The sequence below is a fragment of the Acidovorax sp. SUPP2825 genome, assembly GCF_030158995.1.
In the GTDB taxonomy this organism is placed as follows: Bacteria; Pseudomonadota; Gammaproteobacteria; order Burkholderiales; family Burkholderiaceae_C; genus Paracidovorax.
On record NZ_BQXK01000004.1, the window covers coordinates 1 to 55,851 of the forward strand.

The following is a 55,851-nucleotide window of genomic DNA, read 5'->3' on the forward strand; positions in this document are numbered from 1 at the left end:
GGGTCAGGTAAGGCGCAGCGAAGCTCCATTCTTCATCGCTGACGTCTGTTGGGTAGGGCTTGCGGGGCATCTGCAAACTCTACCCTTGGCTTCGCTCTCACGGAGCAAAGTTCATAACACGCTCTAGGGCATTACGCTATACAAAATATAGCAAACCCACCACGACGGTGCCCTCGGTGAGGCTGCTGCGCCCCCACCCGGGCAGCGCAGACCCCCCCTCGGCGATCAACGGCCGCCCTGCCCCATGGCCGGATCGCTGAAGCCGTCGCGGCCCGTCTCCACCCGCCCGGCAAAGCGGCGGACGAAGCCCGGCAGCGCGCTGCACGTGACCTGGAAGTCGTACCAGCGGGCGCTGCCGCCCAGGTCCCACTGCAGGTCCTGCGCCTGGCCCGGCGCCACCGTGGCGGTCCAGGGGCCGTCCTGGCGGTAGGCCAGAGCCTGCACGCGCAGCACGGCTTCCGCAGCGCCCGCGTTCATCAAGGTCAGGTGCACGTTGCCATTGGCGATGTCGTAGCACACCCGCACTTCGGGCTGGGGCACGCCGGGGGCGCGCAGCGCGCCGAGCTGGCCCGCGAAGCTGCGGTGGAACCCGTTCGGCCCCAGCACCCACAGGTCGTAGGCGCCCGCATCGTCCGTACCGGCATTCCAGCGGTCGTCGAGCTGCTTGCCCGCCTCCACCACGTAGCGGCGCGGGGCGCGGTCCAGGTGCAGCCGGTCGTAGACGTGGAAGACGGCCGCGCTGGTGCCGGTGTTCGAGAACAGCAGTTGCACCGTGCCCGCGGCCGGCTCCGCCCGGGCGCTGGTGTGCAGCTCGTACGGCAGTGCGCGCGAGGGCCGGGCCTGCACGGCCTGCTGCGGCAGGGCCTGCGGCGTGGGCACGGCGATCTGCGGCAGCGCCCCTTGCGCGGCGCGCAGGGCATCGGCATCGTCCCGCGTGCGGCGGCCGGCCAGCGCGGCGAGCGGCCCGTCGTTGGGCGTGGCGAAGTTGAAGGCCGTGGTGAGGTCGCCGAACACCGCGCGGCGGTAGGGGCTGATCTGCGGCTCCTGCACGCCGAAGCGGGCTTCGAGAAAGCGCAGCACGGAGGTGTGGTCGAAGTTCTGCGAATTCACCCAGCCGCCGCGGCTCCACGGGGAGATCACCCACATCGGCACGCGCGGACCGGGGCCGTAGCAGTCGCCATCGGGCGGCGGCATGCCGGTGCCGGGGACCGGGGTGTGCGTGTAGTACTCGTAGGCCATGTCCCGGTCGCTCAGCGTGGACTTGCCGATCTTGCCGCCGCTGGCATCCAGCGACGGCGCGCACGGCGGCGGCAGGTGGTCGAAGTAGCCGTCGTTCTCATCGAAGTTGATGAGCAGCACGGTCTTGCTCCACACATCGGGATTGGCCGTGAGGGCATCGAGCACCTCCTGCACGTACCAGCCGCCCTGCACCGGGCTGGAAGGGCCCGGGTGTTCGGAGTACGTCGCGGGCGGCACGACCCACGACACCTGCGGCAGCGAGCCGTCGAGCACCGCCTTGCGGAAGGTGCCGAGAAAGCCGCCGTCCGGCATGGTGTTGGCGATGCCCTTGTAGAGCGGGTTGCCGGCGTTGTCGCTCGCGGGGTCGTAGGCGGGGTTGACGTCGCGGTCGTGATAGACCGGCTTGCCCGAGGCGAGGTTGGCCTGGCGGTACTGCGGAAAGCCGAAGAGCGGGTTGTCGGTGAAGTTGTCGGGCATGTTCTGGTAGACCATCCACGAGACGCCGGCCTTTTGCAGCCGCTCGGGGTAGGTGGCCCAGTCGTAGCCGCCGGTGCGGATGTCGGTGTCCGAGTCGAGCTCGTCCAGGGCGTTGTTCACCACCACCCGGCCGGAGGGGCCCGTGGCGCCGTTGGTGCCGGTCCAGTGGAACAGCCGGTTGGAATTGGTGCCGCCGTGCAGCGAGCAGAAGTACGCATCGCACACCGTGAAGGCTTCGGCCAGGGCGAACTGGAACGGGGCCTCCTGCTGCGTGTAGTAGCCCATGGACTGGGGCTGCTTGTAGCGCGCCCACTCCTGCATGCGGCCGCGGTCCCAGGCGTTGCGCGCGTCGACCCAGCTGTGGGGCGTGCCGCTCACGCGCTGGGCATTGCCGGCCTTCTGGTCCAGGTGGTAGGGCAGCACGGGCGCGCCGTTCTTGTCCAGCTGCTGCCACACGCTGCGGCTGCCGGCCACTGGGATGGTGAAGCGGTCGCCGAAACCGCGCACGCCGGGCAAGGTGCCGAAGTAGTGGTCGAAGGAGCGGTTTTCCTGCATGACGATCACGACGTGCTCCACGTCCTGGATCGTGCCGGTGCGGTGGTTGGCCGGAATGGCCAGGGCCCGGCGGATGCTGGGCGGGAACAGGCTCAGCGCCGCGGCGGACGCGGTGGTGCCGGCCGCGGCCTGGAGGAACTTGCGTTTCCGGGAATCGATGGTCATGGTGTGCTCTGCGTGGGTTCGACGGGGAAGGCGCGCGCGATCAAGGGGCGCAGCGCAGCTGGGTCTTTTCGGCGCCGGGGGCATCGGCGGAGGTGCCGCCTCCGCCACTGCCACCGCAGCCCGCCAGGGCCAACGCCATCGCCGAACCGGCCAGAAACATGAAGAGCGGCCGCGCCCAGCGGGGGCGCGATCGGAGGGCTGCAGGGATCAAGGTCATGGAAGGGTCTCGCGGGTCGAGTGGATCAAGCGGCGGACTGGGCCAAAGACCGAACTTCGGGGGGACCGCCTTGCAGTTGCAGAAAAGTGCTTAAACGCAGGAATCTGCAACCCGAATGATCCGCCCGCACCATGTCAGCGCCATGACGGCAGCGGCCTTCCTGGGGCAGGGACGCCCCTCTCCCGCGCACGGCAGAACGACAAAAAGCACAAGGCGGCCCGAAGGCCGCCTTGTGCTTTGAAAAGACAGAAAAAAGGAGCGGGGCGCCGTGGCGCCCATCATCCAGGCGCCCGTGCGCCTGCGATCACGCCGGTGCGGTGGTGCGGATCAGGTGGTCGAATGCGCCCAGGGCCGCCTTCGCGCCCTCGCCCGCCGCGATGATGATCTGCTTGTACGGCACCGTGGTCACGTCGCCCGCGGCGAACACGCCCGGCACGTTGGTGCGGCCATGCGAGTCCACCACGATTTCGCCGAACTTCGACAGCTCCACCGTGCCCTGCAGCCACTGGGTGTTGGGCAGCAGGCCGATCTGCACGAAGATGCCTTCCAGCGCCAGTTGCTTCGCCTCGCCGCTCGCGCGGTCCTGGTAGGCCAGGCCCGTCACGCGGTTGCCGTCGCCCAGCACCTCGGTCGTTTGCGCCTGGGTGATGACGGTCACGTTGGGCAGGCTGCGCAGCTTGCGCTGCAGCACGGCGTCGGCCTTCAGCTCGGCCGCGAACTCCAGCAGCGTGACGTGCGCCACCACGCCGGACAGGTCGATGGCCGCCTCCACGCCGGAGTTGCCGCCGCCGATCACCGCCACGCGCTTGCCCTTGAACAGCGGGCCGTCGCAGTGCGGGCAGTAGGTCACGCCCTTGGTGCGGTACTGGTCTTCGCCGGGCACGTTCATGTTGCGCCACCGCGCGCCGGTCGAGAGGATGACGGTGCGCGAGCGCAAGGTGCCGCCGTTTTCCAGCTCGACCTCGATCAGGCCGCCTTCCGCTGCGGCAGGCTTCAAGGCCTTGGCGCGCTGCAGGTTCATCAGGTCCACCTCGTAGTCGTGCACGTGCTGCTCCAGCGCCGCGGCGAACTTGGGGCCGTCCGTCTTGCTGATCGAGATGTAGTTCTCGATGTCCAGCGTGTCGTTGACCTGGCCGCCGAAGCGCTCCGCGGCCACGCCGGTGCGGATGCCCTTGCGGGCGGCATACACGGCGGCCGCGGCACCGGCCGGGCCACCGCCGACCACCAGCACATCGAAGGCTTCCTTGGCCGAGAGCTTGGCCGCATCGCGCGCCGCCGCGCCCGTGTCCAGCTTGCCCACGATCTCTTCCACGGTCATGCGGCCCGAGCCGAACACCTGGCCGTTCATGAACACCATGGGCACGGCCATGATTTCGCGGTCGGTCACTTCCTGCTGGAAGGCGCCGCCTTCGATCACCGTGGTCTTGATGCGCGGGTTGAGGATGGCCATCAGCGACAGCGCCTGCACCACGTCCGGGCAGTTGTGGCAGGTCAGGCTCATGTAGACGTCGAACTCGAAGTCGCCATCGAGGGCCTGGATCTGCTCGATCACGTCCTGCTCCACCTTCGGGGGGTGGCCGCCGGTCCACAGCAACGCCAGCACCAGGGACGTGAATTCATGGCCCAGCGGCAGGCCGGCGAAGCGCAGGTGGGTCTGCGTGCCGGCGCGCTGCAGGCTGAACGAGGGCTTGCGCGTGTCGTTGCCGTCGGTGCGCAGGGTGATTTTGTCGCTGCGCAGGCCCTGGATGGTTTCCAGCAGTTCGCGGGTCTGGGTGGAAACCTCGCTGCCGTCCAGGGACGCCACGATCTCGAACGGTTGCGTCACGCGCTCCAGGTAAGCCGAAAGTTGGGTTTTGAGTTGGTCGTCGAGCATGGTGGTGTCCTTTGCGATTCGAGTTATGTCGTTGGGCGGTGCGGCCAGTGCCGGGCACGGAGCGGAGAAATCGGGGGTGAGCGGGCGAAAAAAAGCCGGACGGCATGGCGCGCACGCCATGCTGCTGTCCGGCCAGGGGCGCCCGGGGCGCCCCGCTCCTGCGGGAGGCCGAGGGGCTTAGATCTTGCCGACCAGATCCAGGGAAGGCGTCAGCGTCTTGGCGCCTTCCTTCCACTTGGCGGGGCACACCTGGCCTGGGTTGGCGGCGGTGAACTGGGCCGCCTTCAGCTTGCGCAGGGTTTCCGACACGTCGCGGGCGATTTCGTTGGAATGGATTTCCTGGGTCTTGATCACGCCATCGGGGTTGATGACGAACGTGCCGCGCAGTGCCAGGCCTTCTTCAGGAATGTGCACGCCGAACGCGTTGGTCAGCTGGTGCGTGGGGTCGCCCACCAGGGGGAACTTGGCCTTGCCGACGGCGTCGGAGGTTTCGTGCCACACCTTGTGCGAGAAGTGCGTGTCGGTCGTCACGATGTAGACCTCGGCGCCGGCCTTCTGGAACTCGGCATAGTTGTCGGCCGCGTCTTCGATTTCGGTGGGGCAGTTGAAGGTGAAGGCAGCCGGCATGAAGATCAGGACGGACCACTTGCCCTTGAGGTTGGCTTCGGTCACTTCAATGAAGTCGCCCTTGCCGTCGCGGTTCACGAAAGCGGTGGTCTTGAAGGGCTGGACTTGCGTATTGATCAGGGACATTGCTGTTTCCTAGGTTGATGGCTGAACACGAAAACCTGAAGTTTAGGCGCTCCCAATCCATCAATCCAATTAATTGACTTCATCAAGTCGATTGCCACAGACTATAAAAAGCAAGGGGCTCGGTAGCGTGGGCAGGAGCGAACGACTGTATCTGAGGACGCCCAACGCGAACACAACTCAGCATCAAACGCAGCCATACCGCCCGGGCAGGGAGATTGCCTTGCGCCACGTGGCCCGCGTCATGACAATCGCACCCCAAACCCACACAAGGAGAATCTCCATGCAAGGCGACGCACAGGTCATTTCGCATCTGCAGGCCCAGCTCAAGAACGAACTGACGGCCATCAACCAGTATTTCCTGCACTACCGGATGCTCAAGCACTGGGGCTTCGACAAGCTGGCGAAGAAGGAATACGAAGAGTCGATCGGCGAGATGAAGCATGCCGACAAGCTCATGGACCGCATCTTTATGCTGGACGGCCTGCCCAACCTGCAGGACCTGGCCAAGCTGCAAGTCGGCGAGGACGTGCCCGAGATCCTCGAATGCGACCTGCGCTCCGAGCGCGGCGCCCAGGCCACCATCAAGGACGGCATCGCCCACTGCGAAACGGTGCGCGACTATGTCTCTCGCGATCTGCTCCAGGGCATCCTGGACGACACCGAAGAGCACATCGACTTCCTCGAAACGCAGATCGACCTGCTGGCCAAGGTCGGGCTGCAGAACTACCTGCAGTCGCAGATGGGCGAGATCGAATAACGCCCCGCCCGCCCGGCACCCGCCCTCGGGTACCCCGCGCTCTAGCCGGCCTTCGGGCCGGTTTTTCGTTTCCGGCCCGGTCCCGCCCCTCAAAGTGTGGCGCGCACGCATCAGGTGGCGTGCCCATGGCGCCCAAGTTCCCACTGTTTGTTGCGATTGCATACAACGGAATGCGAACGATTCTCATGAAACCTAGAATACCGGCCTAGCCAGCCAGTCAGTTCGCCCCGGGCCCCGTGCCCCGCCTGCAGCCAGCGCCCCAACCTGCATGGAGCCTTTCGATGCTGCACTGTCCTGCGCGCGCCTGTTTCGCCACCCCGGCCGATCACCCTTTTTCCGTCACCCATTCCCACGCGGCTGCCATCGCTCCGGTGGGCGCCGCCCGGCCATGAAGGCGGCCCGCGTCGACTGGCGCTACCGCCTGGCGATCACCTCCCGCGCCCTGGCGGGGGGGCTGGGTGGCTACGCGCTGGCGGCGGCCGCCACCGCCGCCCTCACCCTCGGCCTGATGCCGTTCATGCCGCGTGTGGAGGCGGTGCTCACCGCCACGCTGCTGTCATGGCTGGTCTATGCCTGCGCCGTGGCATGGGCCTTCTATGCACGCACGGCCTGGGGCGCCTGGGGCGCCCTCGGGCTGCCGGCGCTCGCCCTGGGCGCGCTGGCGATGGCGCCCCGCTGGCTGGGGGGCGCATGAAGCCGAAGACCACACACGATCGCGAGGGTTTCCGCCAGGCCATGGCCTGGCTGCACACCTGGTCCGGCCTGATCCTGGGCTGGCTGCTGTTCGCCATCTTCTTCACCGGCACGCTGAGCTTTTTCAAGACCGAATTCAACCTGTGGATGCGGCCCGAGCTGCATGCCCTGCCGCCCGCCAGCGCCGACGTGGCCGAGCGCGCGCAGCAGGCGCTGCACCGCAAGGTGCCCGACGTGACGCAGTGGTTCATGCGCCTGCCCGACGAGCGCCAGCCTGGCGTGACCATCCTGTGGCGCGGCAAGGAGGGCGGGCGCTTCAAGACCCTGCTGATGAACCCGCAGACCGGCGAGGCCATCGAGACGCGCGACACCATGGGCGGCGAGTTCTTCTACCGCTTCCACTTCGAGCTGCGCACCGCGCAAAAAGGCCGCTGGACGCTGGAAGGCCGCTGGGTGGTGGGCGTGGCCACCATGCTGATGTTCATCGCGCTGCTGACCGGCGTGGTCACGCACCGGCGCATTTTCAAGGACTTCTTCACCTTCCGGCCCACCAAGGGCGGGCAGCGGGCGTGGCTGGACGCGCACAACGTCTCGGGCGTGCTGGTGCTGCCGTTCTATCTGATGATCACCTTCAGCGGGCTGATGATCTTCCACTCGATGTACATGCCCTCGGGCATTGCCGCGGCCTACCCCGGCCCCAAGGGCACGGATTCGCAGACCTACTTCGCCGAGATGCAGGGCGACACGGCCTCGGGGCGCAGCGCGCGCCGCGCGCCGGGTGAGGCCGTGCCGGCGCTGCCCCTGACCGATCTGGCGCCCGTGCTGGCCAGCGCGCACCGCACCTGGGGCGATGCGCGCATCGGCGGGCTCAGCGCCCGCCGCGACGGCGACCGGGCGGTGATCGAGGTCACCCGCCACGACGGCGACCGCCTGCAGTACGGCCCCGCCCGCATGCGCTTCGATGCCGTCACCGGCGAGACGCTCGCGCTGATCGACCCCGATTCGCCCGCCCTGCGCACCTACCGCGTGCTCTACGGCCTGCACCTGGCGCGCTTCGCCGGGCCGGGCATGCGCTGGGGCCTGTTCGGCTTCGGCGTGCTGGGCAGCCTGATGATCGCCACCGGCATGGTGCTTTGGAGCGTCAAGCGCCGCCAGCAGGCGCAGCGCAAGGGCGCCGCCGCGCCGCCGCTGCGGCGCGGCGAGCGCCTGGTGGCCAGCCTCAACGTGGCCCTGCTGGGCGGCCTGCCGCTGGCCACCGGCGTGTTCCTGGCCTCCAACCGGCTGCTGCCGCTGGACCTGGAAGGCCGGGCCGATGCCGAGCTGTCGTGCTTCTTCGGCGCGTGGGGCCTGGCCCTGCTGATCGGCATCGTGCGGCCGGACCGCTGGGGCTGGAGCGCGTTGCTGGGCCTGGCGGGCGCGGTGTTCGCCGCGCTGCCGGTGTTGAACGCCTTCACCACGCACACCCACCTGGGCGTGACGCTGCCGGCCGGCGAATGGATGTGGGCCGGCATGGACCTGTCGTTCCTGGCCACCGGCGCCCTGCTCGGCTGGATGGCCTGGCGGCTGCGCCCCGCGCGCGGCGCGAAAGTGGCCGCCACCCGGGGCCGGTCCACCGAGAGCGGCTCCGCCACGCCCCCGAGCACCCCCTCCACTCCTGCCGCAGGAGCCTGACCGCCATGTTCGAATTCTTTCTCTGCTTTGCCGGCTGGTCGGGCCTGGCGCTGGGCATGGACCGCCACCACCAGGACGCCTGGAACCGCGAAGGCGGCGAGCGCCAGCTGCGCACGCTGCGCCGCGTGGGCTGGGCGCTGCTGGCGCTGTCGCTCGTGCATGCCGCCGCGTGGCCGGGCGACAGCACCGCCGCGCTCAGCGTGACGTGGTGGACCATGGCCCTGTCGCTGGCCGCCGTGTGCGCCACGGCCGTGGCCACCTGGCAGCCGCGCCGCCTGCCCGTGCTGGGCCTGGTGGCCGGTGCCGCGGCCCTGCTGGCGCTGGCGCTCTAGCCCAGGGCCCGCCGACCGGGTTCGCGCCCGGTTCCGTTTTTCCAGCCACCCGCAGCCCCCCGGCGCGCGGGATGCCATGTTCTCCACGCCGTGTCGTTTCTTTCATCGACGGAAAGCCTTTCATGCGATTGCCTCCCCTGAACGCCATCACCGCGGCCGCATGGCTCGCCGCAGCCACCACCGCCCACGCCCAGACGGCGGCGCCCACCGTGGCCCTGCCCGAGGTGAAGGTGACCGATGCCCCGCAGGGCGAGGCCACCGAGGGCTCGGGCCAGTACATCGCCCGCGAGATCAGCGTGGGCAAGCTGGTGCAGTCGCCGCGCGAGACGCCGCAGTCGGTGAGCGTGATCACGCGCCAGCGGCTCGATGACATGAACCTCACCAAGCTGGAAGACGCCGTCAAGCAGACCACCGGCGTGAACGTGACGCGCCTGGATGGCGCCGGCAACTACAACACCATCCAGTCGCGCGGCTTCGATATCGGCGCGCTGCTGCTGGACGGCGTGCCGATCCCGCAGGGCCCCAACTACGCCACCGCGATGGACACCGCCATCTACGACCGCATCGAGGTGCTGCGCGGACCGTCCGGCCTGCTGCAGGGCGCGAGCGAACCCGGCGGCACCATCAACCTGGTGCGCAAGCGTGCGCAGTCCGCCCTGGGGCTGAACGCCAACGTGTCCGCGGGGTCGTGGAACATGCGCCGCGCCGACGTGGACCTGACCGGCGCGCTCAACGCCGCGGGCACGCTGCGCGGCCGCGTGGTGGCGGTGAAGGACGACCGCGACAGCCACGTCGCCACGCTGAAGAACGACAAGACCCTGGGCTACGGCACGCTGGAGCTGGACATCACCCCGTCCACCACGCTGTCGGTCGGCCACACGCGCCAGAAGGTGCGCGCCACGGTGGACCAGGGCCTGCCCGCGTATGCCGACGGCCGGCTGCTGGACGTGCCGCGCTCCACGTTCGCGGGCATCGCCGCCAACCGCCAGGACCTGGACAACACCGACACCTTCGCCGAACTGGAGCACCGCCTGTCCAATGGCGGGCAGGTCAAGTTCGTGGCGCGCGACGTGCACCGCGAATCGCTGTACCGCTCGGTCCGGGCCAACTCGGCCGTGGCGGCCAACGGCAACTACCAGCTGCAGTCGGTGGACTTCCAGCAGGATCTGAAGGACCGCAACTACGACCTGTACATCGCCTCGCCGCTGTCGCTGGCCGGCCGCACGCACCGCGTGCTGCTGGGCGTGAGCCACACGACCAGTGAAAGCCTGGACGGCAACTCCGCCTTCGGCGCGCCCCGCACCGCCAACATCTTCAATCCGCAGTACGACCTGCCCTACCCCAGCATCACGCTGCCTGGCTTTCAGAGCGCCACCCGGCGCACCGAGAACGCGCTGTACGGCCAGGCGCAGGTCAGCGTGGCCGAGCGCCTGAAGGTGCTGGCCGGCGGGCGCCTGTCCTGGGCCAAGGCCGAGACGCGCACGCTGAGCACGGGCCAGACCACGGCCACCGCCGACCCCGGACGGCAGTTCATCCCCTCGGTGGCCGCGATCTACGAGCTGAACGAAAACCTGTCGGCCTACACGAGCTATGCCGAGACCTTCGTGGTGCAGTCCAGCCTGGACCGCGCGGGCCGCCTGCTCACGCCGCGTTCGGGCTCGCAGATCGAGGCGGGCGTGAAGGGCGAGTTTTTGAACAAGCGCCTGCAGACGCACTTCGCCCTCTTCCGCATCCTGGACAAGGACCGCGCCATCGCCGACCCGGACGTTCCCACCGCCTCCCTGGCCGGCGGCAAGGTGCGCGCGCAGGGCTTCGAGACCGAGGTGAGCGGCCAGGTCGCGCCCGGCTGGGACGTGCTGGCCGGCTACGCCTTCACCGCCACCAAGTACCTGCAGGCCCCCGTGTCGCAGCAGGGCCAGGTGTTCAGCCCCATCACGCCGCGCCACAGCGTGAACCTGTCCACCCGCTATGCCTTCAAGGGCCCGGTGCTGCAGGGGCTGAGCGTGGGCGGCGGCGTGAGCTACCGCAGCGAGTTCTTCGCGCAAAGCGGCACGGTGCGCCTGACCTCGGGCGACTACGCGCTGTTCAACGCCCAGGTGGCCTACCAGATCAACGACAAGCTTTCGGTGAGCCTGAACGTGGACAACCTGTTCGACAAGACCTACTACGAGAAGGTCTCCAGCCTGGGCCGCCAGAACTTCTACGGCGAGCCGCGCCGCGTGACGGTGGCGCTCAAGGCGCGCTACTAGGCGCACGGCCGAGCGGGGCCCCGATGCAGCCGGCCGCCATGGCCCTTTTGCATCAAAACGGCCTCCAGCGCATTTTCTTCTAGGGCATGTCGCTATTTATTTGATAGCAAACGTTTTTTCAACCTCTGTTTCACAGGAGCTTTCCGATGTCCACCTTGCTCAAGCCCATCACCGCCGCCGTGCTGTCCGCGCTGGCGGCCACGGCCGTCCAGGCCCACCAGGTCTGGATCGAGGCCAGCGGCGCCCAGGCCCGCGTGCAGTTCGGCGAATATGCCGACGGCCTGCTGGAAAAGTCGCCCGGTGCGCTCGACAAGTTCAAGGGCGTGCCGGTGCTCGAGCAGCAGCAGCAGCCACGTGGCGGCGAGGCCCGGCGCATCGAAGGCCAGCGCACCGCCACCGCGTTCACCTACGCCCTGCCGGCGCCGGCCGACACGCTGTTCGCCGAGGCGCCGTACCCGCTGATCGACCGCACCAAGGCCGGCCAGCCACCGCTGCTGTGGCGCCCCGCCGCGCGCTGGGTGGCCAGCCTGGCACAGCCCGTGGCCGCCACCGCGCCGCTGGACGTGGTGCCCACCGGCAAGGCGGGCGAGCTGCGCGTGGTGTTCAACGGCAAGCCGCTGCCCAAGGCCCAGGTGACCCTGGTATCGCCCTCGGGCTGGGCCCGCGAGGCCGCCACGAATGCCGAAGGCACGGTGCACTTCGAGCTGCCCTGGAAGGGCCAGTACGTGGCCGAGGTCAAGCACAGCGACAAGCAACCCGGCGAACACGCGGGCGAGAAGTACGGCGAGGCCAGCTACCTGACCACGCTCACCTTCGTGCAGGCGGCCGGCATGGAATCGCCCCCGCTGCCCGCCCCGGCCGCGCACTGACCGCCGCGCCGGGCCGGCGCTGACCGGCCCACCCTCCCCGAAGACCTTTCACGGCCGCCGCGCCGTGACGGCGGCGGCGCCCTGCGCGCCGCATTTTTAAACCGAACAGCCCTCCTGCCAGCGGATTCATTGCCAGGAGTGCTATTGAAAAAGTAGCAACATGACCTCGCACCTTCTTCACCCGTGTGCCCACGGCGCGCCCTGCCGCCCCTTGCCCCTGGCCGCCGCCCTGCACACCGTGATCGCGCTGCTGTGCGGCCTGGGCGCCAGCGCCGTCCAGGCCCAGTCCGCCGCGCCCGTGGCGGAAACCACGCTCGCCCCCGTGACCGTCAAGGCCGGCGCGGACCAGGAAAGCCCCACCGCGCCCGTCAGCGGCTTCGTCGCCAAGCGCGCCCTCTCGGCCACCAAGACCGACACGCCGCTCATCGAAACCCCGCAAGCCATCAGCGTGGTCACGCGCGACCAGATGGAGGCGCAAGGCGCGCTGACCCTGCGCCAGACCACGGCCTACACCGCCGGCATGGTGTCCAACTACTTCGACAGCCGGGTGGACAGCTTCACGGCACGCGGCGGCAGCGTGACGCAGTACCAGGACGGCCTGCTGCGCACCTACGGCACCTACAACAACACCAAGGCCGAGCCTTACCTGCTGGAGCGCGTCGAATTCCTGCGCGGCCCCTCGTCCGTGCTGTACGGCCAGGGCAGCGTGGGCGGCGTGCTCAACCTCACCAGCAAGCGCCCGCAGGCCGAGCCGCTGCGCGAAGTGCAGGTGCAGCTGGGCAACTACGCGCGCAAGCAGATCGCCGCCGACATGACCGGCCCGCTCACCCAGGACGGCGAGTGGCTCTACCGGCTGGTGGCCGTGGGCCGCGACAGCGACTCGCAGGTCGACCACGTGAGCGACGACCGCCTCATCCTCGCTCCGTCGCTCACCTGGAAGCCCAACGCCGCCACCTCGCTCACGCTGCAGTTCACGCACCAGAAAGACCAAAGCGGCTCGCTGATCGGCTTCTTTCCCTGGCAGGGCACGCGGCTGTCCAGCCCCTACGGCCAGATCCCGACCTCGACCTTCATCAGCGAACCGGGCTGGGACGCCTTCGACACCGAGAACAACTCCTGGGGCTATCTGTTCAGCCACCGCCTGAACGACCAATGGACGGTGCGCCAGAACCTGCGCCGCACGGTGAGCGAAGTGGACTACCGCAGCATCTACACCAGCTTCAGCGCCAACCGCGCCACCGGCCGGCCGGCGCGACCGGTGTTCAATGCGGACAACCGCACCTTGCTGCGCGACGCCTCCTGGCAGATCAACTCCAGCCGCCTGCTGCTGGCGGACACGCAGATCGAAGGCAAGGTGCAGGCCGGCACCACCGAGCACACGCTGCTCTTCGGCATGGACGCGCAGCGCAACGAAACCAGCCAGTCCACGTGGTTCCAGACCATCTCGGGCATCGACGCGTACGCGCCGGTGTACGGCAACTTCACGGCGCCATCGGCCTCGGCGCTGGTGCGCCAGCCCAACGTCACGCAGCGCCAGCTGGGCTTCTACGCCCAGGACCAGATCCGCTGGGGCCGCTGGACGGCCACGCTCGGCCTGCGCCATGACAGCGCCAAGACCGAAACGGTCGGCCGCCCCGCCGCCGCCGTGGACGACACCGCCTGGACCAAGCGCGTCGGCGCCACCTACCAGGCCGATGGCGGCTGGGCACCGTACGTGGGCTACTCCGAATCGTTCCAGCCGCTGGGCGGCGTGGACTTCTTCGGCACCCCGTTCAAGCCCCAGCGCGGCGAGCAGTGGGAAGCCGGCGTGAAGTGGCAGCCGCAGGACCGGGGCATCAGCGCCTATGCCGCCGTGTACCAGCTGCGTGAGAAGAACCGCAAGACCAACGACCCCTCCAACCCGCTCAACAGCCTGCAGCTCGGCGAGGTGAAAACCAAGGGCTTCGAGACCGAGATGACCGCCAGCCTGGCCCGCAACTGGGACTGGACGGTGGGCTACGCCTACACCGACGCCGTCATCTCGCGCAGCAACGCCGGCGACCAGGGCCTGCCCGTGGCCAGCGTGCCCAAGCACACGGCGTCGAGCTGGCTCATGCACCGCTTCGCGGCCGAAGGGCGCGGCGGCTGGACGGTGGGTGCGGGCGTGCGCTACACCGGCTCGCAGTGGACCGGCACCACCGCCATCACCACGCCATCGGCGCTGATCGCCGATGCCATGGCGGCCTATGACGCCGGCAGCTGGCGCCTGGCCTTCAACGTGGTCAACCTGGCCGACAAGGTGCAGATCACCCAGTGTCTGGCGCGCGGCGACTGTTTCTACGGCCAGCGCCGCACGTACACGATGACGGGTACCTACCGGTTCTGAACCTAAGAGTTATCCCGGCAGGCAGAGCCAGCACTGCTCGCTTGCCGGAGCCCAGCCGACAGTAGCCACCGATTTATTATCAAGAACGGCTGTCATAAAAATGCGGTATAAATTTTGGCCTCATTCATCTATTGAATATTTAATCAACACCAATGGGCATATTCCCAGGAATTGAATACCGTGCAATCCCTGCCAATCGAGCCGACAATGACCGTCCCGTTCCCGTCGCCTAAACCTGGCTCGACGCCGCCATAAACAGGCTCTCCAGGGTAAAAATTTCCTCCTCCACCTGCGATGATACCGCCTTCACGCTTATACCCAGTTCGAGGATCTGGATAAGGAAGGCCATAAGCGAATATTTTGGCATCTGCCGTTTCATTAATCAGCTGCTGGCAAACAGATCCATTGCATAACGCAAAACTGTCTCCTTTCATCCAAGCTTTGACCTCATAATTTACAACGGTGCGCACGAAAAATACGATATCCTCCTGCGACGGTGGCATCAAAGAACAGTTGTTGCAAAGAAAACGGCCATAGTCAGCCGCCAACACAATAAGCGCCACAGAAGCAATACCGACGGCAATTATTTTCTTTTTAATTTTCTTCATGGTTTAATTTTTCCGCAAAGATTCGATGATTTTTTGTGATTCGACACGCCCCAGATCCCGTTGCTCTTTAGAAATTCCGGATTCAGCTCTATTGAGAAAATCGCTTTTGAGCAGAGCTTGGCGTTTCGATTCATCACGACCGACCAAATAATGCCAGGCGTGCGCATAAGCGTACGAGCGCACGGGATCGTAAAGATCACTGAAAACCGCACCGGGACGTTCAGTTACGGGCTTGTTGTCGTACACATCCGAAAGAAGCAGCAAGGCACCTATCTGCCCTTGCTGCGCAGCCACGTTCAACCATGAAACCGCCTGTGTCTGCCACTCTTTAACTCCTGGATTTTCAAGGGTCTGGGGCCCAGTGGTTGCGCCCCATCTGCCTAAAGGTCCCGCCGTATAGAAAGCCACCATCGCGTCCAAATCACCGTCTCTGGCCCAACTGCCGAGAATCTCCGAGCGCAATTCGTAGTCAGCATCCGAAAGGCGGGCGCACATCTCGCTTTGCGTCTTCACCATAGAGTCAAGGGCAGCAGTTTGGACAGTTACACCTGTACGGCTCTTTTCTGCCACCGCTGCTTCCCTGTTTAGCTCCGTAGAAGCACAAAAAGAGAGTCCTGCAATGACTTCCTCCTGAATTGACCGACCCTTTTTTCCTTGACGATAATCCACCACACCTTGCCAAACGGGGCGTATCGGCATTTTCAAACCGTTGACAAGCACCTTGGCACTGGCAGGCTGGGAAGCATTTTTATCATCCCTACCCAATGCGCCGGAGGCACTGGCACTCAAAGGCTGGAGATTTAAATTCGCAACAGGAGCGATTTTTGTAGATCTATTGACTGGCAGGGCGTCGCCTTCCCAGTGGGCCACTGTTACTGCACCTGCGGCAATTAATAATCCACCAACGATGAATATCTTACGACTTTTCATTAGAAAACCTTTTTTGCATTTTCATCTCGACGACTTCTCACTCTCTCACTATCAAAATATTTGCCCGCATCAATATTAATGGCTTTCAGGCTTCGATTTTGCGGGCAGTAGCATCGCTTCAAGGCGGCTGATTCATCGCTCAGGAATGGGGCGTTGCTTCTTGGAATGGGTGTGAATGTGGCTGAAGGTGTGCCCAACGCTCTGACTCAAGCGCCATCTCCGACACAGAAAGTTGCGGAGTGAAATGAACACCAATGCAACTCAGACTTCTGGCAAATTTCCAAAAGCCACAGGAACTGGAAAGTTCTCTCACCACGGTGATTGGAATTTTGTAGTTTTGGGCAAGGTAATTCAGCAACGCAGTGCCGTACCCCTGCCTCCGATACGCGCTAAAAATTTCAACGTTATACACGTAGACACGATCATTCAAGGGTGATACCGCATAACAAGCCTCTCCCACAGTCGTTCCCTGCTGGTTCTTGATGACGGCTTTCACGTCTGGATTGGGAGCCGTGAAAGTCATGTCGTAAATTCTGGTCACATCCATGGTGATTTTTGGAACGTGAGCCAGCCTACATTGCACGCGCCATCTGGACAAAATGCTGATCATCTTATTCTCCCCATAATTTATACAAATACGAAGCAAGTCTTCGAAGACCCTGCCCAGGCAGAGCCAGGCATGCTAATCATTGGGTGTTTTTCGCCAGCACCCTATAAGCGTTTTAAATAACGCCAAAGCCATTAGCGTGTCGAACTCTAACGGTTTAAGATTTGATCGCCCAAAGCAATTTGTTGCAAACCGTTTTGCTGGAGATATTGATCGCTCGAGAGCAATGGCCGGCGCCAAGGAAATCACGGCACACAGCACGTTCTGTCAGCATTCATAGTTGAGTCGAGGGGTTTCCAGGCCTGGGGACGGCGGAGCAGCCAAGCGCCAATGTTGCCGACGAAGTCCCTGGCGGTACCCCGAACAGCATGGCTGCTCGCGCTGTGCACACCAGCCCCGAGCACGCCGAACTGGCAGCGTGCCTGGCCCTGCGCCGGCACAGCAAACGTCGGAGAACCGACAGCCCCGTGCAGGCGCCGCGACAGCAGGTGCGTTCTTGAGCAAGCGCGTAAAGACGTAGCCCGGTCTCTCATGCGCCATACACCGCGTGGTGCACACCACCGGTGCCTGGCGCGCGGCGACTGTTTCTACGGCCAACGCCGCACCTACACGATGACGGGCACCTACCGGTTCTGATGACGCCCCCGCACCGGGGCCTCACCCCAGCCACCACCGTGCCAGGGCGCCGTACAGCGGAATGCCCAGCACGAGGTTGAAGGGAAAGGTGACGCCCAGGGACAGGCCCACGTAGAGCGCCGGCCGGGCCTCGGGCATCGCGTGGCGCAGCACGGCGGGCACGGCGATGTAGGAGGCGCTGGCGCCCAGGACGGCCAGCAGCGTGGCCTCGGGCACCGCCAGGCCCGCCAGCTTGGCCAGCCCCAGGGCCAGCAGCCCGTGCGCCACCGGGCCCACCACGGCGAACAGTGCCAGCGGCAGGCGCTGCGCACCCAGCCCGGCCAGGCCCGGGAGGCTGCGCGCCGTCATCAGGCCCATGTCCAACAGGAAGAACGCCAGCAGGCCCTTGAACAGGTCCACGGTGAAGGGATGCATGGCCTGTTCGCCCTGCGCACCCGTCAACAGCCCCACCAGCAGCGCCCCCAGCAGCAGCACGGCGCCGCCGTCGGTCAACGCCTCGCGCAGCACCGGGCCCAGTGGCGAGCCCACCCGCGCCGACCCGATGCCCGGGCCGCCGGCCATCACGGCCTGCGATCCCACGGCAATGGGGGCCACCGCGGCCGGGGCACGAAGCCAATGCGCCATCACCACCGCCAGCACGATGGCAGGCGACTCCATCAGCGCCATGGCCGCGGCCATGTAGCCGCCGGCGGGGGTGCCCTGCTGCTCCAGCAGGTGGCTGGCGGTCACGAAGGTCACGGCACTGACGCTGCCGTAGGTGGCCGCCACGGCCGCCGCATCGAAGGGCGGCAGCAGGCGGCGCAGCACGCACCATGCGATGGCCGGCACGGCGACGGCGAGCACCAGGGCACTGACCAGGGCGGCGGAGACCTGCACCGTCCAGCCGGACTGGGCCAGGGCGAATCCGCCCTTGAGGCCCAGCGCCATGAGCAGGTACAGCGACAGAAAGCGCGACAGCGGCGCGGGAATCTCCAGGTTGGAGCGCAGCAGCCCGGCCGCCAGGCCGAGCACGAAAAACAGAATCGCGGGATCGAGCAGGTGTTTCATGGGGCGCGATGCTAGGCGGCAACGGCGATGAAGGAAAATCGATACTGTCGATCCGACCCATCGAGATTTCTCTATGCATGCCACTTTCCGCCAATTGCAGATCATGCTGGCCCTGGCCGAGACCGGCTCCATCACCGGGGCCGCGCGCCACTGCCATGTGACCCAGCCCACGGCATCGATGCAGCTCAAGGAGCTGTCGGACGCCATCGGACTGCCGCTGTACGAGCGTGTTGGCCAGCGGCTTCACCTCACCCAGGCGGGCGAGGCGGCGGCGCAGACGGCACGGGCCATCGCGGCCGACTGGGAGGCATTGGAGCAGCGCGTGGCCGCGCTCAAGGGCGTGAGCCAGGGCCGGCTGCGCATCGCGCTGGCCAGCACCGCCAAGTACTTCATTCCGCGCATGCTGGGCCGCTTCTGCGAAGAGCATCCGGGCGTGGACGTGGCGATGCAGGTGCTCAACCGCGATGGCGTGGTGCAGCGCCTGCTGGCCAACGAGGACGATCTCTACATCCTGTCCATCCCGCCACGCGGCGTGCCGCACGACCGGCAGGTGCTGCTGAGCAACCCGCTGGTGGTCATCGCCGCGCACGACCATCCGCTGGCCGCGCGCCGGCGCGTGCGGCTGGAGCAATTGCTCAAGGAGCCCTTCATCCTGCGCGAGACGGGTTCGGGCACACGGCTGGCAACGGAGGAGCATTTCAAAGCCCTGGGCTTCGCGCCGCGGGTGCGCCTGGAGCTGGGGAGCAACGAGGCCATCAAGCAGTCCGTGGCGGCACGCATGGGCCTGGGGCTGGTGTCGCGGCATGCGCTGGCCGCAGACCCTGCCAGCGAAGGCGTGGCCATCCTGGCAGCGGAGCGCATGCCCGTGCCCTCGTCGTGGTACGTGCTGTGGCCGCAGGGCAAGCGGCTGTCGCCCATCGCCGAGACCTTTCTGCGGCAACTGCTGCAACAGGCGCGCGGGTGGGAAGTGCACTCCTGAAGCCACCGGGCGGCGCGCGGTGCCATAGCTATGGCATCCACAGCGAGCCGCGCGACGCGGCGGCCTTCAGCGGCCCGCGATCATTTTCACGCCCAGGCCCACGAACACGGTGCCGGCAATGCGGTCCAGCCACAGGCCGGCGCGCGGCCTGCGCTGGAGCCAGGCGCCGATGGCTCCTGCAAAATAGCCCAGCAGCCCGAACAGCACCGCCGCCTGCAGCGTGAACAAGAGCCCCAGCAGGCCCAGTTGCAGGGCGACGTTGCCTTGCGCCGGCACCACGAACTGCGGCAGGAACGACAGGAAGAAAAGCACCACCTTCGGGTTGATCGCATTGGCGAGCATGCCCTTGAAGAACAGGCTCCAGAGCGACTGCGCCGGTGCGCCCGTGGCATCGACGCGGCCAGCGCCCGGGCTGCGCAACGCCTGAATGCCCAGCCAGATCAGGTACGCACCGCCCAGCCACCGCAACGCCGTGAAGGCGACGGGCGACGCGGCGATCAGCGCGCTCACGCCCACCACGGCCAGCAGCGTGTGGCTCAGGCACCCCAGCGCGCAGCCCAGGCCGAACACGATGCCCTGCCAGCGCCCCCTGGACATTCCCATGCCCAGCACCAGCAGGTTGTCGGGACCGGGCGTGGCCGTGATGAGCACGGCGGTGAGCAAGAACGCGAGCAGTTGGGCGAAGGTCAGCATCGGACGATGATATGCGCGCACTGCGCCCTCCTGCCCGGACCCGGGCGTGCCACCAACCCGGGCAAAAAAAAGGCCGCGCTGTGCAGCGCGGCCTTTCGACGAAACGGTGGGGATCACACGTTCATGATCGACACGAGGCGCGTGTTCAGATGGGCCTCGACCGCTTCGGAGCCACCTTCGGAGCCATAGCCCGAATCCTTCAGCCCACCGAAAGGCAGTTCTGCCGCTGGAGCGGCGGCCTGGTTGATCCAGAGCATGCCCACTTCCAGGCGCTGGGCCAGCAGGTGCGCGTTCTTCAGCGAGCGCGTGAAGGCGTAGCCCGCCAGGCCGAACGGCAGGCGGTTGGCCTCGGCGATGGCGTCCTCGATCTTCTCGAAGCCGCGCACGGCGGCCACGGGGCCGAAGGGCTCTTCGTTGAAGATGCGGGCCGACAAGGGCACGTCGTTGAGCACCGTGGGCTGGAAGAAATTGCCTTCGCTGCCGATGCGTTCGCCGCCGGTGGCCAGTTGCGCGCCCTGCTGCACCGCGTCGGCCATCAGGTCGGCCATGGCGGTGATGCGGCGCGGGTTGGCCAGCGGGCCCATCTGCGTGCCGTCGGCCAGGCCGTTGCCCACCTTGAGGCCCTGCGCGTGGCGCGACAGCGCGGCCACGAACTCGGCGCGGATGCTTTCATGCACCAGGAACCGCGTGGGCGAGATGCACACCTGGCCCGCGTTGCGGAACTTGGCGCCGCCGGCGGCCTTGATGGCCAGCTCGACATCGGCGTCTTCCGCCACGATCACCGGAGCGTGGCCGCCCAGCTCCATGGTCACGCGCTTCATGTGCTTGCCGGCCAGGGCGGCCAGTTGCTTGCCCACGGGCGTGGAGCCGGTGAAGGTCACCTTGCGGATGATCGGGTGCGGGATGAGGTAGTTGGAGATTTCCGCCGGGTCGCCATAGACTAGGCCCACGGCGCCCGCGGGCACGCCGGCATCGGCGAAGGCGCGGATCAACTCGGCCGGGCTGGCCGGGGTTTCTTCCGGCGCCTTCACGAGGATGGAGCAGCCGGCCGACAGGGCCGCGGCCAGCTTGCGCACCACCTGGTTGATCGGGAAGTTCCAGGGCGTGAACGCCGCCACGGGGCCCACGGGGTCCTTCACGACCATCTGGCGCGCGGCCAGGTTGCGGGACGGCACGATGCGGCCATACACGCGCTGCGATTCGTCGGCGAACCACTCGATGATGTCGGCGGAGGCCATGGTTTCCATGCGGGCCTCGGCCAGGGGCTTGCCCTGCTCCTGCACCATGATCGCGGCGATGGCGTCGGCGCGCTCGCGCATCAGGGCGGCGGCGCGGCGCATGGTCTTGGCGCGGTCCACCGCGGGAATGTCGCGCCAGGCCTCGAAGCCCTTTTGCGCGGCCTCCAGGGCACGGTCCAGGTCGGCCTTGCCCGCATGCGCCACGCGGCCGATTTCCTTGCCGGTGGCGGGGTTGTGCACGGCGATGGATTTGCCGTCGGCGGCGTCCTGCCATTGGCCGGCGATGAAAAGGCGGGTGCTGGGGTAACTCATTGTGCGAATGCTCCTGCTGTCGGGGGTGGGTGGAAGGAAGAAGGGGGCGAACCCCTGCCGCGGCGGACCCGCCCGCGCGGCGCCAACGGGCAACTATAGGCCGGTTCGCCGGGCCGTGCAGTCCGCGCGGTTACATCCCCAAAGCCCGTGCGGGGCCAGGCCGTGCACACACGGGTACCCGGCGGATCAGGGCCGCGCTGCCGCCACCTGCGCGGGCGCGTCGCCCCAGCCACCGCCCAGCGCGCGGATGAGCCCCACCGTCGCCGTGTACTGCGCGGTGCGCACCTGCAGCGCCTGGCGGCGGTTGCGCAGCTCGCTGCGGCGCGCATCCAGCAGTTCGAGCTGGCTCACCAGGCCGTTGCGGTAACGCGAGTCCGACAGCTGCGTGGCGCGCGCGGCGGCCTGCACGGCGCGGCCCTGGGCCTCGGCCTGGCCCGCCAGCAGGCGCAGGGCCCCCAACTGGTCCTCGACCTCGCGGAACGCGGTGAGCACCTGCCCCCGGTGCGCGGCGAGCGCCCCTTCCAGGCGGGCGCGGGCGCCCTCTTCCTGCGCGGCGCGCTGGCCGCCGTCGAAGATCGGCAGCGACAGCAGCGCACCGATGCCCCACGACCGGGCCGACCACTTGAACAGGTCGCCCAGCTCGGGCGAGGCATAGCCGCCGTTGCCCGTGAGCGTGACGGCCGGGAACCACGCCGCCTGCGCCACGCCCACGCGGGCCTGCGCGGCCAGCACCGAGGCCTGCGCCGCCGACACGTCGGGCCGGCGCGCCAGCACCGTGCCGGGCACGCCGGCCGGGATCACGGGCAGCACCGCTTCGCCAGCAGCCGCCGCGCCTGCACTGCCCGCGGGCGCCACGGCGAAGCCGCTCGCCACGTCGCCCACCAGCACGGCCAGGGCGTTGTTCAGCAACACCTGCTGGCGCTCCAGCGCGAGCGCCTCCGATTCGGTGGCGGCCACTTCCGTCTGCACGCGCGCCAGGTCCAGCTCGGCCACATCACCGGCTTGGTAGCGGCGCTGCGTGAGGCGCAGCGTGTCGCGGTACGCGGCCAGGCTTTCCTCCACCAGCACGCGCTCGGCCTGCACCGCACGCCATTGCAGATAGGTCTGCGCCACGTCGGCCTGCACCATGAGCCGCGTGCTCTGCAGCAGCGCATCGCGTGCCTGGGCGTCGAGCCGCGCGGCATCGCTGGCCTGCGACAGGCGGCCGAACAGGTCGAGCTCGTACGACACGTTCAGGCCCGCCGTGGCCAGCGTGGCCGGCACCGGGCCGCCCGTGGCGGTGTTGGCGCCCGCCTGCCGCGATACGCCGGTGGACACGCCGACCTGCGGGGCGCGGTTGGCATCGGCCGAGCGCAGCAGCGCCCGCGCTTCGGCCAGCCGCGCGGCGGCCTCCTGCACGGTGGTGTTGCCGCGGCCGGCGCGCTCCACCAGGCCGTTCAGCACCGGGTCCTGAAAGCCCAGCCACCATTCGCCGCGCGGCTGTGCCTCGGCGGGGGGCGCGGTGGTCCACGACCGCGCGCCGTCGGCCTCGCTGAACGTGGCCGGCAAGGCCACGCCCGCGTGCTCGGGCGGCGGGGCGAGCGGGGTGCCCATGCAGCCGGCCAGCACCAGGGCGGCCGCCAGGGGCGCCAGGCGGGACCAGGACGGCAGGGAAATCGACATCAAGGGGGCAGTCATCGCAAAACTCCTTCGCTCGCTCATTCGTCATGCCCGCGCGGCGACGCCAGCACGGGGTGGGCCACGGCGCCAGGGCCGGTCCCGGGGGTATCGGTCAGGGGCGCGGTGTGGCTGCCGTGCTGCTGCAGCGGCCGGTTGCCGGCCAGGCGGCGCAGCGCCACGTAGAACACCGGCGTGAGGAACAGGCCGAAGGCCGTCACCCCGATCATTCCGGCGAACACCGCCACGCCCATGGCGCTGCGCATCTCGGCGCCGGCACCGGTGGACAGCACCAGCGGCAGCACGCCCATCACGAACGCCAGCGACGTCATCAGGATGGGGCGCAGCCGCAGGCGGCTGGCCTCGATGGCGGCCTGCACCGGCGTGCGGCCGGCAAACTCCAGTTCGCGGGCGAACTCCACGATCAGGATGGCGTTCTTGGCCGACAGCCCCACCAGCACGATGAGCCCGATCTGCGTGAACACGTTGTTGTCGCCGCCTGACAGCCACACGCCCGTCATCGCGGCCAGCAGGCCCATGGGAACGATCAGGATGATGGCGATGGGCAGCGTGAGGCTTTCGTACTGCGCGGCCAGCACCAGGAACACCAGCAGGATGGCGATGGGGAACACCAGCACGGCGGAATTGCCGGCCAGGATTTCCTGGTAGGTCAGCTCGGTCCATTCGAAGCCGATGCCCTGCGGCAGCGTCTCGGCGGCGATGCGCTCGATGGCGGCCTGCGCCTGGCCCGACGAGAAGCCGGGCGCGGGCCCGCCGTTCACGTCGGCCGACAGGAAGCCGTTGTAGCGCATGGCGCGCTCGGGCCCGAAGCTGGGCTCGATCTTCATCAGCGCCGACAACGGCACCATCTCGCCGGTGGTGGAGCGCACCTTGAGCAGGCCCACGTCCTCGGCACGCGCCCGGAAGGCTGCATCGGCCTGCACGCGCACGCTGTAGGTGCGGCCGAACTGGTTGAAGTCGTTGGCATACAGGCTGCCCAGGTAGATCTGCAGCGTCTCGAAGATGTCCGTCACCGGCACGCCCAGCTGCCGCGCCTTGGTGCGGTCGATGTTGGCGTACAGCTGCGGCACGTTGACCTGCCAGCTCGTGAACAGGCCGGCGAGTTCCGGCGTCTGGTACGCCTTGCCCATGAAGGCCTTCACGGCGGCGTCCATGGCTTCGTAGCCCAGCGAGGCGCGGTCTTCGATCTGCAGCTTGAAGCCGCCCGTCGTGCCCAGGCCGGCCACCGGAGGCGGCGGGAACATGGCGATGAACGCGTCCTGGATGCTGCCGAAGGCCTGGTTCAGCTGGCCCGCGACGGCACCGCCGCTCTGGTCCGCGCGGCCGCGCTCGGCGAAGGGCTTGAGCGTGACGAACACGATGCCCGAATTGGAGCTGTTGGTGAAGCCGTTGATCGACAGGCCCGGGAAGGCGATGGCGTCTTCCACGTTCGGGTTCTTCTTGACGATCTCGCCCATGCGGCGGATCACGTCCTCGGTGCGGTCCAGCGTGGCGCCGTCGGGCAGCTGCGCGAAGCCCACCAGGTACTGCTTGTCCTGCGCCGGCACGAAGCCGCCGGGCACGACCTTGAACAGGCCCCAGGTCGCGGCCACCAGCGCGGCGTAGATCACCAGCATCAGCGCCTTGCGGCCGATGACGCGCTTGACGCCGCCGCTGTAGGCCTCGGAGCCGCGGTGGAACACGCGGTTGAACCCGCGAAAGAACCCGCCCAGCACCTTGTCCATGCCGCGCGTCAGCGCATCCTTGGGCTCATGGTGGCCCTTGAGCAAGAGCGCGCTCAGGGCGGGCGACAGCGTGAGCGAGTTGATCGCCGAGATCACCGTGGAGATCGCGATGGTCACCGCGAACTGGCGGTAGAACTGCCCCGTGAGCCCGCTGATGAAGGCCAGCGGCACGAACACCGCCACCAGCACCAGCGCGATGGCGATGATGGGGCCGGACACTTCGCGCATGGCGCGGTAGGTGGCCTCGCGCGGGGTCAGGCCCGCCTCGATGTTGCGCTCCACGTTCTCCACCACCACGATGGCGTCGTCCACCACGATGCCGATGGCCAGCACCAGCCCGAACAGGGACAGCGCGTTGATCGAAAAGCCCAGCAGGTGCAGCACCGCGAACGTGCCCACCACCGACACCGGCACGGCCAGCAGCGGAATGATGGAGGCGCGCCAGGTCTGCAGGAACAGGATCACCACGATCACCACCAGCGCCACGGCTTCCAGCAGGGTCTGGATGACGGATTTGATGGAGGCGCGCACGAACTGCGTCGGGTCGTAGGCGATGCGGAACTCCACGCCCTCGGGCATGTTCTTTTGCAGTTCGGCCATGGTCTTGCGCACGTTCGACGAGATGTCGAGCGCGTTGGAGCCCGGTGCCTGGAACACGCCCATGCCCACGGCCGGGTCGTTGTTGAGCAGCGAGCGCAGCGAGTAGTCGGCCGCACCCAGCTCCAGCCGGGCCACGTCGCGCAGGCGCGTCACTGCGCCGTCGCTGCCGGTCTTGACGATGATGTCGCCGAACTCCTCTTCGGTCTGCAGGCGGCCCTGCGCATTGATCGACAGCTGCATGTCCACGCCGGGCAGGCCGGGCGACTGGCCCACCACGCCGGCCGCGGCCTGCACGTTCTGGCCGCGGATGGCAGCCACCACGTCGGCCGCCGACAGGCCGCGCTGCGCGACCTTCTGCGGGTCGAGCCAGGCGCGCATCGAATAGTCGCCGCCGCCGAAGATCTGCACCTGGCCCACGCCCTGGATGCGGGCGAGCCGGTCCTTCACGTTGAGCACCGCGTAGTTGCGCAGGTAGTCGATGCCGTAGCGGCCGTTGGGCGAGACCATGTGCACGACCATGGTCAGGTCGGGCGCGCTCTTGACCGTGGTGACGCCCAGCCGGCGCACTTCCTCGGGCAGGCGCGGCTCGGCCTGCGAGACGCGGTTTTGCACCAGCTGCTGCGCCTTGTCGGGGTCGGTGCCCAGTGCGAAGGTGACGGTCAGCGTCATCACGCCGTCGGTCGTGGCCTGGCTGCCCATGTAGAGCATGCCTTCCACGCCGTTGATGGATTCCTCCAGCGGCGTGGCCACGGTCTCGGCGATCACCTTGGGGTTGGCGCCCGGGTACTGGGCGCGCACCACCACGGAGGGCGGCGCCACCTCGGGGTATTCGGAGATGGGCAGCGCGCGCAGCGCGATCAGCCCGGACAGGAAGATGAGCACCGACAGCACCCCGGCGAAGATGGGGCGGTCGATGAAGAAGCGGGAGAGATTCATGGTGTTCTTTCGGGGCGCTCCGCGATCACGCCGCGGGCTGCTTGGCGGCGGCGCGGGCCTCGGCGCCATCGCCGGCCATGCCGGCCTTGGCGGTCATGGGCACGTCCTGGGGGGCGACCTGGGCGCCGGGGCGCACGCGCTGCAGGCCGTTGACGACGATGCGTTCGCCGGCCTTCAGGCCCGAGGTGACGACGCGCAGGCCGTTCACCGGCGCGCCCAGCTGCACCTCGCGGTACTCGGCCTTGTTGCCCTCCCCCACCACCATCACGTACTTCTTGTTCTGGTCCGTGCCCACGGCGCGCTCGTTGATGAGCACGGCCTGGGTGTTCTTCACCTGGCCCATGCGGATGCGCGCGAACTGGCCCGGCATGAGCACGCCATCGGCGTTGTCGAACACGGCGCGCACACGCACCGTGCCGCTGCGGGCATCCACCTGGTTGTCGATGAGCTGCAGGTGCCCGGTGTGCGGCGTGCCGCCGGCCGTGCCCGTGCCCATCTGCACCGGAATGCTCTCGATCAGGGTGCGCGCGCTCTTGCCCGAACGCAGGCCCTCCAGCGCCTTCGCCACGATCTGCTCGTCGGTGTCGAAGCTCGCGTAGATCGGGCTCACCGACACCAGCGTGGTCAGCACCGGCGCGCCGGCGCCCGCGGCCACCAGGTTGCCCACGGTGACCTCGATGCGGCCCACGCGGCCCGCGACCGGGGCGCGCACCTGGGTGTAGCCCAGGTTCAGGCGCGCCGTCTGCAGCGCGGCCTGCGCGGCGCGCAGGTTGGCGTCGGCCTCGCGCTGGGCATTCATGCGTTCGTCGTGCTCGCGCTGGGCGATGGCACGCTCTTCCCACAGGCGCGTGGCGCGCTCCATTTCGCTGCGGGTGTAGGACACGCGGGCCTGCGCGGCGACCACCTGGGCCTCGGCGCGGTCCACCTCGGCGGCGTAGGGCGCGGGGTCCACGGTGACCAGCAGGTCGCCCTGCTTGACCAGCGAGCCTTCGCGGAAATGCACGGCCTGCACGGCGCCGCCCACACGCGGGCGGATGTCCACGCGCTGCACGGCTTCCAGCCGGCCCGAAAACTCGTCCCACAGCGCGATCTCCTGCTGCAGCACGGCGGCCACCGAGACGGGCACCGCGGGCGGCGCGGCTTCCGGGGCCGGGGATTCGGCATGCGAGCTGGGCAGCCCGAAGAGCGTGCCGCCCGCGGCGGCGATGGCGGCCGCGGCGCCGGCGGCAGCCCACCAGCGGCGACGGGAAGGGGAAGTGTGTTGCGGGTTCATGGTGGAAGTCCTCCGGGTTTTTTCCAAAGCAAAAGTCGAAATCGATCGGGCAAGGGTTGCCCCTTCCGGCCCACGGGGGCCAGAAAACAAAAGGGACGCAGCTAACAGTGGAAAGGCGGCGAAAGGCGGGTCGTGCGGCTCGCCGAAGCGGATCGCAGTATCAAACCTCAACCGGGGTTGAGGTCAATGCACCCCGCGGGTCAGCGCGCGGGCAGGTCGGTGGTGGTGAGGGTCAGGGCGCAGGACATCGGGTGGCCTCGAAGAAACGGCTGAACTGCGCCTGAACCTCGGGCGCACAAGGGCATTCGCCCGAACCGGGCTGCAGCAGGGCATCGGGCCACTGGTTCGCCTTGGCGAACACGTGCTGCGTGACTTCCAGCCCCGCCGCCTGCAGCCGGTTGGCGTAGGCGAGGGCTTCGTCGCGCATGGGATCGTCGTCGCCCACCAGCACCAGCGTGTGCGGCAGGCCGGCCAGCCGCTGCGCCATCGCGGGCACGGCATAGGGGTGTTCGGCATCGCGGGTGCAGCGCAGGAACTGCAGCCAGCCATCGGCCCACTTGCAGGCGGTCGATTCGCCCATGGCGGCACGCACCGAAGGCGTGGCGCCGCAGGGGTCGAGCATGGGCGACAGCAGGATCTGCCCGGCCAGCGGCGGATGGGACTGGTCGCGCGCCATCAGCGCCACGCCCGCGGCCAGGTTGCCGCCGGCCTCCTCTCCCGCCACGTACACCCCGGCGCCGGGACCGGCCAGGCGGGTGCGGTGCTTGTGCGCCCACTTGAGCACCAGGTAGCCGGCGTCCACCGGCTGCGGGAAGGGATGGTCGGGCGAGAGCGGGTACGCCACCGACACCACCAGCGCGCCGGCGCGCTCCAGCAGCCGGGCCACCGTGCAGCCGTTGTCCAGATCACCCGCCACGAAGGCGCCGCCATGGAAGTGCACCACCAGCGGCAGCGTTTCCTTGGGCTTCTTGCGGCCGTACATGCGCACGGACACTTCCTGCCCCTTGGCCACCTCAATGGTGGTGTCGGTGCAGGTGGAAGACGATGGCGATGGCGACGGGGTGAAGGTGCTGGACATGGCGGTGACCGGACAAGACCGGGTGATGTGAAATGTAGCGACGCAGCCGCCGACGATAAACCAGCCAAATGCCACAGCTCTGTTTCCGATTGCCGAACAATCGGCGGCACGGGCCCGTGTGAGAATTCCTTGGCCCCATTCGGGGCCAGAGAGAAGGAGGGCCCATGGACCAGATCCAGGCCATGCGGGTTTTTGCAAGGGTGGTGGAGGCAGGCACGTTCACGCGGGCTGCCGATTCGCTGCAATTGCCCAAGGCGACCATTACCAAGTACGTGCAGGCGCTCGAGGCGCGGCTGCGCGTGAAGCTGCTCAACCGCACCACGCGGCGCGTCACCGTCACGGCCGATGGGGCGGCCTACTACGACCGAACGGTGCGCCTGCTCGCCGATTTCGACGACATCGAGGCGAGCATGACGCACGCGCGCGCCACGCCCAGCGGCCGGCTGCGCGTGGACGTGGGCACCTCGGTGGCGCGGCTGCTCATCATTCCGCGGCTGGAGGAGTTCCATGCGCGGTTTCCCGACATCCAGATCGACCTGGGGGTGAGCGACCGGCCGGTGGATTTGATCGGCGACAACGTCGATTGCGTGATCCGCGGCGGCGAGTTGACCGACCAGTCGCTGGTGGCACGGCGCATCGGCAACCTGGCCTTCGTCACCGTGGCCGCGCCGGCCTACCTGGAGCGCTACGGCACGCCCACCCACCCCCTCGATCTGGAGGGCGACCACAAGAGCGTGATCTATTTCTCGCCGCTGTCCACCCGCCGCTATCCACTGGAGTTCGTGCGCGACGGCGAGATGATCGAGGTCACCGGGCCCTCGCAACTGGCGGTGAACGAGTCCAACGCCTACTCGGCGGCGCTGGTCGCGGGGCGCGGCGTGGGGCAGATCACGCTGTTCCAGGCGGCCCGGCAACTGGAGCGCGGCGACCTCGTGCGGCTGCTGCCCGAGTGGTCCATTCCGCCCATCCCGATCTACGTGGTGTACCCGCCCAACCGGCACCTGAGCGCCAAGGTGCGGGCCTTCGTGGACTGGGCGGCCGAGCTGTTCGCCAGCGAGCGGTATCTGCAGACCTGACGTTTGCTATATTTTTCATAGCTAAACGCCCTAGTATCGATTGCACTGGGGCCGTTTTCGATGCACACCCGCGCGAGGCCGCCCTCCACCGGCCGCGCGGGGCCGTATGCTCCCCGGCATGACCGAACCCGAAGTCCCCGAACCTGGCGAAACCCCCGCCCCCACCGGCACCAACGCGCCCTCCACCCCGAACGCCACGCCACCCGCGCCTCCGGCCAGGCAGCCGCGCAACCCGCTGCATGGCATCACGCTCGAAGCCATCGTGGTCGCGCTGCACGACTACTATGGCTGGGAAGGCTTGGCGCAGCGCGTGGCCCTGCGCTGCTTCGAAAGCGATCCCAGCGTGGCGTCCAGCCTGAAGTTCCTGCGCAAGACGCCCTGGGCGCGCGAGAAGGTCGAGAGCCTGTACCTGTTCATGCTGCGCGAGCACAAGCGCCAGGGCGGCGGGCCGGGCTGAACGCGGCCGGCCCTGACAACCAACCCATCCCTGACGGCCCATTCGCGCTGCGCCAGCGCAGCTCAGGCGCCCGGGCCGTGCGTTCGTCGCAATCGGCTCGCGGCGGCAGGCCCCGGTGGGCACATTGGAGGCACGGAGAGGCACACGCCTGTCCTGATCCCCCAACCCGCCCCAGGAGCCTTCCATGCCCACCGTTTTCGACCGCCGCAACACCACCGCCTCGCCCCACGCCCTGGCGCGCACGGCCCTCGCCGCCTGCGCCCTGCTGGCCGGCTCCCTGGCCATGGCACAGACCAGCGCGCCGCCGGATGCGGCCACCGCAGCCGCGACTGCGCCCCGAGTGGTTGCGATGGATGCCCCCGCAGGCCGCACGCGCGCCGAGGTGATCGCCGAGCTGCAATGCGCGCGGGCTTCGGGCGAACTGGAGGCCATGGCGATGCAGTCCTATGGCATGCCCACCCCGCCCGTGAACCGGGCCGTGCCCGAATGCGCTGCAGCGGGCGGCACGGCCGTGGCCGGCAGCGCCGCCTCCCGCCCGGCTCCATGAGCCGCGGCGGGCCGTGCCTCAGGCCGGCACGGGCACCAGGAAGTCGCGGCTGATGCCCGCGCCCAGCTCGTTCACCCGGTCCAGGAACTGCGTGAGGTACGCATGCAGCCCGGTGGACAGGATCTCGTCGATGCGCCCGTAGCGCAGGTCGGCCAGCAGCCGGCCCGCCTTGCGCTGGGTTTCCGACGACTGGTCGTTGGCCACCACCGCCAGGTTCTCGCCCACCTCGTGCAGGCTGGCGTGCAGCGAGCGCGGCATGTCGCGGCGCAGGATGAGCAGGTCGGCCACGCGCTCGGGCGTGATGACGTCGCGGTACACGCGGCGGTACACCTCGAACGCCGACACGCTGCGCAGGATGGCGCTCCAGTGGTAGAAGTCGAACTCCTGCGGCGCGGCCCGGCTGCGGTCGCGCGTGCCCGAGCCGTGGAAGTCGCTCTGCACCGCGTGGAACTTCACGTCCAGCAGCCGCGCGGTATTGTCCGAGCGTTCGAGGAACGTGCCCAATCGCAGGAAATGAAAGGCCTCGTCCTGCAGCATGGTGCCCAGCGTCACCCCGCGCGACAGGTGCGAGCGGTACTTGACCCATTCGAAGAACTGGCCCGGATCGCGCTCGAACAGGCTGCCTTCGAGCTGGCGGTGCAGCTCCAGCCAGGTCTGGTTCTGCGTTTCCCACACCTCGGTGGTGAGCGCCCCGCGCACGGCCCGGGCGTTCTCGCGCGCGGCGCGCAGGCACGACAGGATGGACGACGGGTTGTTGCCGTCGCGCACCATGAACTCCAGCACCCCTTCGCGCGTGACCTCGCCGTGCCGCGCGGTGTAGGCGGGGATCAGCTCGCTGATCGACAGCAGGCCCAGCCAGCTCTCCTGCGCCACGTCGGCCGACTGCGGGAGCAGCGAGGTCTCGTAGCTCACGTTGAGCATGCGGGCGGTGTTTTCTGCCCGCTCGGTGTAGCGGGACATCCAGAACAAGTGATCGGCAGTGCGGCTCAGCATGCGGCCTCCCCGGGCAGAAAACCCCGCACGCGCTGCGCGCGCACGCGGTGTGTTGACGAAAGCCCGCCTGCAGCGGCCTTTTCTGCCCGCTCGGTGTAGCGGGACATCCAGAACAGATGATCGGCAGTGCGGCTCAGCATGCGGCCTCCCCGGGCAGAAAACCCCGCACGCGCTGCGCGCGCACGCGGTGTATTGACGAAAGCCCGCCTGCAGCGGCCTTTTCTGCCCGCTCGGTGTAGCGGGACATCCAGAACAAGTGATCGGCAGTGCGGCTCAGCATGCGGTCTCCCCAGCAGAAATTTCGAAACGAAGGGTCTGATGCGTCATGCAACGCTCCCTTCTTCTCCCAGCACCCAGGTGTCCTTGGTGCCCCCGCCCTGCGATGAATTCACCACGAGCGAGCCCTCCTTGAGCGCGACGCGCGTCAGGCCGCCGGCGGCCATCTGCACCTTCTGGCCGCTCAGCACGAAGGGGCGCAGATCGATGTGGCGCGGGGCGATGCCCGATTCCACGTAGGTCGGGCAGCTGGAGAGCGAGAGCGTGGGCTGGGCGATGTAGCCCGAGGGATTGGCCAGCACCGCGGCGCGGAACTCCTCGATCTCGGCTCTCGTCGCGGCCGGGCCGATCAGCATGCCGTAGCCGCCGGCGCCGTGCACTTCCTTCACGACCAGTTCGTGCAGGTGGTCCAGCACGTAGGCCAGGTCGTCGGGCTTGCGGCACACCCAGGTGGGCACGTTGGCGAGGATGGGCTCCTCGCCCAGGTAGAAGCGGATCATGTCGGGCACGTAGGGGTACACCGACTTGTCGTCAGCGATGCCCGTGCCCACGGCGTTGCAGATCGCCACGTTGCCCGCGCGGTAGGCGTTCATGAGGCCCGCGCAGCCCAGGGTGGAGGTGGGCCGGAAGACCTGGGGGTCGAGAAAGTCGTCGTCCACGCGGCGGTAGATCACGTCCACCTGCTTGAGGCCGCGCGTGGTGCGCATGTACACGAAGTTGTCCTTGACCACGAGGTCCTGGCCCTCGACCAGTTCCACGCCCATCTGCTGCGCGAGGAAGGCGTGCTCGAAGTACGCGCTGTTGTACATGCCGGGCGTGAGCACCACCACCGTCGGCTGCGCAGTGGCGGCGGGGGCGCTCGCGCGCAGGGTGTCCAGCAGCAGGTCGGGATAGTGGGCGACCGGCGCCACGCGGTGCGTGCGGAACAGCTCCGGGAAAAGCCGCATCATCATCTTGCGGTTTTCCAGCATGTACGACACGCCCGAGGGCACGCGCAGGTTGTCTTCCAGCACGTAGTAGATGCCGTTGCCGCTCGCGTCCGGGGCGCGCACGATGTCGATGCCGGCGATGTGCGCGTACAGGTCGCGCGGCACGTCCACGCCGGCCATCTCGGGCCGGTACTGGGCGTTCTTGAGGATCAGGTCCGAGGGGATGATGCCGGCGTGCAGGATGTCCTGGCCGTGGTAGACGTCGTGGATGAAGCGGTTGAGCGCCGTCACGCGCTGCACCAGCCCCTGCTGCATGCGCGCCCATTCGTGCGCGGGGATGATGCGGGGGATCAGATCGAAGGGAATGAGCCGCTCGGTGCCGGCGCCGTCCTCGTCCTTGGCGCCGTACACCGCGAAGGTGATGCCCACCCGGCGAAAGATCATCTCGGCCTCGGCGCGGCGCGCCTGCATGGCCTCGTCTGGCTGGCCCGACAACCATTGGCCGTAGCGCTTGTAGTGGGGGCGCACGTCGCTGCCGTCGAACGGCAGCATCGTGTACATCTCATCGAACTTCTGCATAACTGGTGCCTCCTGCAACCAGCATAGCAAGTTGTGAGCCGGGTTTTGGCGACCGGCGGGCCCGGGCGCGTTTTACCGCTCGCACGCCGGGGTGATAGCGCGCCGTCCTCACGGCAACGGGGCAGGCGCGTGGTGCCAGTAGCGCCGGCCCGCGTCGCGTTCGCACTGCCATTGGCCGGGCGACTCGGACGCCCAGGTGGCGGCGCCGCAGCGCGGCGAATCGAGCAGCACGGCGCCCCGCTCGCGGTACCGCGACACCACCTCCGGCGCGGGGTGGCCGAAGCGGTTGCGGTAGCCGGCCTGCACCAGCGCGGTGCGGGGCCGGGCCGCATCCAGCAGCGCGGGCGTGGAAGACGTCTTGCTGCCGTGGTGCGGCACCAGCAGCACATCGACCGGTGCGATGGCGCCGCGCGCCACCAGGGCGGCCTCCTGCGCCTGCTCGATGTCGCCCACCAGCAGCGCGGACGGTGCGGCGCCCTGCCCCGAGGTGCCTTGCGGCGCCGGGGCGGCCGTGATCCGCAGCACGCAGCTCAGGGTGTTGGGCCGCACGGCAGGCCGGGGCCCGTCGGATGGCAGCGATGCCTGCGCCTGGGCCTCCAGCGGGTGCAGCACCTCGAACAGCACGCCGTCCCAGGCCCACCGCTGGCCCGCCAGGCACGGCGCCGCGGGGCGCAACTGCTGCAGGGCATGCTCGTTCTCGATTGAGCCCATGAGCCCCGCCTGCGGCTGCTGCGCCAGCACGGCGGCGGCCCCGCCGGTGTGGTCGGTGTCGCGGTGGCTCAGCATCAGCAGGTCGATGCGCTCGCCCATGCTGCGCAGCAGGGGCACCAGCACGCGGTCGCCCGCATCGCTGTCCAGCCCATAGCGGGGCCCCGCGTCGTACAGCATGGCGTGGCGCGCGGTGCGCACCAGCACGGCCTGGCCCTGCCCCACGTCGGCGGCCAGCAGGTCGAACTGGCCCGGGGGCGGGCGGTGCGGCTGCCACCACAGCACGGGGATCAGCAGCGGCACGCCCAGGGCCCGCAACGGCCATGGCCAGCGCAAGAAGGCCAGCAGCGTGCCGCCCGCCACCCCGGCCACGCCCGCCCACACCGGGGCGGCGGGCAGCGACACCGCGGCCCACGGCAACGCGGCCAGCCACTGCAGCAGGCCGGCAAACGGCAGCACGCACCACGCGGCGGCGGTCCACAGCGGCGCCCACAGGGTGCCCGCCAAAGCCAGCGGCGTGACCACCAGCGTGATCCAGGGAATCGCCACCAGGTTGGCCAGCAGGCCGACGACGGACACCTGCCCGAACAGCAGCAGCGTGAGCGGCGTGAGGGCGAGCGTGACCACCCACTGCTCGCGCAGCATGGCGGCCAATCGGCCCGATGCCCTAGATTCATTTGCCTTTTTTGCTATTGAATCAGTAGCAAACAGCACTGCCACCGCGACGAAGCTCAGCCAGAAACCCGCCTGCAGCAGCGCCCAGGGATCGGCCAGCACGACCACCGCGCAGGCCAGCAGCCAGACCTGGGGCCAGGGCCAGCGCCGCCCGGAAAGCCGCAGCAGCGCCACGGTGGCGAGCATGCACACCGTGCGCTGCGCCGGCACGCCCCAGCCGCTGAACACGGCATAGGCCCAGGCCAGCAGCACGCCTCCGGCCAGCGCCGCGGTCGGGGCCGGCAGGGCCAGGCACCAGCGCGGCACGCGGCGCCACAGCGCGCCGACCCCCGCTGCGGCCAGCCAGGCGAACAGCGTGATGTGCAGCCCTGAGATGCTGACCAGGTGCGCCACGCCCGTGGCCCGGAACACGTCCCAATCGGCCCGGTCGATCGCGCGCTGGTCGCCGGTGACCAGCGCGGCCACCACGCCCGCGGCGCGGGTGCGGGCGGCGTTGCCGCCATCGTCCAGGCCCGTGCCGGCATCGACCGGCGCGAGATGGGCCAGGATGGCATCGCGCACTGCCTGGCGCGCCCGCTGCACCGGGTAGCGCCAGGTCGCCTCCAGCCGCCGGGGCGGTTCGTCCCGCGCGCCGGTGCGCACGTAGCCGGTGGCCTGCACGCCCTGCTCCCACCACGCCAGCTCGGCATCGAAACCGTGCGGGTTGCGCAGGCCGTGGGGTGCCTTCAGGCGCACGGTCATGCGCCAGCGCTCGCCGGCCTGCACCTGGGTGGACAGCCGCCGCACGTCCGCCGCGCCAGCGGCTTCGCCGAAGGTGCCCACGTACCAGGCCACGTCGATCACCGGCGGCACCGCGACCGCCTGGCCGTCCAGCACTGCCGATTCCACCGCCATGCGCAGGCGCACGCCGGAGTCGCCGGTCTGCGGCATGGCGGCCACCACGCCCACGATGGCGATGTCGCGGCCTTCCAGCGCCGGCGGCAAGGCCCCCTGCAGGAACAGCAGCGCCCGCAGCCCCGTCGCGCCCCCCATGAAGACCAGGCCGCAGGCCAGCATCCACCCGCGCGAGCCGCACCAGGCCGGCCGCCGCCCGCGGCCCGACGGCACCACCGCCGCGACGGCCCCCAACAGCCCGCCCAGCGCCGCCACCGCATAGGCGGCCAGCGGCCACAACGCCGCCTGCGTCAGCTGCAGCGCCGCACCCGCGAGCACCCCGGCCAGCCACCAGGGCCAGCGCCAGGGGCGCGCCATGGCAGGCGTGGCGAGGACGGCAGGGGCGGGAGACGGCTGCGGCATGCGCGGATGCTAATGGCGGTCGACGGCAGCGTTTCCTTTTAGCGACAGCCCGGCGCTTTCCGCCTATTGGCATAGCCCATCTTCATGGCCAACCTAGGGTCGATTCACCTTTACTTTTACAGAATGTTGCTTATCATTTGAATCATATTTATCAAATACCGCGTTTAGGGGTGCCATATGTCGCTGCGAAATCTCACCGTCAAAGCCCAGTTGACGCTTTCTTTCGGGGTGCTGGCCTTGCTGGTGCTGATGGCCTCCAGCGTGGCGGTTTGGGGACTCAATGGGGCCAATGAGAACTTCAGCGACTACGTGAATGGCGTCGCCGCACGCGCCAAGCTGTCCGAGCAGATCCGCATGGCGGTGGACCGCCGGGCCATCGCGGCCCGCAATCTGGTGCTGGTGAAGAGCGATGCCGACGTGGCGCTGGAGAAGGCGGCGGCGATCGAGGCGCACAAGGACGTGCAGGCCAACATGGCCAAGCTGAAAGACATGGTCAGCCACGGCGAGGTCCCGCCGGCCGTCCGGAGCCTCGTGGGCGAGATCGACAAGGTGGAGCAGGCCTACGGCACCGTGGCCCTGGACATCATCAACCTGGCCGTGTCGGGCCAGCGCGAGCAAGCCACCACCAAGATGAACGCGGAATGCCGCCCCCTGCTGGCGGCGCTGATCGCCAAGACGAACGAATACTCGCTCGCCACGGACCAGCGGGCCATCGCCCTGGTCAAGGAAGCGGAGGCCGAGTTCCGGTGGCAGCGGTCCCTGCTGCTGGGCGCCTGCCTGCTGGCCTTCGCCGCGGCGGCCATCGCCGGCGTGCTGATCACGCGCAGCCTCACTCGCTCGCTGGGTGCCGAGCCTTCCGAGCTGAGCTCTGCGGCCCAGCGCGTGGCGCAGGGCGACCTGTCCGACATGGCCGGCCTGGCCAACGCCCTGCCCGGCAGCGTGCTGGCCTCGCTGGGCACCATGCAGCAGAGCCTGGTGTCCATCGTGGCGGAGGTGCGCAACGCCAGCGACTCCATCGCCACCGGCTCGATGGAAATCTCCACCGGCAACACCGACCTGAGCCAGCGCACCGAGGAGCAGGCCAGCGCGCTGGAGCAGGTGGCATCGACCATGGAACAGTTCAGCACCACGGTGCGCAACAACGCGGACAACGCCAAGCAGGCCGATCAGCTGGCCCAGGACGCGACCACGGTGGCCACCCAGGGCGGCGGCGTGGTGACCCAGGTGGTCAAGACCATGAAGGACATCAACGACAGCTCGCGGCAGATCTCCGACATCATCGGCGTGATCGACGGCATCGCCTTCCAGACCAACATCCTCGCCTTGAACGCCGCCGTGGAAGCCGCCCGGGCCGGCGAGCAGGGCCGGGGCTTCGCCGTGGTGGCCTCCGAGGTGCGCAGCCTGGCCGGCCGTTCGGCCGACGCCGCCAAGCAGATCAAGGGCCTGATCGGCACCAGCGTGGAGCGGGTGTCGCAGGGCTCCGAACTGGTGGACGAGGCCGGCCGCACGATGCAGGAAGTGGTCGGCGCGATCCAGCGCGTGACCGAAATGGTGGCGCAGATCCGCGGTGCCAGCGCCGAGCAGAGCGCCGGCGTCGGGCAGATCAGCCAGGCCATCAGCCAGATCGACCAGACCACGCAGCAGAACGCCGCGCTGGTGGAAGAAAGCGCCGCCGCCGCGCAGAGCCTGGAGCAGCAGACGCGCCGGCTGGTGGACGCGGTCGCCATCTTCAAGCTCGATGCCCAGGCCATGCTGTCCGCCTCCGGCCAGCCGACCCTGCGCAGCCCCGCCAAGGCCGCCCTGCCCCCGGCCTTCCAGCCTCGCCGCCCCGCCCTGGCCTGAGCGAACGGACGCCGCCGCCCGCCAGGGCGGCCGCGAGGAACGACGAACGCAGAGAACCGCCAGCCGGTTGTGCAACACTTGCGCGCTGCGCCGCAGGCCCCCGGAGCTTGCGGCCTTTTTCTGCCTTCTCACTCCTCCCGTTGCCAAGGAACACCATGAGCGTTTACGACAAGCTGAAAGAACTCGACATCACCCTGCCCCCCGTCTCGGTCCCCGCTGCGGCCTACGTGCCCTACGTGCAGACCGGCAACCTGGTGTTCCTGAGCGGGCACATCGCGCGCAAGGACGGCAAGCCCTGGGCCGCGCAGTTCGGCCGCAGCATCACCACCGAAGAAGGCAAGGCGGCCGCGCGGGCCGTGGCCATCGACCTGCTGGGCACGCTGCATGCGGCCACCGGCGGCGACCTGAACCGGGTCAAGCGCATCGTCAAGGTGATGAGCCTGGTCAATTCGACGGGCGAGTTCACCGAACAGCATCTGGTGACCAACGGCGCGAGCGAACTGTTCGGCCAGGTGTTCGGCGACAAGGGCGTGCACGCCCGCAGCGCCTTCGGCGTGGCGCAGATCCCCATGGGCGCCTGCGTGGAAATCGAATTGATGGCCGAACTGGGCTGATCGCGCGCCCTCGTTCGCGCAAGGGGTGGCTGGCGCAGGCCTGGGCCTGGGACACCCACCCCGTCGAGACCGGGACCCGCTCGCGCTGCGGGTCACCCCTGCTTTCGACGGCCCCCCTCGCGGTGGCCACACTGCCGGCAGCCCCCTGATGCATCGGGGGCTTCACAGCCGGTGCGTGTCAATGATTCCCTAGAACGACGTCCAGTCATCGTCCCCACCGCCAGCCGTCGCGCGCGCGGCGGCTGCAGGCTTCGGGGCAGGCGCGCTGCCCTTCGATGGGGGCGGGCTGGCATGCGCGGGGCGGCCTCCTGCGGCCGCTGCGCTGACCGGTGCGCCTGCCGCCTGGAGCGCAGGCGCGGGCGTTGGCCTGGGCCCCGGGGTCTGCACCTTGGCCGCCGCCTTCGCCGGTGCGGCAAAGGCACGCGGTGGCGTGCTCGGTGCCGGACGCGGTGCCAGGCGCGCTGTCGGCGCGGCCACCGGGGCCTGCGCCGCCGCGGCGCCCGGCGCAAAACCCGCCCCGTGATCCACCCGGAACACCGACACGGTGCGGGTCAACTGATCCGCCTGCTCGCGCAGGCTCTGGGCGGCCGCGGCGCTTTCTTCCACCAGCGCCGCGTTCTGCTGGGTCATCTGGTCCAGGTGGCCCACGGCCTGGTTCACCTGCGAGATGCCGGCGCTTTGCTGCGACGTCGCGGCCGTGACCTCGCCGATCATGTCGGCCACGCGCTGCACGGACTGCACGATGTCCGCCATGGTGGCGCCCGCGTCCTGCACCAGGCGCGAGCCCGCATGCACCCGCTCCACGGAGGCGCCGATCAGGCCCTTGATCTCGCGCGCCGCCTCGGCGCTGCGCCCGGCCAGCAGGCGCACCTCGCCGGCCACCACGGCGAAGCCCCGGCCCTGCTCGCCCGCACGCGCCGCCTCCACCGCGGCGTTGAGCGCCAGGATGTTGGTCTGGAAGGCGATGCCGTCGATCACGCCGATGATGTCCTCGATCTTGCGGCTGCTTTGCTGGATCTCCTCCATCGTGGCCACCACATCGCCGCCGCGCCGCGCCACGCCCGAGGCGCCCTCGGCCAGGCCGCTGGCCTCGCGGGCGCTGCCGGCGCTTTGCTGCAGGGTGCTGGAGAACTGCTCCATGGTCGCGGCGGTCTGCTGCAGGTTGCTGGAGGTCTGCTCGGTGCGCGCGGACAGGTCCTGGTTGCCCGCAGCGATCTCCGCGCTGGCGATGGCGATGCTGTCGGTGCTGCGGCGCACCTGCTGCACCATGCGGCCCAGCGAGTCGCCCATGGTCTGCAGCGAACGCAGCAGATCGCCCAGCTCGTCACCGCGCACCGAGGTCTGGGTGGCACTCAGGTCGCCGCCCGCGATGCGCGCGGCCAGCGCGTTGGCCTCGGCCAGCGGCTGCTGGATGCTGCGGATCAGCACATACGCACCCGCCACCATGCACGCCACCAGCAGCGCCACGGCCAGGGCACCCACGCGCACGGTCACCAGCCGCTCGGCCGCCACGGCCTGCTGCCCGGCCTGGGCGTTGCGCTGCTGCAGCTGCACGAAGTCGCGCAGGGTCTGCAGGTAGGCGGCCACCGCCGGGCTGTAGCTTTGCTTGACCAGCGCCGTCGCTTCGGCCTGCTGGCCATCGGCCTTCAATTGCCGCGCCCGCGCACGCAGCTCGGTCATCGTCTTGCGGGCGGTGGCGATGGCGGCCATCTGCGCCTTGTCGGCCTCCGAGAGCGGCAAGGCCTCCAGCGATTTCTGCACCTCGGTGATCTGCGCGGAGGTGGCGGCGATCAGGTCCTTGAACTCCGCCTCCATGGCCGGGTCGCTGCTCACGATGATGGCCTGCGTGCGCGCGGCGTTGGTCTCGGTGAGCCCGGCCCAGCGCAGGGCCGCCTCGACCCGCATGGCCATGTCGGCCGTGACCTGCGCGGAGCGCGCCTGCGTCGCGGCCGAGCGATAGGCCGAGGTACCGACCACGGCGGCCAGTGCGATCACGATCGCGACGACGGCCCCCCACAGCTTGTGGGAAATGCGCAGATTTTTCATGGCCGATCTCCGTTCGCTCCAGCAACCACCAAAGAGAGCTCCATGGTGCCAACGGTTGAGCCGCCTTGTGCAGCGCGAAAACCCTTGTGCGCTGCACAAGGCGGCAGGCGGGCGCCAGGGGCCCGCCGCAACAGGTTATTCGACCCGGAACACCGCCGACGGCTTGAAGCCCAGATCGGCGGCCTTGCCCTTGCGCCCGCGCGGCGAGCGGGCGTTGTTCAGCGAACGGATCTCCAGCGTCTCCTCGCGCTCCTTGCCGCCGCGCCCCAGGCCTTCCAGGCGGATGCTGCGCGTGTACGCCACTGCGCCCGCCAGCGTGTCCTTCGGCTCCAGGTCGATCAGCATCAGGCCCCGGCCGCCGTTGGCCATGGTCTTGAGTTCGCCGATCTCGAAGGTCAGGATGCGTCCGCCCGCCGATGCGCAGGCCACGTGCGTGGCCGGCGCCAGCAGTTGCGCGCCACTGGTGCCCCAGGCGTGGGACGGGCGGCACACGGTCTCGCCCTCGCCCAGCGAGAGGAACGCCTTGCCGCCCCGCTGGCGCGCCGTCATGTTCTCGACCGAGGCGAGGAAGCCGTAGCCGCCCGACCCCGCCAGCAGCAGCGTGGCGACCGCCGGCCCGGCGAAGTAATGCAGCAGTTGCGTGCCCGACTCCAGCTCGATGAGCGTGGTGACCGGCTGGCCGTCGCCGCGCGCGCCGGGCAGCAGCGACACCGCCACCGAATACACCCGGCCGTTGCTGCCGAAGGCCAGCAGCGTATCGACCGTGCGGCATTCGAAGGTGGCGTACAGGCCGTCGCCCGCCTTGAAGGCGAAGCTGCCCGGCTCGTGCCCATGGCCGCTGCGCGCGCGCACCCAGCCCTTTTGCGAGACGACCACGGTCACGGGCTCGTCCACCACGCGCACCTCCGCGATGGCCTTCTTCTCGGCCTGGATGAGAGTGCGGCGCGCATCGGCGAAGGTCTTGGCGTCGGCCTCGATCTCCCGGATCATCAGGCGCCGCAGCGAACCGGGGTTGCCCAGGATGTCCTCCAGCTTGCCCTGCTCGGCGCGCAGCTCCTTCAGCTCCTGCTCGATCTTGATGGCTTCCAGCCGCGCCAGCTGGCGCAGGCGGATTTCCAGGATGTCCTCGGCCTGTCGGTCCGACAGCGCGAAGCGCGCGATCAGCGCCGCCTTGGGCTCGTCGCTCGCGCGGATGATGGCGATCACCTCGTCGATGTTGAGCAGCACGATCTGCCGCCCCTCGAGGATGTGGATGCGGTCCAGCACCTTGCCCAGGCGGTGCTGCGAGCGCCGCACGATGGTGCCCTGGCGGAAGGCGATCCATTCCTCCAGCATCTTGCGCAGCGACTTCTGCACCGGCTTGCCGTCCAGCCCCACCATGGTCAGGTTGATGGGCGAGGAGGTTTCCAGGCTGGTGTGCGCCAGCAAGGTGGTGATCAGCTCCTGCTGCGGCACCTTGCCGGTCTTGGGCTCGAACACCAGGCGCACCGGCGCGTCCTTGCTGGACTCGTCGCGCACGGCATCGAGCACGGCCAGCACGCTCCCCTTGAGCTGCACCTGGTCCTGCGACAGGGCCTTCTTGCCGGCCTTGACCTTGGGGTTGGTGATCTCCTCGATCTCCTCCAGCACCTTCTGCGTGCTGACGCCGGGCGGCAGCTCGGTCACGATGAGCTGCCACTGGCCGCGCGCGAGGTCTTCGATCTTCCAGCGCGCGCGCACCTTGAGGCTGCCGCGCCCCGTGCGGTAGGCGTCGGCGATGTCGCCCGCCGTGCTGATGATCTGGCCGCCGCCGGGGTAGTCCGGCCCGGGCACGATGGCCATCAGCTCCGCCTCGGACAGCTGCGGCGCCTTGATGAGCGCCACGCAGGCATCGGCGATCTCGCGCAGGTTGTGGCTGGGGATTTCGGTCGCCAGGCCCACCGCGATGCCGCTGGCGCCGTTGAGCAGCGCGAACGGCAGACGCGCGGGCAGCTGGCGCGGCTCCTGCGTGCTGCCGTCGTAGTTGGGCATGAAATCGACCGTGCCCTCGTCGATCTCGTCGAGCAGCAGGCTGGTGATGCGCGACAGCCGCGCCTCGGTGTAGCGCATGGCCGCGGCGCCATCGCCGTCGCGGCTACCGAAGTTGCCCTGCCCATCGATCAGCGGGTAGCGCTGGTTGAAGTCCTGCGCCAGGCGCACCAGCGCGTCGTAGGCCGACTGGTCGCCGTGGGGGTGGAAACGGCCCAGCACGTCGCCCACCACGCGGGCGCTCTTGACCGGCTTGGCCGCCACGTTGCGGGTCGGGCCCGAATACCCCAGGCCCATGCGGTCCATGGAATAGAGGATGCGGCGCTGCACGGGCTTGAGGCCGTCGCACACGTCGGGCAGCGCGCGGCCCTTGACCACGGACAGGGCGTATTCCAGGTAGGCGCGCTGGGCATAGCCGGCCAGGCCCAGGCTGTCGTCCGATTCGGGCGGGGAAAGATCGAGAGGGGTTTGGTCGCTCATTCGGGAAATCGAAGGTCAAGGGGCGCGCGGGGCGCCGACGGTGCGGGCCGGCAGGCCGGCCGCAGCGCTTTGGGATGGGGTGTCGTCGGATCCGGCGCCCAGCTCCATGCGCACCCGGCCCGGCGCGGCCCGGTGGGCCAGCAGCGGTGCCGGGGGCTTGAGCTGGGCATACAGGCCCAGCACGCTTTTCACGTAGTTCTGCGTTTCGCGGTAGGCCGGAATGCGGTTGCCGGCGCGCTGCACCGCGCCCTCGCCCGCGTTGTAGGCGGCCAGCGCCAGGTCGGTGCGGCCATCGAAGAGGTCCAGCAGGTGCCGCAGGTAGCGCGTGCCGGCCGACACGTTGATCGCCGGCTCGGTGAGCTTTTGCTCCACCGAGCGGCGCGCCTCGCCCGCCACGCCGAAGCGGGACGCCGTGGCCGGCATGAGCTGCATCAGCCCCACCGCGCCCTTGGGCGATATGGCGCGCGCATCGAAGCCCGATTCGGTGGCGATCAAGGCCTGCAGCAGTTCATAGTCCACGCCGTTCTGGCTGGCCGATGCGCGCAGGTGGTGCTTGACGCGCTTGTAGTCGGGGGAGATGTCGAAGAACGCCAGCAGCCGGGCGCCGGACGGCGTGGCCGCGGTGGCACCCGCGGATGCCGCGGCCGGGCCGTCGCGGGTGGAGTCGAAATCGTTGCCGCGAAAGAACAGCCCGTAGCGCCCGTCCACCTGCTCGGCCGCGAAGTGGGTCACGCCGCGCTCGTCCACATAGGCCCACAGGTCGGCGCGCGCCGTTTGCTGCAAAAACAATAGCAGCATGCCGGCGAAAACCATGCGCCAGAGGCCAGAAAGGCCATAAAGGCCCGAACGTCCGAACCGGTCGCGCCAGGCCATGGCTCAGATGTCCACTTCCACGGCGTCGCCGTGCAGTTCCATCAGTTCGCGGCGCGCGGCGGCCTCGCCCTTGCCCATCAGCTTGGTGATGAGGCCTTCGGTGGCGGCGAAGTCCATGTCGCCCAGCTGCACGGGTAGCAGGCGGCGCGTGTCGGGGTTGAGCGTGGTTTCCCACAGCTGCTCGGCGTTCATCTCGCCCAGGCCCTTGAAGCGGCTGATCTGGCACTTCTCGCGCGCCACGCCGTCCTTGGCGCATTTGTCGAGGATGGCCACCAGCTCGCCCTCGTCCAGCGCATACATCTTGGAGGCCGGCTTCTTGCCGCGCGCCGGCACGTCCACGCGAAAGAGCGGCGGGCGCGCCACGTAGATGTGGCCGGTCTCGATGAGCTTCGGAAAATGGCGAAAGAACAGGGTGAGCAGCAGCACCTGGATGTGCGAACCGTCCACATCGGCATCGGACAGGATGCAGACCTTGCCGTAGCGCAGGCCCGAGAGGTCGGGCGAATCGTTGGGGCCATGCGGGTCCACGCCGATGGCCACGGAAATGTCGTGGATCTCGGTGTTGCCGAAGAGCCGGTCGCGGTCCACCTCCCAGGTGTTGAGCACCTTGCCGCGCAGCGGCAGGATGGCCTGGCTTTCCTTGTCGCGGCCCATCTTGGCGCTGCCGCCGGCCGAGTCGCCCTCGACCAGGAAGACCTCGTTGTGTGCGAGGTCACGGCTCTCGCAGTCGGTCAGCTTGCCGGGCAGCACGGCCACGCCGGAGCCCTTGCGCTTTTCGACCTTCTGGCCGGCCTTCTGGCGCGTCTGCGCGGCCTTGATGGCCAGCTCGGCCAGCTTCTTGCCATAGTCGACGTGCTGGTTCAGCCACAGCTCGAGCGCCGGGCGCACGAAGCCGCTCACCAGCCGCACCGCGTCGCGGGAATTCAGCCGCTCCTTGATCTGGCCCTGGAACTGCGGGTCCAGCACCTTGGCCGACAGCACGTAGCTGGCGCGGGCAAAGACGTCCTCGGGCAGCAGCTTGACGCCCTTGGGCAGCAGCGAATGCAGCTCGATGAAGCTTTTGACGGCATTGAACAGGCCGTCGCGCAGGCCGCTTTCGTGCGTGCCGCCGGCGCTGGTGGGGATCAGGTTGACGTAGCTCTCGCGCACCGGATGGCCGTCTTCGGTGAAGGCCACGCACCAGGCGGCGCCCTCGCCTTCGGCGAAGCTCTCGTGGTGCCGGTCGGCAAAGCCCTCGCCTTCGAACAGCGGGATCACCGGGTCGGCGTTCAGCGTCTGGCCGAGGTAGTCGCGCAGGCCGCCCTTGTACTGCCAGGTCTGCGTCTCGCGCGTCTTCTCGTTCACGAGGGAGACCGACACGCCGGGCATCAGCACCGCCTTGCTGCGCAGCAGGTGCGTGAGCTCGCCCATCGGCAGCGCGGTCGCCTCGAAGTATTTGCCGTCGGGCCACACGCGCACCGTGGTGCCCTGCTTGCGCTCGCCGGCGGCCAGCGGGCGGGCCACCAGCGGCTCGGTCACGTCACCGCCTTCGAACACCAGGCGGGCCACCTTGCCCTCACGGTGGGTGCTGGCCTCCAGACGCAGGGCCAGCGCATTGGTCACCGAGACGCCCACGCCGTGCAGGCCGCCCGAGAAGCTGTAGGCGCCGCCCGACCCCTTGTCGAACTTGCCGCCCGCGTGCAGACGGGTGAAGACCAGCTCGATCACCGGCGCCTTCTCTTCGGGGTGCAGGCCGAACGGAATGCCGCGGCCGTCGTCTTCCACGCTGACCGAGCCGTCGGCGTGCAGCGTGACCTTGATCTTCTTGCCATGGCCGGCGAGCGCCTCGTCGGCCGCGTTGTCCAGCACTTCCTGGATGATGTGCAGCGGGTTGTCGGTGCGGGTGTACATGCCCGGACGCTGCTTGACGGGTTCCAGTCCCTTGAGGACGCGGATCGAGCCTTCGGAGTATTCGCTTGGCGGGGTGGAGGAGGGTTTGGCTGCCATGGGGGCGGATTGTAGTGCCGCAGGTCCGGATGGGCTGGATATAAACCCAGCCTTCTTTTCACCCGCCGCCGATGCCCGCGGTGGAATGGGTCGCGAAGGCGTGCACGCGAATGCGCCGCTTTGGCTACATTTGCCGGATGCCTCAAGACCCCCAGAAATTGTCCATGGCCCAGGTATTGGTGTGTGGCGCCGCCATCGTCACGCTGTCCATGGGCATCCGCCACGGCTTCGGGCTGTGGCTGCAGCCCATCACCCAGGACATGGGCTGGACCCGCCAGTCGTTCGCGCTGGCCATCGCGGTGCAGAACCTCGCCTGGGGCTGCTTCGGTATCTTCGCGGGCATGGCGGCCGACCGGTTCGGCGCCTTCCGCGTGCTGATCGGCGGGGCCGTGCTGTACGGCCTGGGCCTGGTCGGCATGGCCCTGTCGCCCACGCCGGCGCTCTTCGCCCTGACCGCGGGCGTGCTGATCGGCGCGGCGCAGGCGGGCACCACCTATGCGGTCATCTACGGCGTACTGGGCCGGCAGATCGCCCCGGAGAGGCGCTCCTGGGCCATGGGCGTGGCGGCGGCGGCCGGCTCGTTCGGGCAGTTCCTGATGGTGCCGGTGGAAGGCCAACTCATCGTGCGCCTGGGCTGGCAGGAGGCGCTGCTGGTGCTCTCGGCCATGGTGCTGTTGATCGTGCCGCTGGCCTTCGGCCTGCGCGAGCCGGGCTTTCGAAGCCGCACCGCCACCGCGCGCTCGCAGACGGTGGGCCAGGCGATGGGCGAGGCGCTGCGCTACCCCAGCTTCCTGATGCTGACGGCGGGCTACTTCGTCTGCGGCTTCCAGGTGGTGTTCATCGGCGTGCACATGCCCAGCTACCTCAAGGACCACGGCATGTCGCCGCAGGTGGCCAGCTACGCGCTGGCGCTGATCGGGCTGTTCAACGTGTTCGGCACCTACATCGCCGGCACGCTGGGCCAGCGCAATCCCAAGCGCTACATCCTCGCCTTCATCTACTTCGCCCGGGCCGTGGCGATCAGCGTGTTCCTGCTGGTGCCGCTGTCGCCCCTGTCGGTGTACGTGTTCTCGGCGGTGATGGGCGTGCTGTGGCTGTCCACCATCCCGCCCACCAACGCCACGGTGGCGCAGATCTTCGGCGTGCAGCACCTGTCCATGCTGGGCGGGTTCGTGTTCTTCAGCCACCAGATCGGCAGCTTCCTGGGCGTCTGGCTGGGGGGCTATCTGTACGACACCACCGGCAGCTACGACCTGGTCTGGTACCTGGCCATCGGCCTGGGCGTGCTGGCCGGGCTGGTGAACCTGCCGGTCAAGGAAAACCCGATCCACCGGGCGCCGCAACCGGCCTCGGCCTGAAAGGCGCCGACCATGCCATCGACCTCGCACCCGTCGCATCGCCCGCTGCCGGGCCCTGCCCGCGCCCACCGGGCGTGGGCCTGGGGCGCTGCCGGCGCGGTGCTGCTGGCCGCCGTGTTCCTCCTGTATGCGGAGCCGGACTTCGTGGTGATGATGGCCGACCAGCTGTGGGCCTGCTTCTGAAAATGGCGCCCAACCGCCCTCATGCCGTGGACTTCATTGCCATGGCAGCTATTATTTTTATAGCAAATGCCGGCACCGCAGGGTCTTGAGCCGCCTTCGGAGTGGATCCAGCGCTGGGCCCACCTCGTGCCGCCCGGCGCCAGCGTGCTGGACGTGGCCTGCGGCAGCGGCCGGCACCTGCGCTGGCTCCAGGGGCGCGGGCATCCCGTGACCGGCGTGGACCGCGACCCCGACGCGCTGGCCACTTTGCGGGGGCTGGGCGAAATCCTCTGCGCGGACATCGAAGCCGGGCCCTGGCCGTTGGCGGACCGCACCTTCGGCGCCGTGGTCGTCACCCGGTACCTGTGGCGGCCGCTCCTGCCCACGTTGGTGGCCAGCGTCGCGCCCGGCGGCGTGCTGCTGTACGAAACCTTCGCCGCGGGCAACGAAACCGTCAGCCGCCCGGCCCGGCCGGACTTTCTCTTGCGGCCCGGGGAACTGCTGCAGGCCTGCGCGGGTCTGTGCACGGTGGCCTATGAAGATGGCTTCCTTGATGCACCGGAGCGATTCGTCCAGCGCATCGCCGCGGTCCGGCTGCAAGAGGGGGCCGCACCGGCACGCCACCGGCTCGCACCGCCGCTCTAGTTAGAATGCTCCTTTACCCGTTTTCCACCGCGGACATGACCCCTCCCAGCTCTCTCACCGGCAGCATCGTCGCCCTCGTCACCCCCATGCACGAGGACGGCAGCGTGGACTACCCCACCCTGCGCCAACTGATCGACTGGCACGTCGCCGAAGGCACCGACTGCATCGGCGTGGTGGGCACCACCGGCGAGTCGCCCACGGTGAATGTCGAAGAACACTGCGAAATCATCCGCGTGGCCGTCGAGCAGGCCGCCAAGCGCGTGCCCATCATGGCCGGCTGCGGCGCCAACTCCACGGCCGAGGCCATCGAGCTGGCCCGCTTCGCCAAGAAGGTCGGTGCCGACTCGCAACTGCAGGTCGTGCCCTACTACAACAAGCCCACGCAAGAGGGCCAGTACCAGCACTTCAAGGCCATCGCCGAAGCGGTGGGCGACCTGCCCATCGTGCTGTACAACGTGCCCGGCCGCTCCGTGGCCGATATGCTGCACGACACCGTGCTGCGCCTGGCACAGGTGCCCGGCATCATCGGCATCAAGGAAGCCACCGGCAACATCGAACGCGCGCAGTGGCTGATCCGCGACGTGCCCAAGGGCTTCGCCGTGTACTCCGGCGACGATCCGACGGCCGTGGCGCTCATACTGTGCGGCGGCCAGGGCAACATCAGCGTGACCGCCAACGTGGCGCCGCGCCTCATGCACGAACTGTGCGTGGCCGCGCTGGCCGGCGATGTGCGCCGCGCCATGGAAATCCAGTTCCAGCTCATGCCCACCCACAAGCAGCTGTTCGTCGAAGCCAACCCGATTCCGGTGAAGTGGGCGATGCACCGCCTGGGCCGGTGCGGCGGCGCGATGCGCCTGCCCATGACCCCGCTGAGCCAAGGCAACGAAGCCGTGGTGGAAGCTGCCCTTCGCGCCAGCGGCCTGCTGTAATTCAGGCCCGCCGCCTTGCCTGCCCCGCTCTCCCCAGACACCAAAGAGGATTTCCGCGTGAACGCTATCAACCGCCTGGGCCTGCTGGGCCTTGCCATGGCCCTGTCCGCCTGCTCCGTCCTGGAGAACGACAAGATCGACTACAAGAGCGCCACCAAGGGCGCGACGCTCGAGGTGCCGCCGGACCTGAACCAGATCTCGCGCGACTCGCGCTACGCCGTGCCGGGTGGCGTGGTGTCGGCGGCCGCCTTCGAGGCCGGCCAGTCGCAAAAGCCCGTGGGCGCCGTGAACGCGGCCACGCACACCATCGGCGACGTGCGCATCGAACGCGACGGCAACCAGCGCTGGCTGGTCGTGAGCCGCCCCGCCGACGTCCTGTGGGACCCGGTGCGCGACTTCTGGACCGAGAACGGCTTCGTGCTGGTGCAGGACCAGGCCAACCTCGGCATCATGGAAACCGATTGGGCCGAAAACCGCGCCAAGCTGCCGCAGGACATCATCCGCTCCACCATCGGCAAGGTGTTCGACTCGGTCTACTCCACCGGCGAGCGCGACAAGTTCCGCACCCGCCTGGAGCGCGGCCCCAACGGCAGCACCGAGATCTTCATCAGCCACCGCGGCATGGTCGAGGTCTACACCTCCGCCCAGAAGGAAAGCACCGTCTGGCAGCCCCGCCCGGTCGATCCGGAGCTGGAAACCGAATTCCTGCGCCGCCTGATGGTCAAGCTGGGCGTGAGCCAGGAGCAGTCCCGCGCCATCGCGGCCGCGCCCGCACAGCAGGTGCCCACGGCCCGCATGGCACGCCAGGGCAATGTGCCCGTGGTGGAACTGGACGAGAACTTCGACCGTGCATGGCGCCGCGTGGGCCTGGCGCTCGACCGCACCGGCTTCACGGTGGAAGACCGCGACCGTGCCCAGGGCATCTATTTCGTGCGCTACGTCGAGCCCACCGAGAAGAAGGACCCCGGCTTCTTCGGCAAGCTGCTGGGCCGCTCGTCGGATGCCGCGGCACCGGTCAAGTACCGCGTCGTGGTGCGCAGCGTCGAGAACAAGAGCACGGTGTCTGTCCTGAACGCTGCCGGTGCGCCCGAGACTTCGGCCAACGCCGAGCGCATCGTGCGCGTGCTGACGGACGACCTGAAGTAATCCGGGCCCGGGACTGCGTGCTGCGTTTCAAGAACCTGGGCAGCGGCAGTTCTGGCAACGCCACGGTGGTAGAGGGGCGCTGCGGCACGCAGGTGCGGCGGCTGCTCATCGACTGCGGGCTGGGGCCACGGCAACTGGCATCGCGTCTCGCCGCCGCCGGGCTGTTGATCGATGACCTCGACGCCCTGTTCATCACCCACGAGCATTCAGACCACGTGGGCTGCATGGAGAAGCTGGTGCTCAGGCACCGCATTCCGGTCTGGATGAGCCACGGCACCTACACGGCCATCGGCGCGCCGGGCCTGGATGGGCTGCTGAACATCGCACAGGACGGCGTGCCCATCGATCTGGGCGCGTTCGAGGCCCTGCCCTTCACCGTGCCCCACGACGCCCGCGAGCCGCTGCAGCTGCGCTGCAGCGACGGCGCGACGCACATCGGCCTGCTGACCGACCTGGGCCATGCCACCGACCATGTGCTGGCCCACCTCCAGGGCTGCCATGCGTTGCTGCTGGAATCCAACCACGACCCCGATCTGCTCGCCGTCTCCAGCTACCCGGCGTTCCTGAAGCGCCGCATCAGCGGCCTCTACGGCCACCTGGCCAACACCGTGGCCGCCGACATCCTTCGGGCCATGCAGCACACGGGGCTGAGCCGCGTGGTGGCGGCCCACCTCAGCGCGCAGAACAACCGCCCCGAACTGGCCCAGGCCGCGCTGGCCTCGGCCTTGGGGTGGGACACCTCGCGCGTGGACGTGGCCAGCCCGGTCACCGGCTCCGACTGGATCGCCTGCGGCTGATCTTTCGGCAGGCCGCGTCCCTGGTAGCGCCTTGAGGTCCGCAAGGCATCTCGCATCTCGTACCCCTGCGAAACCACACCAACGACTCGCCCAATAAAAAAGCCCCGACCTGGTGGTACGGGGCTTTTTGCCAGACTCCGGCACGGTGTGCCGAAGCCGGTTGGAGCGATCGCTTACTTGGCGGTGGAAGCGCCGGCAGCGGCTGCTGCAGCAGCATCGGCAGCGGCCTTGGCAGCGTCGCCTGCTGGAGCGGAAGCCGCGTCGGATGCGGGAGCGGTCATGGCAGGGGCTGCGTCGGAAGCAGCAGGCGTCACCACGGGAGCGGGAGCCGGTGCTGGTGCGGGTGCTTCCACAGGAGCGGGAGCCGGTGCGGGCGCAGCGGCTTCTTCCTTCTTGCCGCAAGCGGCGAGAGCGACGGAGGCGACCAGAGCAGCCAGAACGAGAGAGTTCTTCATTTCAGTTTTTCCTATTGGACAGACGGATATTGGAATTGCCGCCATTGGCGCCCTCTTGCAGCGTGCTCTTTGGCGGTGCTTGGCGCTCAGGGGCGCCTTTTTTTACTTCAACCGCAAATTATAGGGAGATTCCGTCAATACAGACTAACACCGACGGGACGTTTTGTTTCTCTTCGGTAAATCGCAAAATGGGGAGCGCATTATTCACAGCCCCAGGGTGGTCGCCGGAAACCCCGGCGAACTCTTGCGCAGCAGCCATTCGTTGAGGGCCTCGCGCGCCAGCAGGCGGCGCTCGGGCTCGCGGCCGGCCACGCCGGCACAGCGCTCGGGGTCCAGCCGTTGCAGCACCCAGGCATCGGACCAGAGCACGCTGGGCAGTTCCAGGCGGTCCGCCGTGGGTGCGCGGCGGCATTCGATCACATGGTCCCACACGCCGCGCCAATGCACAAAGCGCGCGTGGCGCCGCACCATTTCGTCGTACGTTCCGGCCAGCACCGTGAGGCGGCGCCCGCGGCGCGCCCAGGACTGCAGCGAATCGATCACCTCGCGCTCGCCAAGCGGCCAGTCGTGAAAGTCGAAGTCGCTCAGCACGATCTCGTTCCAGCCCTCCCGGGCCGCGCAGGCCAGCCCGTCGCGCACCCACTGGCGAAAGTCTTCCCGGCCGTTGAAACGCCCGGCGGGCAGTGCAGCGGCCGCTTCGGGATGGCGGGGGGATGCATCGGACATCGGTGGCTCCTCGGGGTGACTGCGCCTTTGCGCGTTCAACGTTCCATCAATCGGGCGGCGACCAGGCGTGTGCCCAACCCGTTTCGCACCAGGACGACAGCAGCTCCAGCGCATCGTCGCTGGCGCGTGCGAGATCGCGGGGGCGCAGCACGCGCTCATCGGCCAGCCGGCGCATGAGGGTGGCGTCGCGGCCTGCCGCCAGGTAGCTGTCGCCATTGATGAACACATGGCGCGCGTCATAGACCATGCGGGTGCGGCGGTCCAGTTGAACGCCTTCCAGCAGGCCGCCCACCGCCCCGGGCTCGAACCACACGTTGGGCTTGGGCTCGGTCAGGCTCTCGCCCAGGGCGCGCTCCAGGGCCAGCGGCTCGGACAGGGCGCGCTCCAGCGCCTGGCGGGCAAAGGCCTGCAGCGCCGGGGGAATCTCGCCCGGCTGCGCCACCGCGGCCTGTGACGGATCACGGTACAGCTGGGGCGGCGCATCGTCATCGGCGGCATCGTCGGCCAGGCGCGACAGCAGCTCCTGCGCGATCCCGTTGCGTGCGGGGGAGCGGAACCCGATGGAGTAGGTCATGCATTCGCCTTCGGCGATGCCATCGTGCGCATAGCGCGGCGGCAGGTACAGCATGTCCCCGGGCTCGAGCACGAACTCCTGCTCGGGCTCAAACTGCGCCAGCACCTTGAGCGGAATGCCCTCGCGCAGCGTGAGGTCCTTCTGCCGGCCGATGCGCCAGCGCCGACGCCCCTGGGCCTGGAGCAGGAAGACGTCGTAGCTGTCGAAATGCGGTCCGACGCCGCCGCCATCGGAGGCATAGCTGATCATCAGGTCGTCGAGCCGCGCGCGCGGCACGAAGCAAAACTGCTCCATCAGCGCATGCACCGCGTCGTCATGCAGATCGACGCCCTGCACCAGCAGCGTCCACTCGCGCGTGGTGAGCGGGGGCAGCGAACGGCGCGCGAAAGGGCCGTGGCGCAGCTTCCACGCGCCGGCCTTGTGCTGCACGAGGCGCGATTCGACGCCCTCTTGCGCGGCGAGCGCGAACAATTCGGCGCGTTGCACCGGCGGGTCGAACGCGGCGATGGCCTGGCGAACCAGCAAGGGCTTTTTCTGCCAGTGGCGGCGCATGAACTGCGCCGGCGTGAGCCCGCCCAGCAGCGCCAGAGGTTGTTGAACATCCATGGGGAATTGATGCCGCGTGCGCGGACGAGGGTCGAACTGCGACAATTCTCCTATGGAAATCAACCAACAATGTGTGGTCGCTTTGACCTGGATCCTGAAAGACACCCTGGGCGAGGAGCTGGACGTGCTCGATGAGCCGGTGGAGTTTCTCGTCGGCGGCGACGATCTGCTCGCGCGCATCGAAGAGGCCCTGCAAGGCCATGCCGCGGGCACGTCGCTGTCGCTGCACCTGGAGCCCGAGGAAGCCTTCGGCGACTACCAGGACCAGCTGCTGTTCCTCGAACCGCGCAACCTCTTTCCCGCCGATCTGGAAGAAGGCATGACGGTCGAAGGCAGCGCGCTGCCGCAGGGCACCAACCCAGCGGCCCCGCGCGACGTGCTGTACACCGTGGCCCAGATCTACCCGGAGCATATCGTGCTCGACGGCAACCACCCGCTGGCAGGCATCGCGCTGCGCCTGCACCTCACCGTGCAAAGCGTGCGCGAGGCCACCGAGGAAGAGATCGGCCGCGGCTCGGCCGGCACCGGCTTCTTCCGCATCCAGCCGCCCGCGGCGGACGCACCCACCCTTCACTGACCGATTCATCGACCCATGCAAAACGGGCCCCGAGGGGCCCGTTTTGCATGGGGTGCCTGCCACGCATGCGCGGCAGGCGACGAGACCATGGGAGGTCAGATGCGCGAGATCTGGCCGCCATACAGGCGCACGCGGTCGCCGGTGCGCAGGTCGCCTGGGGTGGTCACGTCATAGACGCGCTGGCCGCCCTGATCCAGCTGGATCGTCAGGCGGTAGCCCTCGGCCTGGCCGTCGTTGTTGTTGCCGGTGCGGCCTTCGATCTGGTTACCCACCACACCGCCGCCCACGGCACCCAGCACGGTGGCTGCGGCACGGCCGCTGCCCTTGCCCACCTGGTTGCCCAGCACGCCGCCGGCCACCGCGCCCAGCACGGCACCCGCGCCGCTGGTGCCGCGGTTGCGCGCGTGCAGGGTTTCGATGTTGGAGACCACGCCGAACTCGGTGCCGTTCTGGTTCTGGTTCTGCGCAGCGGGGTAGGAGGAATAGCCCGGCTGGGGCTGGGCGGGGTAGTTGTTGGAATAGCGCGGTTGCTGAGCGCAGGCCGAAAGCAGGGTCACCAGAGCGACGGAACCTGCCAGGGTGGCGGAGCGGATGAAACGGGACATGAGAGTTCTCCTTCAGAGCGATGCGCAGGCCTTCAAAGCCTTTGACGTGAAGCGGATTGCACCATGCAGCCCACCCCGGAACCCGACGGGCAATCGCGGCCCGGCAGGCAAGACAGATACCGGCAGCTATGTCGGCGCCGGCCTACAAAAGACCAAAAATGGGGGGCCTGCCAGACCTAATCAGGCCTGGCCCGTCGAGCCGTAGCCGCCTTCGCCGCGCTGCGTGGCGGGAAAGTCGCTGACCACGTTGAACTGCGCCTGCACCACCGGCACGATGACCAGTTGGGCCAGCCGCTCCATGGGCTCCAGGGTGAACGCCGTGTCGCTGCGGTTCCAGGCACTGACCATGAGCTGGCCCTGGTAGTCGCTGTCGATCAGACCCACCAGATTGCCCAGCACGATGCCATGCTTGTGCCCCAGGCCCGAGCGCGGAAGGATCAGTGCGGCATACCCGGGATCTTTCAGATAGATGGCGATCCCGGTGGGCACCAGTTGCCAGGCGTTGGGCTGCAGCGTGAGCGGCTCGTCCAGGCAGGCACGCAGGTCGAGGCCGGCGCTGCCCGGCGTGGCGTAGGAAGGCAGCTGCGCTGCCATGCGGGGGTCGAGAATCTTGACGTCGATCTTCACAGGTTCAATTCACTTCTTGGGAAAACGGGAATTCGGGGGCTGGCGCGCCGCTTGGCGCAGCGCCTCCAGCACGGTTTGCAGCGCTGCGGCGCGGTCGGTACCGGGCGATGATGGCGAGCCGCCGGACAGCAGGCGCCCGGCCGCGCCCAGGCCCCACCACAACAGGCCGAGCGATACGACGCCGAACAGCGAACCCCAGGCGAAAGCCAGCCACGCCACCGCCTTCGCCAGCACCAGCAGGAGCAGCACCGCCCGTGCCAGGCGCAACAGCCGGAGCCCTTGGGTGCCCGGCATCGTCAGAGAGGCCGGACGCGTTACCGCATCGCGGACGGGCGCCTTCACGGCTGCGCCTTTCGCAGCCGTACCGACGACATTCGGGCGGGCGCCGTAGTGGCCAGGCTCCTCACCGGGCGCCAACGAATGGGCCGGATGCTGCATCCGGCTGAGCCGCTCCACGTAGCTCGCGAAATCGCCGTCGGCCGGCGTGTCCCATTCGGGGCGCAAGGGATGCTGCACGGGTTGGATCGGTTTCGGACGGGATGTCAGGCGGCGCCCGCAATGCGCCGGGCGATCTCGGCCACCAACTGGCGGGCCAGCTCGCGCTTGGAGGCGCGCGGCAGCTCGCGGTGCCCCTGGGCATCGATCAGCAGCAGCGCGTTGTCGTCCTGCCCGAAGGTGGCCGGGCCGATGTTGCCCACCAGCAGCGG

49 protein-coding genes and 1 pseudogene (1 of these 50 only partly in view) are annotated in these 55,851 nt (G+C 68.7%); 20 read left to right on the forward strand and 30 right to left on the reverse strand.

Annotated features, from left to right (window positions below; genetic code table 11):
* Positions 1-225: 225 nt before the first annotated feature.
* The 4 genes from AVAK2825_RS06465 to ahpC form a co-directional block, all read right to left on the reverse strand.
* On the reverse strand, positions 226-2,436 hold the full coding sequence (locus AVAK2825_RS06465; protein WP_284395343.1) for a phosphocholine-specific phospholipase C: 2,211 nt from the start codon (positions 2,434-2,436) through the stop codon (positions 226-228).
* A 40-nt stretch (positions 2,437-2,476) separates the two neighbouring features.
* Positions 2,477-2,653 (reverse strand): hypothetical protein, encoded by a 177-nt coding sequence (locus AVAK2825_RS06470; protein ID WP_284395346.1) that lies wholly within the window; start codon positions 2,651-2,653, stop codon positions 2,477-2,479.
* A gap of 304 nt (positions 2,654-2,957) precedes the next feature.
* Positions 2,958-4,526 (reverse strand): alkyl hydroperoxide reductase subunit F, encoded by a 1,569-nt coding sequence (gene ahpF, locus AVAK2825_RS06475; protein WP_284395348.1) that lies wholly within the window; start codon positions 4,524-4,526, stop codon positions 2,958-2,960.
* A gap of 177 nt (positions 4,527-4,703) precedes the next feature.
* Positions 4,704-5,279 carry an alkyl hydroperoxide reductase subunit C gene (gene ahpC, locus AVAK2825_RS06480; protein ID WP_272551795.1) on the reverse strand — a complete coding sequence of 192 codons (576 nt, stop codon included), beginning with the start codon at positions 5,277-5,279 and terminating at the stop codon, positions 4,704-4,706.
* Between the two features lie 280 nt (positions 5,280-5,559).
* On the opposite strand from ahpC, the gene bfr reads away from it, so the two are divergent.
* The 7 genes from bfr (at position 5,560) to AVAK2825_RS06515 (ending at position 14,215) form a co-directional block, all read left to right on the forward strand.
* Positions 5,560-6,036 (forward strand): bacterioferritin, encoded by a 477-nt coding sequence (gene bfr, locus AVAK2825_RS06485; RefSeq protein WP_092744334.1) that lies wholly within the window; start codon positions 5,560-5,562, stop codon positions 6,034-6,036.
* Positions 6,037-6,424: 388 nt separating this feature from the next.
* A complete protein-coding gene (locus AVAK2825_RS06490) occupies positions 6,425-6,730 on the forward strand; it encodes a DUF3649 domain-containing protein (protein WP_284395359.1) in 306 nt (101 codons plus the stop codon).
* Complete coding sequence (locus AVAK2825_RS06495) at positions 6,727-8,400, forward strand: PepSY-associated TM helix domain-containing protein (protein WP_284395361.1); 1,674 nt, start codon at positions 6,727-6,729, stop codon at positions 8,398-8,400. Before AVAK2825_RS06490 ends, AVAK2825_RS06495 begins: the two co-directional genes overlap by 4 nt.
* Positions 8,401-8,405: 5 nt before the next feature.
* Complete coding sequence (locus AVAK2825_RS06500) at positions 8,406-8,732, forward strand: DUF3325 domain-containing protein (protein WP_284395364.1); 327 nt, start codon at positions 8,406-8,408, stop codon at positions 8,730-8,732.
* Positions 8,733-8,854: 122 nt separating this feature from the next.
* Complete coding sequence (locus AVAK2825_RS06505; RefSeq protein ID WP_284395366.1) at positions 8,855-10,981, forward strand: TonB-dependent siderophore receptor; 2,127 nt, start codon at positions 8,855-8,857, stop codon at positions 10,979-10,981.
* A 146-nt stretch (positions 10,982-11,127) separates the two neighbouring features.
* Complete coding sequence (locus tag AVAK2825_RS06510) at positions 11,128-11,850, forward strand: DUF4198 domain-containing protein (RefSeq protein ID WP_284395368.1); 723 nt, start codon at positions 11,128-11,130, stop codon at positions 11,848-11,850.
* A gap of 160 nt (positions 11,851-12,010) precedes the next feature.
* Positions 12,011-14,215, forward strand: coding sequence for a TonB-dependent siderophore receptor (locus AVAK2825_RS06515; protein ID WP_284395370.1), 2,205 nt, complete (start codon positions 12,011-12,013; stop codon positions 14,213-14,215).
* A 143-nt stretch (positions 14,216-14,358) separates the two neighbouring features.
* On the opposite strand, the gene AVAK2825_RS06520 is transcribed toward AVAK2825_RS06515, so the two are convergent.
* From AVAK2825_RS06520 to AVAK2825_RS06535, 4 genes are all read right to left on the reverse strand, one after another.
* Positions 14,359-14,823, reverse strand: a complete 465-nt coding sequence (locus AVAK2825_RS06520) for a hypothetical protein (protein ID WP_284395372.1) — start codon at positions 14,821-14,823, stop codon at positions 14,359-14,361.
* Positions 14,824-14,826: 3 nt separating this feature from the next.
* Entirely contained in the window at positions 14,827-15,753 is a 927-nt protein-coding gene (locus tag AVAK2825_RS06525; RefSeq protein ID WP_284395374.1) for a hypothetical protein, read from the reverse strand.
* A gap of 139 nt (positions 15,754-15,892) precedes the next feature.
* A complete protein-coding gene (locus AVAK2825_RS06530) occupies positions 15,893-16,300 on the reverse strand; it encodes a GNAT family N-acetyltransferase (RefSeq protein ID WP_349817161.1) in 408 nt (135 codons plus the stop codon).
* A 717-nt stretch (positions 16,301-17,017) separates the two neighbouring features.
* A complete protein-coding gene (locus AVAK2825_RS06535; protein ID WP_284395377.1) occupies positions 17,018-18,043 on the reverse strand; it encodes a sodium-dependent bicarbonate transport family permease in 1,026 nt (341 codons plus the stop codon).
* Positions 18,044-18,116: 73 nt separating this feature from the next.
* Between AVAK2825_RS06535 and AVAK2825_RS06540 the strand changes: the two genes are divergently transcribed.
* Positions 18,117-19,022 (forward strand): LysR family transcriptional regulator, encoded by a 906-nt coding sequence (locus AVAK2825_RS06540; RefSeq protein ID WP_284395379.1) that lies wholly within the window; start codon positions 18,117-18,119, stop codon positions 19,020-19,022.
* A gap of 66 nt (positions 19,023-19,088) precedes the next feature.
* Here the strand turns inward: AVAK2825_RS06540 and AVAK2825_RS06545 are convergent, their stop codons facing one another.
* From AVAK2825_RS06545 to AVAK2825_RS06570, 6 genes are all read right to left on the reverse strand, one after another.
* Positions 19,089-19,715, reverse strand: coding sequence for a LysE family translocator (locus tag AVAK2825_RS06545; RefSeq protein ID WP_284395381.1), 627 nt, complete (start codon positions 19,713-19,715; stop codon positions 19,089-19,091).
* Between the two features lie 113 nt (positions 19,716-19,828).
* The gene (locus tag AVAK2825_RS06550) at positions 19,829-21,265 is read right to left on the reverse strand and encodes an NAD-dependent succinate-semialdehyde dehydrogenase (protein ID WP_284395382.1); all 1,437 of its coding nucleotides are present in this window, start codon (positions 21,263-21,265) and stop codon (positions 19,829-19,831) included.
* Positions 21,266-21,451: 186 nt separating this feature from the next.
* A complete protein-coding gene (locus tag AVAK2825_RS06555; RefSeq protein ID WP_284395385.1) occupies positions 21,452-22,942 on the reverse strand; it encodes an efflux transporter outer membrane subunit in 1,491 nt (496 codons plus the stop codon).
* 20 nt (positions 22,943-22,962) lie between these two features.
* Positions 22,963-26,202, reverse strand: a complete 3,240-nt coding sequence (locus tag AVAK2825_RS06560) for an efflux RND transporter permease subunit (RefSeq protein ID WP_284395388.1) — start codon at positions 26,200-26,202, stop codon at positions 22,963-22,965.
* A 25-nt stretch (positions 26,203-26,227) separates the two neighbouring features.
* Positions 26,228-27,475, reverse strand: coding sequence for an efflux RND transporter periplasmic adaptor subunit (locus AVAK2825_RS06565; protein WP_284395390.1), 1,248 nt, complete (start codon positions 27,473-27,475; stop codon positions 26,228-26,230).
* A 232-nt stretch (positions 27,476-27,707) separates the two neighbouring features.
* Positions 27,708-28,553, reverse strand: coding sequence for an alpha/beta hydrolase (locus AVAK2825_RS06570; protein WP_284395392.1), 846 nt, complete (start codon positions 28,551-28,553; stop codon positions 27,708-27,710).
* Between the two features lie 164 nt (positions 28,554-28,717).
* On the opposite strand from AVAK2825_RS06570, the gene AVAK2825_RS06575 reads away from it, so the two are divergent.
* The 3 genes from AVAK2825_RS06575 (at position 28,718) to AVAK2825_RS06585 (ending at position 30,633) form a co-directional block, all read left to right on the forward strand.
* Positions 28,718-29,629 (forward strand): LysR family transcriptional regulator, encoded by a 912-nt coding sequence (locus AVAK2825_RS06575; protein WP_284395394.1) that lies wholly within the window; start codon positions 28,718-28,720, stop codon positions 29,627-29,629.
* 118 nt (positions 29,630-29,747) lie between these two features.
* Positions 29,748-30,086, forward strand: coding sequence for a VF530 family protein (locus AVAK2825_RS06580; protein WP_284395396.1), 339 nt, complete (start codon positions 29,748-29,750; stop codon positions 30,084-30,086).
* A 184-nt stretch (positions 30,087-30,270) separates the two neighbouring features.
* Complete coding sequence (locus AVAK2825_RS06585; RefSeq protein WP_284395399.1) at positions 30,271-30,633, forward strand: DUF4148 domain-containing protein; 363 nt, start codon at positions 30,271-30,273, stop codon at positions 30,631-30,633.
* An 18-nt stretch (positions 30,634-30,651) separates the two neighbouring features.
* On the opposite strand, the gene AVAK2825_RS06590 is transcribed toward AVAK2825_RS06585, so the two are convergent.
* The 5 genes and pseudogenes from AVAK2825_RS06590 to AVAK2825_RS06605 form a co-directional block, all read right to left on the reverse strand.
* A complete protein-coding gene (locus AVAK2825_RS06590; protein ID WP_272568093.1) occupies positions 30,652-31,626 on the reverse strand; it encodes an alpha-E domain-containing protein in 975 nt (324 codons plus the stop codon).
* Positions 31,620-31,766 (reverse strand): alpha-E domain-containing protein, encoded by a 147-nt coding sequence (locus tag AVAK2825_RS06595; RefSeq protein ID WP_284395403.1) that lies wholly within the window; start codon positions 31,764-31,766, stop codon positions 31,620-31,622. Before AVAK2825_RS06595 ends, AVAK2825_RS06590 begins: the two co-directional genes overlap by 7 nt.
* Before the next feature lie 71 nt (positions 31,767-31,837).
* Positions 31,838-31,906 (reverse strand): annotated as a pseudogene (locus AVAK2825_RS24855) (alpha-E domain-containing protein); the annotation flags it as partial.
* Positions 31,907-31,949: 43 nt separating this feature from the next.
* Positions 31,950-33,410, reverse strand: coding sequence for a circularly permuted type 2 ATP-grasp protein (locus tag AVAK2825_RS06600; RefSeq protein WP_284395407.1), 1,461 nt, complete (start codon positions 33,408-33,410; stop codon positions 31,950-31,952).
* Between the two features lie 108 nt (positions 33,411-33,518).
* Positions 33,519-36,089 (reverse strand): DNA internalization-related competence protein ComEC/Rec2, encoded by a 2,571-nt coding sequence (locus tag AVAK2825_RS06605; protein ID WP_284395408.1) that lies wholly within the window; start codon positions 36,087-36,089, stop codon positions 33,519-33,521.
* 177 nt (positions 36,090-36,266) lie between these two features.
* On the opposite strand from AVAK2825_RS06605, the gene AVAK2825_RS06610 reads away from it, so the two are divergent.
* Entirely contained in the window at positions 36,267-37,931 is a 1,665-nt protein-coding gene (locus AVAK2825_RS06610; RefSeq protein ID WP_284395410.1) for a methyl-accepting chemotaxis protein, read from the forward strand.
* Positions 37,932-38,086: 155 nt separating this feature from the next.
* Positions 38,087-38,545 (forward strand): RidA family protein, encoded by a 459-nt coding sequence (locus tag AVAK2825_RS06615; protein WP_284395413.1) that lies wholly within the window; start codon positions 38,087-38,089, stop codon positions 38,543-38,545.
* 189 nt (positions 38,546-38,734) lie between these two features.
* Here AVAK2825_RS06615 and AVAK2825_RS06620 read toward each other — a convergent pair whose 3' ends face one another.
* From AVAK2825_RS06620 to AVAK2825_RS06635, 4 genes are all read right to left on the reverse strand, one after another.
* A complete protein-coding gene (locus AVAK2825_RS06620; RefSeq protein WP_284395415.1) occupies positions 38,735-40,591 on the reverse strand; it encodes a methyl-accepting chemotaxis protein in 1,857 nt (618 codons plus the stop codon).
* A gap of 135 nt (positions 40,592-40,726) precedes the next feature.
* Complete coding sequence (gene parC / locus AVAK2825_RS06625; RefSeq protein ID WP_272568080.1) at positions 40,727-43,078, reverse strand: DNA topoisomerase IV subunit A; 2,352 nt, start codon at positions 43,076-43,078, stop codon at positions 40,727-40,729.
* Positions 43,079-43,093: 15 nt separating this feature from the next.
* Positions 43,094-43,876 carry a lytic transglycosylase domain-containing protein gene (locus AVAK2825_RS06630; protein WP_284395418.1) on the reverse strand — a complete coding sequence of 261 codons (783 nt, stop codon included), beginning with the start codon at positions 43,874-43,876 and terminating at the stop codon, positions 43,094-43,096.
* A 78-nt stretch (positions 43,877-43,954) separates the two neighbouring features.
* On the reverse strand, positions 43,955-45,937 hold the full coding sequence (locus tag AVAK2825_RS06635; RefSeq protein WP_272568075.1) for a DNA topoisomerase IV subunit B: 1,983 nt from the start codon (positions 45,935-45,937) through the stop codon (positions 43,955-43,957).
* A gap of 137 nt (positions 45,938-46,074) precedes the next feature.
* On the opposite strand from AVAK2825_RS06635, the gene AVAK2825_RS06640 reads away from it, so the two are divergent.
* The 6 genes from AVAK2825_RS06640 to AVAK2825_RS06665 all read left to right on the forward strand — a co-directional run bounded on the left by AVAK2825_RS06640 (position 46,075) and on the right by AVAK2825_RS06665 (position 50,974).
* Positions 46,075-47,295, forward strand: a complete 1,221-nt coding sequence (locus tag AVAK2825_RS06640; protein ID WP_284395422.1) for an MFS transporter — start codon at positions 46,075-46,077, stop codon at positions 47,293-47,295.
* 12 nt (positions 47,296-47,307) lie between these two features.
* Positions 47,308-47,478, forward strand: coding sequence for a hypothetical protein (locus AVAK2825_RS06645; protein ID WP_284396317.1), 171 nt, complete (start codon positions 47,308-47,310; stop codon positions 47,476-47,478).
* A gap of 66 nt (positions 47,479-47,544) precedes the next feature.
* Entirely contained in the window at positions 47,545-48,102 is a 558-nt protein-coding gene (locus AVAK2825_RS06650) for a class I SAM-dependent methyltransferase (RefSeq protein ID WP_284395426.1), read from the forward strand.
* A gap of 35 nt (positions 48,103-48,137) precedes the next feature.
* Complete coding sequence (gene dapA / locus AVAK2825_RS06655) at positions 48,138-49,031, forward strand: 4-hydroxy-tetrahydrodipicolinate synthase (protein WP_284395428.1); 894 nt, start codon at positions 48,138-48,140, stop codon at positions 49,029-49,031.
* A gap of 57 nt (positions 49,032-49,088) precedes the next feature.
* The gene (gene bamC, locus AVAK2825_RS06660) at positions 49,089-50,177 is read left to right on the forward strand and encodes an NlpB/DapX family lipoprotein (protein ID WP_284395430.1); all 1,089 of its coding nucleotides are present in this window, start codon (positions 49,089-49,091) and stop codon (positions 50,175-50,177) included.
* A 17-nt stretch (positions 50,178-50,194) separates the two neighbouring features.
* Positions 50,195-50,974 carry an MBL fold metallo-hydrolase gene (locus AVAK2825_RS06665; RefSeq protein ID WP_284395432.1) on the forward strand — a complete coding sequence of 260 codons (780 nt, stop codon included), beginning with the start codon at positions 50,195-50,197 and terminating at the stop codon, positions 50,972-50,974.
* A 173-nt stretch (positions 50,975-51,147) separates the two neighbouring features.
* Here the strand turns inward: AVAK2825_RS06665 and AVAK2825_RS06670 are convergent, their stop codons facing one another.
* From AVAK2825_RS06670 to AVAK2825_RS06680, 3 genes are all read right to left on the reverse strand, one after another.
* The gene (locus tag AVAK2825_RS06670) at positions 51,148-51,429 is read right to left on the reverse strand and encodes a hypothetical protein (RefSeq protein ID WP_284395434.1); all 282 of its coding nucleotides are present in this window, start codon (positions 51,427-51,429) and stop codon (positions 51,148-51,150) included.
* A gap of 204 nt (positions 51,430-51,633) precedes the next feature.
* Complete coding sequence (locus AVAK2825_RS06675; RefSeq protein ID WP_284395435.1) at positions 51,634-52,155, reverse strand: hypothetical protein; 522 nt, start codon at positions 52,153-52,155, stop codon at positions 51,634-51,636.
* 46 nt (positions 52,156-52,201) lie between these two features.
* Entirely contained in the window at positions 52,202-53,335 is a 1,134-nt protein-coding gene (locus AVAK2825_RS06680; RefSeq protein ID WP_284395437.1) for a cupin domain-containing protein, read from the reverse strand.
* Positions 53,336-53,387: 52 nt separating this feature from the next.
* Between AVAK2825_RS06680 and AVAK2825_RS06685 the strand changes: the two genes are divergently transcribed.
* Complete coding sequence (locus tag AVAK2825_RS06685) at positions 53,388-53,912, forward strand: FKBP-type peptidyl-prolyl cis-trans isomerase (protein WP_272568063.1); 525 nt, start codon at positions 53,388-53,390, stop codon at positions 53,910-53,912.
* 95 nt (positions 53,913-54,007) lie between these two features.
* Here the strand turns inward: AVAK2825_RS06685 and AVAK2825_RS06690 are convergent, their stop codons facing one another.
* The 4 genes from AVAK2825_RS06690 to coaBC all read right to left on the reverse strand — a co-directional run.
* Positions 54,008-54,517 (reverse strand): outer membrane lipoprotein, encoded by a 510-nt coding sequence (locus tag AVAK2825_RS06690; RefSeq protein ID WP_272551741.1) that lies wholly within the window; start codon positions 54,515-54,517, stop codon positions 54,008-54,010.
* Positions 54,518-54,697: 180 nt separating this feature from the next.
* Positions 54,698-55,144 carry a dUTP diphosphatase gene (dut, locus tag AVAK2825_RS06695; protein WP_272568060.1) on the reverse strand — a complete coding sequence of 149 codons (447 nt, stop codon included), beginning with the start codon at positions 55,142-55,144 and terminating at the stop codon, positions 54,698-54,700.
* A gap of 9 nt (positions 55,145-55,153) precedes the next feature.
* Positions 55,154-55,660 carry a hypothetical protein gene (locus tag AVAK2825_RS06700; protein WP_284395445.1) on the reverse strand — a complete coding sequence of 169 codons (507 nt, stop codon included), beginning with the start codon at positions 55,658-55,660 and terminating at the stop codon, positions 55,154-55,156.
* Between the two features lie 26 nt (positions 55,661-55,686).
* Positions 55,687-55,851, reverse strand: partial view of a bifunctional phosphopantothenoylcysteine decarboxylase/phosphopantothenate--cysteine ligase CoaBC gene (coaBC, locus tag AVAK2825_RS06705; protein WP_284395446.1) — the final stretch only. It continues 1,056 nt past the right edge of the window; 165 of the gene's 1,221 nt are visible here — the last part of the coding sequence; the start codon falls outside the window, past its right edge; the stop codon is at positions 55,687-55,689.

What these genes read in the sequence shown, in the direction of transcription:
- AVAK2825_RS06525 (WP_284395374.1), bottom strand. Translation starts at nt 15,753, where the DNA reads ATGAAAAGTCGTAAGATATTCATCGTTGGTGGATTATTAATTGCCGCA.
- AVAK2825_RS06535 (WP_284395377.1), bottom strand. Translation starts at nt 18,043, where the DNA reads ATGAAACACCTGCTCGATCCCGCGATTCTGTTTTTCGTGCTCGGCCTG.
- AVAK2825_RS06540 (WP_284395379.1), top strand. Translation starts at nt 18,117, where the DNA reads ATGCATGCCACTTTCCGCCAATTGCAGATCATGCTGGCCCTGGCCGAG.
- AVAK2825_RS06670 (WP_284395434.1), bottom strand. Translation starts at nt 51,429, where the DNA reads ATGAAGAACTCTCTCGTTCTGGCTGCTCTGGTCGCCTCCGTCGCTCTC.
- AVAK2825_RS06490 (WP_284395359.1), top strand. Translation starts at nt 6,425, where the DNA reads ATGAAGGCGGCCCGCGTCGACTGGCGCTACCGCCTGGCGATCACCTCC.
- AVAK2825_RS06505 (WP_284395366.1), top strand. Translation starts at nt 8,855, where the DNA reads ATGCGATTGCCTCCCCTGAACGCCATCACCGCGGCCGCATGGCTCGCC.
- AVAK2825_RS06495 (WP_284395361.1), top strand. Translation starts at nt 6,727, where the DNA reads ATGAAGCCGAAGACCACACACGATCGCGAGGGTTTCCGCCAGGCCATG.
- AVAK2825_RS06650 (WP_284395426.1), top strand. Translation starts at nt 47,545, where the DNA reads ATGCCGGCACCGCAGGGTCTTGAGCCGCCTTCGGAGTGGATCCAGCGC.
- ahpC (WP_272551795.1), bottom strand. Translation starts at nt 5,279, where the DNA reads ATGTCCCTGATCAATACGCAAGTCCAGCCCTTCAAGACCACCGCTTTC.
- AVAK2825_RS06520 (WP_284395372.1), bottom strand. Translation starts at nt 14,823, where the DNA reads ATGAAGAAAATTAAAAAGAAAATAATTGCCGTCGGTATTGCTTCTGTG.
- AVAK2825_RS06575 (WP_284395394.1), top strand. Translation starts at nt 28,718, where the DNA reads ATGGACCAGATCCAGGCCATGCGGGTTTTTGCAAGGGTGGTGGAGGCA.
- AVAK2825_RS06605 (WP_284395408.1), bottom strand. Translation starts at nt 36,089, where the DNA reads ATGCCGCAGCCGTCTCCCGCCCCTGCCGTCCTCGCCACGCCTGCCATG.
- AVAK2825_RS06645 (WP_284396317.1), top strand. Translation starts at nt 47,308, where the DNA reads ATGCCATCGACCTCGCACCCGTCGCATCGCCCGCTGCCGGGCCCTGCC.
- AVAK2825_RS06500 (WP_284395364.1), top strand. Translation starts at nt 8,406, where the DNA reads ATGTTCGAATTCTTTCTCTGCTTTGCCGGCTGGTCGGGCCTGGCGCTG.
- AVAK2825_RS06565 (WP_284395390.1), bottom strand. Translation starts at nt 27,475, where the DNA reads ATGAACCCGCAACACACTTCCCCTTCCCGTCGCCGCTGGTGGGCTGCC.
- AVAK2825_RS06545 (WP_284395381.1), bottom strand. Translation starts at nt 19,715, where the DNA reads ATGCTGACCTTCGCCCAACTGCTCGCGTTCTTGCTCACCGCCGTGCTC.
- AVAK2825_RS06685 (WP_272568063.1), top strand. Translation starts at nt 53,388, where the DNA reads ATGGAAATCAACCAACAATGTGTGGTCGCTTTGACCTGGATCCTGAAA.
- AVAK2825_RS06610 (WP_284395410.1), top strand. Translation starts at nt 36,267, where the DNA reads ATGTCGCTGCGAAATCTCACCGTCAAAGCCCAGTTGACGCTTTCTTTC.
- AVAK2825_RS06675 (WP_284395435.1), bottom strand. Translation starts at nt 52,155, where the DNA reads ATGTCCGATGCATCCCCCCGCCATCCCGAAGCGGCCGCTGCACTGCCC.
- AVAK2825_RS06510 (WP_284395368.1), top strand. Translation starts at nt 11,128, where the DNA reads ATGTCCACCTTGCTCAAGCCCATCACCGCCGCCGTGCTGTCCGCGCTG.
- AVAK2825_RS06620 (WP_284395415.1), bottom strand. Translation starts at nt 40,591, where the DNA reads ATGAAAAATCTGCGCATTTCCCACAAGCTGTGGGGGGCCGTCGTCGCG.
- AVAK2825_RS06630 (WP_284395418.1), bottom strand. Translation starts at nt 43,876, where the DNA reads ATGCTGCTATTGTTTTTGCAGCAAACGGCGCGCGCCGACCTGTGGGCC.
- AVAK2825_RS06530 (WP_349817161.1), bottom strand. Translation starts at nt 16,300, where the DNA reads ATGGATGTGACCAGAATTTACGACATGACTTTCACGGCTCCCAATCCA.
- parC (WP_272568080.1), bottom strand. Translation starts at nt 43,078, where the DNA reads ATGAGCGACCAAACCCCTCTCGATCTTTCCCCGCCCGAATCGGACGAC.
- AVAK2825_RS06615 (WP_284395413.1), top strand. Translation starts at nt 38,087, where the DNA reads ATGAGCGTTTACGACAAGCTGAAAGAACTCGACATCACCCTGCCCCCC.
- bfr (WP_092744334.1), top strand. Translation starts at nt 5,560, where the DNA reads ATGCAAGGCGACGCACAGGTCATTTCGCATCTGCAGGCCCAGCTCAAG.
- AVAK2825_RS06570 (WP_284395392.1), bottom strand. Translation starts at nt 28,553, where the DNA reads ATGTCCAGCACCTTCACCCCGTCGCCATCGCCATCGTCTTCCACCTGC.
- AVAK2825_RS06595 (WP_284395403.1), bottom strand. Translation starts at nt 31,766, where the DNA reads ATGCTGAGCCGCACTGCCGATCATCTGTTCTGGATGTCCCGCTACACC.
- AVAK2825_RS06465 (WP_284395343.1), bottom strand. Translation starts at nt 2,436, where the DNA reads ATGACCATCGATTCCCGGAAACGCAAGTTCCTCCAGGCCGCGGCCGGC.
- AVAK2825_RS06635 (WP_272568075.1), bottom strand. Translation starts at nt 45,937, where the DNA reads ATGGCAGCCAAACCCTCCTCCACCCCGCCAAGCGAATACTCCGAAGGC.
- AVAK2825_RS06550 (WP_284395382.1), bottom strand. Translation starts at nt 21,265, where the DNA reads ATGAGTTACCCCAGCACCCGCCTTTTCATCGCCGGCCAATGGCAGGAC.
- dapA (WP_284395428.1), top strand. Translation starts at nt 48,138, where the DNA reads ATGACCCCTCCCAGCTCTCTCACCGGCAGCATCGTCGCCCTCGTCACC.
- AVAK2825_RS06600 (WP_284395407.1), bottom strand. Translation starts at nt 33,410, where the DNA reads ATGCAGAAGTTCGATGAGATGTACACGATGCTGCCGTTCGACGGCAGC.
- AVAK2825_RS06555 (WP_284395385.1), bottom strand. Translation starts at nt 22,942, where the DNA reads ATGACTGCCCCCTTGATGTCGATTTCCCTGCCGTCCTGGTCCCGCCTG.
- AVAK2825_RS06590 (WP_272568093.1), bottom strand. Translation starts at nt 31,626, where the DNA reads ATGCTGAGCCGCACTGCCGATCACTTGTTCTGGATGTCCCGCTACACC.
- AVAK2825_RS06640 (WP_284395422.1), top strand. Translation starts at nt 46,075, where the DNA reads ATGCCTCAAGACCCCCAGAAATTGTCCATGGCCCAGGTATTGGTGTGT.
- ahpF (WP_284395348.1), bottom strand. Translation starts at nt 4,526, where the DNA reads ATGCTCGACGACCAACTCAAAACCCAACTTTCGGCTTACCTGGAGCGC.
- AVAK2825_RS06470 (WP_284395346.1), bottom strand. Translation starts at nt 2,653, where the DNA reads ATGACCTTGATCCCTGCAGCCCTCCGATCGCGCCCCCGCTGGGCGCGG.
- AVAK2825_RS06580 (WP_284395396.1), top strand. Translation starts at nt 29,748, where the DNA reads ATGACCGAACCCGAAGTCCCCGAACCTGGCGAAACCCCCGCCCCCACC.
- AVAK2825_RS06690 (WP_272551741.1), bottom strand. Translation starts at nt 54,517, where the DNA reads ATGTCCCGTTTCATCCGCTCCGCCACCCTGGCAGGTTCCGTCGCTCTG.
- AVAK2825_RS06515 (WP_284395370.1), top strand. Translation starts at nt 12,011, where the DNA reads ATGACCTCGCACCTTCTTCACCCGTGTGCCCACGGCGCGCCCTGCCGC.
- AVAK2825_RS06585 (WP_284395399.1), top strand. Translation starts at nt 30,271, where the DNA reads ATGCCCACCGTTTTCGACCGCCGCAACACCACCGCCTCGCCCCACGCC.
- AVAK2825_RS06560 (WP_284395388.1), bottom strand. Translation starts at nt 26,202, where the DNA reads ATGAATCTCTCCCGCTTCTTCATCGACCGCCCCATCTTCGCCGGGGTG.
- AVAK2825_RS06680 (WP_284395437.1), bottom strand. Translation starts at nt 53,335, where the DNA reads ATGGATGTTCAACAACCTCTGGCGCTGCTGGGCGGGCTCACGCCGGCG.